This window comes from Pseudomonas sp. SJZ080 (assembly GCF_007828295.1).
Classification (GTDB): domain Bacteria; phylum Pseudomonadota; class Gammaproteobacteria; order Pseudomonadales; family Pseudomonadaceae; genus Aquipseudomonas; species Aquipseudomonas migulae_A.
Genome location: NZ_VIUK01000003.1, coordinates 151,370 through 207,408 on the forward strand (window position 1 = coordinate 151,370; position 56,039 = coordinate 207,408).

The 56,039-nt window shown below is 56.8% G+C and carries 58 protein-coding genes and 1 tRNA gene (1 of these 59 cut by a window edge); 35 read left to right on the forward strand and 24 right to left on the reverse strand.

The window, feature by feature from the left end; genetic code table 11:
• Window positions 1-205: 205 nt before the first annotated feature.
• From FBY04_RS05480 to queA, 6 genes are all read right to left on the reverse strand, one after another.
• Window positions 206-757, reverse strand: coding sequence for a glycine zipper 2TM domain-containing protein (locus tag FBY04_RS05480; protein WP_084320773.1), 552 nt, complete (start codon window positions 755-757; stop codon window positions 206-208).
• A 120-nt stretch (window positions 758-877) separates the two neighbouring features.
• On the reverse strand, window positions 878-1,792 hold the full coding sequence (secF, locus tag FBY04_RS05485; protein WP_084320772.1) for a protein translocase subunit SecF: 915 nt from the start codon (window positions 1,790-1,792) through the stop codon (window positions 878-880).
• Between the two features lie 9 nt (window positions 1,793-1,801).
• A complete protein-coding gene (gene secD, locus FBY04_RS05490) occupies window positions 1,802-3,670 on the reverse strand; it encodes a protein translocase subunit SecD (RefSeq protein ID WP_084320771.1) in 1,869 nt (622 codons plus the stop codon).
• A gap of 63 nt (window positions 3,671-3,733) precedes the next feature.
• The gene (gene yajC, locus FBY04_RS05495; protein ID WP_007916913.1) at window positions 3,734-4,072 is read right to left on the reverse strand and encodes a preprotein translocase subunit YajC; all 339 of its coding nucleotides are present in this window, start codon (window positions 4,070-4,072) and stop codon (window positions 3,734-3,736) included.
• Between the two features lie 43 nt (window positions 4,073-4,115).
• The gene (gene tgt, locus FBY04_RS05500; RefSeq protein ID WP_162491076.1) at window positions 4,116-5,231 is read right to left on the reverse strand and encodes a tRNA guanosine(34) transglycosylase Tgt; all 1,116 of its coding nucleotides are present in this window, start codon (window positions 5,229-5,231) and stop codon (window positions 4,116-4,118) included.
• 14 nt (window positions 5,232-5,245) lie between these two features.
• Window positions 5,246-6,295, reverse strand: coding sequence for a tRNA preQ1(34) S-adenosylmethionine ribosyltransferase-isomerase QueA (gene queA, locus FBY04_RS05505; RefSeq protein ID WP_145314726.1), 1,050 nt, complete (start codon window positions 6,293-6,295; stop codon window positions 5,246-5,248).
• A 107-nt stretch (window positions 6,296-6,402) separates the two neighbouring features.
• On the opposite strand from queA, the gene FBY04_RS05510 reads away from it, so the two are divergent.
• From FBY04_RS05510 to FBY04_RS05575, 15 genes are all read left to right on the forward strand, one after another.
• A tRNA-Leu gene (locus FBY04_RS05510) sits at window positions 6,403-6,487 on the forward strand.
• A gap of 164 nt (window positions 6,488-6,651) precedes the next feature.
• Window positions 6,652-7,893: an integrase arm-type DNA-binding domain-containing protein gene (locus FBY04_RS05515; protein WP_145314727.1), complete on the forward strand. Its 1,242-nt coding sequence runs from the start codon at window positions 6,652-6,654 to the stop codon at window positions 7,891-7,893.
• A gap of 505 nt (window positions 7,894-8,398) precedes the next feature.
• Window positions 8,399-8,716, forward strand: coding sequence for an AlpA family transcriptional regulator (locus tag FBY04_RS05520; RefSeq protein ID WP_145314728.1), 318 nt, complete (start codon window positions 8,399-8,401; stop codon window positions 8,714-8,716).
• Window positions 8,713-9,018 (forward strand): hypothetical protein, encoded by a 306-nt coding sequence (locus FBY04_RS05525; protein WP_145314729.1) that lies wholly within the window; start codon window positions 8,713-8,715, stop codon window positions 9,016-9,018. Before FBY04_RS05520 ends, FBY04_RS05525 begins: the two co-directional genes overlap by 4 nt.
• Before the next feature lie 376 nt (window positions 9,019-9,394).
• Entirely contained in the window at window positions 9,395-9,556 is a 162-nt protein-coding gene (locus FBY04_RS32310; protein ID WP_178118258.1) for a hypothetical protein, read from the forward strand.
• The gene (locus tag FBY04_RS05530) at window positions 9,553-9,837 is read left to right on the forward strand and encodes a hypothetical protein (RefSeq protein WP_145314730.1); all 285 of its coding nucleotides are present in this window, start codon (window positions 9,553-9,555) and stop codon (window positions 9,835-9,837) included. Before FBY04_RS32310 ends, FBY04_RS05530 begins: the two co-directional genes overlap by 4 nt.
• Window positions 9,834-10,106: a DUF3077 domain-containing protein gene (locus FBY04_RS05535; protein ID WP_145314731.1), complete on the forward strand. Its 273-nt coding sequence runs from the start codon at window positions 9,834-9,836 to the stop codon at window positions 10,104-10,106. The genes FBY04_RS05530 and FBY04_RS05535 overlap by 4 nt, the downstream gene beginning before the upstream one ends.
• Window positions 10,103-13,009 carry a DUF927 domain-containing protein gene (locus FBY04_RS05540; RefSeq protein ID WP_145314732.1) on the forward strand — a complete coding sequence of 969 codons (2,907 nt, stop codon included), beginning with the start codon at window positions 10,103-10,105 and terminating at the stop codon, window positions 13,007-13,009. The genes FBY04_RS05535 and FBY04_RS05540 overlap by 4 nt, the downstream gene beginning before the upstream one ends.
• Before the next feature lie 93 nt (window positions 13,010-13,102).
• Complete coding sequence (locus FBY04_RS05545) at window positions 13,103-14,047, forward strand: chromosome segregation protein SMC (protein ID WP_145314733.1); 945 nt, start codon at window positions 13,103-13,105, stop codon at window positions 14,045-14,047.
• Window positions 14,010-14,198 (forward strand): hypothetical protein, encoded by a 189-nt coding sequence (locus FBY04_RS05550; RefSeq protein ID WP_145314734.1) that lies wholly within the window; start codon window positions 14,010-14,012, stop codon window positions 14,196-14,198. The genes FBY04_RS05545 and FBY04_RS05550 overlap by 38 nt, the downstream gene beginning before the upstream one ends.
• Before the next feature lie 68 nt (window positions 14,199-14,266).
• The gene (locus tag FBY04_RS05555; protein WP_145314735.1) at window positions 14,267-14,632 is read left to right on the forward strand and encodes a histone-like nucleoid-structuring protein, MvaT/MvaU family; all 366 of its coding nucleotides are present in this window, start codon (window positions 14,267-14,269) and stop codon (window positions 14,630-14,632) included.
• Between the two features lie 242 nt (window positions 14,633-14,874).
• Complete coding sequence (locus FBY04_RS05560; protein ID WP_145314736.1) at window positions 14,875-16,815, forward strand: hypothetical protein; 1,941 nt, start codon at window positions 14,875-14,877, stop codon at window positions 16,813-16,815.
• 517 nt (window positions 16,816-17,332) lie between these two features.
• Window positions 17,333-18,766, forward strand: a complete 1,434-nt coding sequence (locus FBY04_RS05565) for a P-loop ATPase, Sll1717 family (protein ID WP_145314737.1) — start codon at window positions 17,333-17,335, stop codon at window positions 18,764-18,766.
• Window positions 18,767-19,097: 331 nt separating this feature from the next.
• Window positions 19,098-19,430, forward strand: coding sequence for an AAA family ATPase (locus FBY04_RS33145; protein WP_178118259.1), 333 nt, complete (start codon window positions 19,098-19,100; stop codon window positions 19,428-19,430).
• On the forward strand, window positions 19,360-20,745 hold the full coding sequence (locus tag FBY04_RS05575) for an ATP-dependent endonuclease (RefSeq protein WP_145314739.1): 1,386 nt from the start codon (window positions 19,360-19,362) through the stop codon (window positions 20,743-20,745). The genes FBY04_RS33145 and FBY04_RS05575 overlap by 71 nt, the downstream gene beginning before the upstream one ends.
• A gap of 253 nt (window positions 20,746-20,998) precedes the next feature.
• Here the strand turns inward: FBY04_RS05575 and FBY04_RS05580 are convergent, their stop codons facing one another.
• The gene (locus tag FBY04_RS05580; RefSeq protein ID WP_145314740.1) at window positions 20,999-21,316 is read right to left on the reverse strand and encodes a hypothetical protein; all 318 of its coding nucleotides are present in this window, start codon (window positions 21,314-21,316) and stop codon (window positions 20,999-21,001) included.
• Window positions 21,317-21,418: 102 nt separating this feature from the next.
• A complete protein-coding gene (locus FBY04_RS05585; protein WP_145314741.1) occupies window positions 21,419-21,706 on the reverse strand; it encodes a hypothetical protein in 288 nt (95 codons plus the stop codon).
• A gap of 765 nt (window positions 21,707-22,471) precedes the next feature.
• On the opposite strand from FBY04_RS05585, the gene FBY04_RS05590 reads away from it, so the two are divergent.
• The 3 genes from FBY04_RS05590 to FBY04_RS05600 all read left to right on the forward strand — a co-directional run bounded on the left by FBY04_RS05590 (window position 22,472) and on the right by FBY04_RS05600 (window position 24,160).
• A complete protein-coding gene (locus FBY04_RS05590; RefSeq protein WP_145314742.1) occupies window positions 22,472-22,702 on the forward strand; it encodes a hypothetical protein in 231 nt (76 codons plus the stop codon).
• The gene (locus FBY04_RS05595; protein ID WP_145314743.1) at window positions 22,686-23,573 is read left to right on the forward strand and encodes a DUF2971 domain-containing protein; all 888 of its coding nucleotides are present in this window, start codon (window positions 22,686-22,688) and stop codon (window positions 23,571-23,573) included. Before FBY04_RS05590 ends, FBY04_RS05595 begins: the two co-directional genes overlap by 17 nt.
• A gap of 257 nt (window positions 23,574-23,830) precedes the next feature.
• On the forward strand, window positions 23,831-24,160 hold the full coding sequence (locus FBY04_RS05600; protein WP_145314744.1) for a hypothetical protein: 330 nt from the start codon (window positions 23,831-23,833) through the stop codon (window positions 24,158-24,160).
• 99 nt (window positions 24,161-24,259) lie between these two features.
• Here the strand turns inward: FBY04_RS05600 and FBY04_RS05605 are convergent, their stop codons facing one another.
• Genes FBY04_RS05605 through FBY04_RS05615 form a run of 3 tightly spaced genes read right to left on the reverse strand, consistent with a single transcriptional unit; the run spans window position 24,260 to window position 25,939 of the window.
• The gene (locus FBY04_RS05605) at window positions 24,260-24,616 is read right to left on the reverse strand and encodes a hypothetical protein (protein ID WP_145314745.1); all 357 of its coding nucleotides are present in this window, start codon (window positions 24,614-24,616) and stop codon (window positions 24,260-24,262) included.
• Window positions 24,601-25,383: a hypothetical protein gene (locus FBY04_RS05610; protein WP_145314746.1), complete on the reverse strand. Its 783-nt coding sequence runs from the start codon at window positions 25,381-25,383 to the stop codon at window positions 24,601-24,603. Before FBY04_RS05610 ends, FBY04_RS05605 begins: the two co-directional genes overlap by 16 nt.
• A gap of 10 nt (window positions 25,384-25,393) precedes the next feature.
• Window positions 25,394-25,939 carry a PAAR domain-containing protein gene (locus tag FBY04_RS05615; protein ID WP_145314747.1) on the reverse strand — a complete coding sequence of 182 codons (546 nt, stop codon included), beginning with the start codon at window positions 25,937-25,939 and terminating at the stop codon, window positions 25,394-25,396.
• Between the two features lie 502 nt (window positions 25,940-26,441).
• Here FBY04_RS05615 and FBY04_RS05620 point away from each other — a divergent pair.
• Window positions 26,442-26,753: a DUF3077 domain-containing protein gene (locus tag FBY04_RS05620; protein ID WP_145314748.1), complete on the forward strand. Its 312-nt coding sequence runs from the start codon at window positions 26,442-26,444 to the stop codon at window positions 26,751-26,753.
• 271 nt (window positions 26,754-27,024) lie between these two features.
• Here the strand turns inward: FBY04_RS05620 and FBY04_RS05625 are convergent, their stop codons facing one another.
• Both FBY04_RS05625 and FBY04_RS05630 read right to left on the reverse strand, forming a co-directional pair.
• Window positions 27,025-27,393 (reverse strand): PH domain-containing protein, encoded by a 369-nt coding sequence (locus FBY04_RS05625; RefSeq protein ID WP_017340333.1) that lies wholly within the window; start codon window positions 27,391-27,393, stop codon window positions 27,025-27,027.
• 36 nt (window positions 27,394-27,429) lie between these two features.
• Window positions 27,430-28,179, reverse strand: coding sequence for a hypothetical protein (locus FBY04_RS05630; protein ID WP_145314749.1), 750 nt, complete (start codon window positions 28,177-28,179; stop codon window positions 27,430-27,432).
• Between the two features lie 690 nt (window positions 28,180-28,869).
• Here FBY04_RS05630 and FBY04_RS05635 point away from each other — a divergent pair.
• From FBY04_RS05635 to FBY04_RS05650, 4 genes are read left to right on the forward strand one after another with little or no spacing between them, the layout of a single operon-like run.
• Complete coding sequence (locus tag FBY04_RS05635; protein ID WP_084320761.1) at window positions 28,870-29,346, forward strand: formate dehydrogenase subunit gamma; 477 nt, start codon at window positions 28,870-28,872, stop codon at window positions 29,344-29,346.
• Window positions 29,346-30,905, forward strand: coding sequence for an NADH-quinone oxidoreductase subunit NuoF (locus FBY04_RS05640; RefSeq protein WP_145314750.1), 1,560 nt, complete (start codon window positions 29,346-29,348; stop codon window positions 30,903-30,905). The genes FBY04_RS05635 and FBY04_RS05640 overlap by 1 nt, the downstream gene beginning before the upstream one ends.
• On the forward strand, window positions 30,902-33,784 hold the full coding sequence (fdhF, locus tag FBY04_RS05645) for a formate dehydrogenase subunit alpha (RefSeq protein ID WP_145314751.1): 2,883 nt from the start codon (window positions 30,902-30,904) through the stop codon (window positions 33,782-33,784). Before FBY04_RS05640 ends, fdhF begins: the two co-directional genes overlap by 4 nt.
• Window positions 33,781-34,002: a formate dehydrogenase subunit delta gene (locus tag FBY04_RS05650; protein WP_084320758.1), complete on the forward strand. Its 222-nt coding sequence runs from the start codon at window positions 33,781-33,783 to the stop codon at window positions 34,000-34,002. The genes fdhF and FBY04_RS05650 overlap by 4 nt, the downstream gene beginning before the upstream one ends.
• Before the next feature lie 141 nt (window positions 34,003-34,143).
• Here FBY04_RS05650 and FBY04_RS05655 read toward each other — a convergent pair whose 3' ends face one another.
• From FBY04_RS05655 to FBY04_RS05670, 4 genes are all read right to left on the reverse strand, one after another.
• A complete protein-coding gene (locus tag FBY04_RS05655) occupies window positions 34,144-34,485 on the reverse strand; it encodes a potassium channel family protein (RefSeq protein WP_017340339.1) in 342 nt (113 codons plus the stop codon).
• 321 nt (window positions 34,486-34,806) lie between these two features.
• Complete coding sequence (locus tag FBY04_RS05660) at window positions 34,807-35,259, reverse strand: hypothetical protein (protein ID WP_145314752.1); 453 nt, start codon at window positions 35,257-35,259, stop codon at window positions 34,807-34,809.
• A 54-nt stretch (window positions 35,260-35,313) separates the two neighbouring features.
• Window positions 35,314-36,669 carry an ATP-binding protein gene (locus FBY04_RS05665; RefSeq protein WP_145314753.1) on the reverse strand — a complete coding sequence of 452 codons (1,356 nt, stop codon included), beginning with the start codon at window positions 36,667-36,669 and terminating at the stop codon, window positions 35,314-35,316.
• Window positions 36,666-37,376, reverse strand: coding sequence for a response regulator (locus FBY04_RS05670; protein WP_145314754.1), 711 nt, complete (start codon window positions 37,374-37,376; stop codon window positions 36,666-36,668). Before FBY04_RS05670 ends, FBY04_RS05665 begins: the two co-directional genes overlap by 4 nt.
• A 166-nt stretch (window positions 37,377-37,542) precedes the next feature.
• Between FBY04_RS05670 and FBY04_RS05675 the strand changes: the two genes are divergently transcribed.
• Window positions 37,543-38,334 (forward strand): VacJ family lipoprotein, encoded by a 792-nt coding sequence (locus tag FBY04_RS05675; RefSeq protein ID WP_145314755.1) that lies wholly within the window; start codon window positions 37,543-37,545, stop codon window positions 38,332-38,334.
• Window positions 38,335-38,549: 215 nt separating this feature from the next.
• Here the strand turns inward: FBY04_RS05675 and FBY04_RS05685 are convergent, their stop codons facing one another.
• Entirely contained in the window at window positions 38,550-39,449 is a 900-nt protein-coding gene (locus tag FBY04_RS05685; protein ID WP_145314756.1) for a LysR family transcriptional regulator, read from the reverse strand.
• 90 nt (window positions 39,450-39,539) lie between these two features.
• Here FBY04_RS05685 and FBY04_RS05690 point away from each other — a divergent pair, with 90 nt between their 5' ends.
• The 5 genes from FBY04_RS05690 to FBY04_RS05710 all read left to right on the forward strand — a co-directional run bounded on the left by FBY04_RS05690 (window position 39,540) and on the right by FBY04_RS05710 (window position 43,259).
• Window positions 39,540-40,085 (forward strand): NAD(P)H-dependent oxidoreductase, encoded by a 546-nt coding sequence (locus FBY04_RS05690; RefSeq protein WP_145314757.1) that lies wholly within the window; start codon window positions 39,540-39,542, stop codon window positions 40,083-40,085.
• 62 nt (window positions 40,086-40,147) lie between these two features.
• Window positions 40,148-42,070, forward strand: a complete 1,923-nt coding sequence (locus FBY04_RS05695; RefSeq protein WP_084320750.1) for an alkaline phosphatase D family protein — start codon at window positions 40,148-40,150, stop codon at window positions 42,068-42,070.
• 69 nt (window positions 42,071-42,139) lie between these two features.
• On the forward strand, window positions 42,140-42,649 hold the full coding sequence (locus FBY04_RS05700; protein ID WP_145314758.1) for an adenylate kinase: 510 nt from the start codon (window positions 42,140-42,142) through the stop codon (window positions 42,647-42,649).
• Between the two features lie 161 nt (window positions 42,650-42,810).
• The gene (locus FBY04_RS05705) at window positions 42,811-43,065 is read left to right on the forward strand and encodes a type II toxin-antitoxin system prevent-host-death family antitoxin (protein WP_084320748.1); all 255 of its coding nucleotides are present in this window, start codon (window positions 42,811-42,813) and stop codon (window positions 43,063-43,065) included.
• Window positions 43,062-43,259, forward strand: a complete 198-nt coding sequence (locus FBY04_RS05710; protein WP_145314759.1) for a Txe/YoeB family addiction module toxin — start codon at window positions 43,062-43,064, stop codon at window positions 43,257-43,259. The genes FBY04_RS05705 and FBY04_RS05710 overlap by 4 nt, the downstream gene beginning before the upstream one ends.
• Window positions 43,260-43,309: 50 nt before the next feature.
• Here the strand turns inward: FBY04_RS05710 and FBY04_RS05715 are convergent, their stop codons facing one another.
• A complete protein-coding gene (locus FBY04_RS05715; protein WP_145314760.1) occupies window positions 43,310-44,500 on the reverse strand; it encodes an aspartate aminotransferase family protein in 1,191 nt (396 codons plus the stop codon).
• 102 nt (window positions 44,501-44,602) lie between these two features.
• Between FBY04_RS05715 and FBY04_RS05720 the strand changes: the two genes are divergently transcribed.
• On the forward strand, window positions 44,603-45,508 hold the full coding sequence (locus tag FBY04_RS05720; protein WP_145314761.1) for a LysR family transcriptional regulator: 906 nt from the start codon (window positions 44,603-44,605) through the stop codon (window positions 45,506-45,508).
• A gap of 65 nt (window positions 45,509-45,573) precedes the next feature.
• A complete protein-coding gene (locus tag FBY04_RS05725; protein ID WP_084320744.1) occupies window positions 45,574-46,587 on the forward strand; it encodes a sensor domain-containing diguanylate cyclase in 1,014 nt (337 codons plus the stop codon).
• Window positions 46,588-46,636: 49 nt separating this feature from the next.
• Here the strand turns inward: FBY04_RS05725 and msrA are convergent, their stop codons facing one another.
• Genes msrA through msrB form a run of 3 tightly spaced genes read right to left on the reverse strand, consistent with a single transcriptional unit; the run spans window position 46,637 to window position 49,691 of the window.
• Window positions 46,637-47,344, reverse strand: coding sequence for a peptide-methionine (S)-S-oxide reductase MsrA (msrA, locus tag FBY04_RS05730; RefSeq protein ID WP_084320743.1), 708 nt, complete (start codon window positions 47,342-47,344; stop codon window positions 46,637-46,639).
• Window positions 47,345-47,374: 30 nt separating this feature from the next.
• Window positions 47,375-49,141, reverse strand: a complete 1,767-nt coding sequence (locus FBY04_RS05735; protein WP_145314762.1) for a cytochrome c biogenesis protein DipZ — start codon at window positions 49,139-49,141, stop codon at window positions 47,375-47,377.
• 31 nt (window positions 49,142-49,172) lie between these two features.
• Window positions 49,173-49,691 carry a peptide-methionine (R)-S-oxide reductase MsrB gene (gene msrB, locus FBY04_RS05740; protein ID WP_145314763.1) on the reverse strand — a complete coding sequence of 173 codons (519 nt, stop codon included), beginning with the start codon at window positions 49,689-49,691 and terminating at the stop codon, window positions 49,173-49,175.
• 151 nt (window positions 49,692-49,842) lie between these two features.
• On the opposite strand from msrB, the gene FBY04_RS05745 reads away from it, so the two are divergent.
• From FBY04_RS05745 to FBY04_RS05760, 4 genes are all read left to right on the forward strand, one after another.
• Window positions 49,843-50,559 carry a response regulator transcription factor gene (locus FBY04_RS05745; protein WP_145314764.1) on the forward strand — a complete coding sequence of 239 codons (717 nt, stop codon included), beginning with the start codon at window positions 49,843-49,845 and terminating at the stop codon, window positions 50,557-50,559.
• Window positions 50,556-52,073 carry a HAMP domain-containing sensor histidine kinase gene (locus tag FBY04_RS05750; RefSeq protein ID WP_084320740.1) on the forward strand — a complete coding sequence of 506 codons (1,518 nt, stop codon included), beginning with the start codon at window positions 50,556-50,558 and terminating at the stop codon, window positions 52,071-52,073. The genes FBY04_RS05745 and FBY04_RS05750 overlap by 4 nt, the downstream gene beginning before the upstream one ends.
• A 101-nt stretch (window positions 52,074-52,174) precedes the next feature.
• Window positions 52,175-52,879, forward strand: a complete 705-nt coding sequence (locus tag FBY04_RS05755; protein WP_084320739.1) for a hypothetical protein — start codon at window positions 52,175-52,177, stop codon at window positions 52,877-52,879.
• A 221-nt stretch (window positions 52,880-53,100) separates the two neighbouring features.
• The gene (locus FBY04_RS05760) at window positions 53,101-54,528 is read left to right on the forward strand and encodes a PLP-dependent aminotransferase family protein (protein WP_084320738.1); all 1,428 of its coding nucleotides are present in this window, start codon (window positions 53,101-53,103) and stop codon (window positions 54,526-54,528) included.
• Between the two features lie 95 nt (window positions 54,529-54,623).
• Here FBY04_RS05760 and FBY04_RS05765 read toward each other — a convergent pair whose 3' ends face one another.
• Together FBY04_RS05765 and FBY04_RS05770 are read right to left on the reverse strand one after the other, a co-directional pair.
• On the reverse strand, window positions 54,624-55,424 hold the full coding sequence (locus FBY04_RS05765) for an N-acyl homoserine lactonase family protein (RefSeq protein WP_145314765.1): 801 nt from the start codon (window positions 55,422-55,424) through the stop codon (window positions 54,624-54,626).
• A 14-nt stretch (window positions 55,425-55,438) separates the two neighbouring features.
• A protein-coding gene (locus tag FBY04_RS05770; RefSeq protein ID WP_084320736.1) for a diiron oxygenase crosses the window boundary here: on the reverse strand, window positions 55,439-56,039 show its 3' portion. 359 nt of this gene lie beyond the right edge of the window; 601 of the gene's 960 nt are visible here — the last part of the coding sequence; its start codon lies beyond the right edge, outside the window; it ends in the stop codon at window positions 55,439-55,441.

Genomic DNA, 56,039 nt, shown 5'->3' on the forward strand with positions numbered 1-56,039 from the left:
GCTTAATTTTTCACCCCCCCAAACCCCTACAACCACGTCCAACGCCCCTTTTTCCCCCCCGGCCCCCCCCCCCCCCCCCCGGCCCCCCCCCCCCCCCCCCCCCCCCCACCCCGGCTCCTACAGGGATTTGTGGTGATGCATGAATTCCGGGCACAAAAAAAGCACCCCGCAGGGTGCTTCTTTTTTGACTCTTGAACCTGAGTACTTAGCGATTCTGTTCGTTCTGCCCCAGAATCAGCTTGCCTTCCTTGTCGACCGGAATCTGGTTGCCCGGATCGCGATCCATCCGCACCTTGCCTTCCTTGCCATCCAGCGAATAACGAACGTCATAACCTACAACCTTGTCGCTGATGTCATTCACTGTATTACAGCGAGTCTGCGTCGTGGTGTAGGTGTCACGCTCCTGCATACCTTCTTGAACTTTGTTGCCTGCATAACCACCACCGACCGCGCCCGCAACCGTGGCAATTTTCTTGCCGGTGCCGCCGCCGATCTGATTACCCAGCAAACCACCTGCCAGTGCACCTACCACCGTACCGGCAATCTGGTGTTGATCTTTCACCGGCGCTTGCCGGGTCACTGCTACATCCTTGCACACTTCACGTGGAGTCTTGATTTGCGTCTTGACCGGCTCAACGGCGAGTACTTGCGCATACTCCGGGCCGTTATTTTTAACCAGACTGTAGGTGGCCACAGCACCCCCGGCAGTCACACCGACAGCACCCAGTACAGCACCAACCAGCATCGACTTGTTCACATGAACCTCCTGACCATCACCCGCGGAACATGTCCGCGCTTCTCCCAGCCTTGGAGCACAAAAAAAGGCGCGAGTTCAACTCGCGCCTTTTTGGGCTGACAGCGGGGAATGCGAGGGCCGTTATGGACGGTCGTCGACTTCCTTGTCAGTGGCCACAGGAGGAATCAGGTCCTCGGTGCTCAGGTTCAGCCAGATCAGCACCACGTTCGCGATGTAGATCGACGAGTAAGTACCCGCCAGAACACCGATAAACAGGGCGATGGAGAAGCCGAACAGGTTATCGCCGCCGAAGAACAGCAGGGCCGCGATTGCCAGCAACGTGGAGATCGACGTCGCCATGGTCCGCAGCAGGGTTTGCGTGGTCGAGATATTGATGTTCTCGATCAGGCTGGCCTTGCGCAGCACACGGAAGTTCTCACGAACCCGGTCGAATACCACGATGGTGTCGTTGAGCGAGTAACCGATGATCGCCAGCACCGCCGCCAATACCGTCAGGTCGAAGGTGATCTGGAAGAACGACAGGATACCGATGGTCACGATCACGTCGTGGATCAAGGACACGATCGCACCGACCGCAAACTTCCACTGAAAGCGGAAAGCCAGGTAGATCAGAATGCCACCCAGCGCCATCAGCATGCCGAGGCCGCCCTGGTCGCGAAGCTCTTCACCGACCTGAGGGCCGACGAACTCAACGCGCTTGACCGACGCCGGGTTGTCGCCGCCGACCTTCAACAGCGCTTCTGCCACCTGATGGCCCAGCTGCGGATCTTCACCCGGCATGCGCACCAGCAGATCGGTGGTAGCACCGAAGCTCTGCACGATCGCTTCGTGATAACCCGAAGTGGCCAGTTGCTCGCGCACCTTGGTAACGTCGGCCGGACGCTCGTAGGTCAGCTCGATGAGCGTACCGCCGGTGAAGTCCAGGCCCCAGTTCATGCCCTTGGTGGCGACGCTGAACAAGGCCAGCGCAGTAAGGAACAATGTGACGCCGAACGCAAAGTTGCGAACGCCCATGAAGTTGATTGTACGTAACATGGCAGCCCCTTAAATCCACAACTTCTTGAAGTCACGACCGCCGAAGATCAGGTTGACCATCGCGCGGGTCACCATGATGGCCGTGAACATCGAGGTAAAGATCCCGAGGGACATGGTCACTGCGAAACCTTTGACTGGACCTGTGCCCATCGCAAAGAGAATCCCGCCGACCAACAGAGTTGTCAGGTTGGCGTCGAGAATCGCAGTAAATGCCCGGCCGAAGCCTTCGTTGATTGCCCGTTGTACGGTCATGCCCGCCGCAATCTCTTCACGAATCCGCGAGAAGATCAGAACGTTGGCGTCGACCGCCATACCCATGGTCAATACGATACCGGCGATACCCGGCAGGGTCAGCGTTGCACCCAGCAGCGACATCAGGGCCAGCAGCAGCACCATGTTCACAGCCAGAGCGACGGTGGCGATGATGCCGAAGAAGCGGTAGATGGCGATGATGAACAGCGAGACAAACAGCATGCCCCACAGCGATGCATCGATACCCTTGACGATGTTGTCGGCACCCAGGCTCGGGCCAATGGTGCGCTCTTCAGCGAAGTACATCGGTGCAGCCAGACCACCGGCACGCAGCAACAGCGCCAGTTCGGACGACTCGCCCTGGCCGTTCAGGCCAGTGATGCGGAATTGAGCACCCAGCGGCGACTGGATGGTCGCCAGGCTGATGATCTTCTTCTCTTCTTTAAACGTTTGAACCGCTACGTCTTTCTCGACGCCGTTAACCACTTGCTTGGTGTAAGTGGTGACCGGACGTTGCTCGATGAAGATCACCGCCATGCTGCGACCGACGTTGCTGCGGGTCGCACGGCTCATCAGCTCGCCACCGTGGCCATCCAGGCGGATGTTCACTTCTGGCGTGCCATGCTCGCCGAAGCCAGCCTTGGCGTCAGTCACCTGGTCACCGGTGATGATCAGGCCACGCTCGATCTGTGCCGGCGGACGATTGCCTTCACGGAACTCGAACGTCTCGGAAGTGGCTTTCGAAGCGCCAGGCTCTGCAGCCAGACGGAACTCAAGGTTGGCCGTCTTGCCGAGGATACGCTTGGCTTCAGCGGTGTCCTGCACGCCCGGCAGCTCAACCACGATGCGGTTGGCGCCCTGACGCTGAACGATCGGTTCGGCAACACCCAGCTCGTTGACGCGGTTACGTACCGTGGTCAAGTTCTGCTTGATGGAGTATTCGCGGATTTCCGCCAGCTTGGCCGGGGTCATCGCCAGACGCAGCACCGGTTGGCCATTGAGGTCGGCCGGAACAATGTCGAAATCGTTGAAGTTCTTGCGGATCAGTGTGCGGGCCTGTTCGCGGGAAGCTTCATCACTGAAACCCAGCTGAATGGCGCCGTTGAGTTGCGGCAGGCTGCGATAGCGCAGTTTCTCTTTACGCAACAGGCTCTTCACATCGCCTTCGTACACTTTCAAGCGTGCGTCGATGGCTTTGTCCATGTCCACTTCGAGCAGGAAGTGCACACCACCGGACAAGTCCAGACCCAGCTTCATCGGGTGCGCGGCGAGGCTGCGCAGCCATTGCGGGGTGGTTTGCGCCAGGTTCAGTGCAACGACGTAGTCATCACCCAACGCCTTGCGCACGACGTCTTTGGCCGGCAGCTGGTCTTCAGCCTTGGTCAGGCGAATCAGACCGCCCTTGCCGTTGGCCGCCAGGGTGGCTGCCTTGACGTTGATCCCGGATTCCTTGAGCGCAGCGCTCACACGATCCAGATCAGCCTGATTGACTTGCAGCGCAGTGCTTGCGCCACTGACCTGAATGGCCGGGTCATCAGGATATAGATTGGGAGCGGAATAAATCAGACCGACCGCCAGCACCGCCAGGATCAGAATGTATTTCCACAGAGGGTATTTGTTCAGCATCACGCCGCCCGCTTATGACGCGGGGCGCCTTGCGCGCCCCGTCGATTGAGTAGAAGTTGAAACTTAGATCGCTTTCAGCGTGCCTTTTGGCAGCGTGGCGGCAATGGCGCCTTTCTGGAACTTCATTTCGACGGTGTCGGAAACTTCCAGAACCACGAAGTCGTCAGCCACTTTAGTGATCTTGCCGGCGATGCCGCCGGTGGTCACGACTTCGTCGCCTTTCTGCAGGCTGCTCAGCAGGTTCTTCTGCTCTTTGGCGCGCTTGGCCTGTGGACGCCAGATCATCAGGTAGAAGATGACCAGGAAACCGACCAGGAAAATCCACTCAAAACCGCCACCCATTGGGCCGGCAGCGGCCGGTGCAGCAGCGTCAGCCATGGCATTCGAGATAAAAAAGCTCATTTAGCACTCCAGTTGCAAATGTTGAATCTTGGGGTCAGAAAACTCAGTCCAAAGGCGGAACAGGTAACCCGCGTTTGGCGTAGAAGGCATCGACAAAGGCGGCCAATGTACCCTGTTGAATAGCCTCGCGCAAACCAGCCATAAGCACTTGATAATGACGCAAGTTATGGATGGTATTGAGCATGCTTCCCAGCATTTCGCCGCACTTGTCCAGGTGATGCAGATAAGCGCGGGAGAAGTTCTGGCAGGTATAGCAATCGCAGGTCGGATCGAGCGGCGAATCATCATGGCGATGGAACGCGTTACGGATCTTCAGCACGCCGGTATCAATGAACAGATGCCCATTGCGGGCATTACGGGTTGGCATCACGCAATCGAACATGTCCACACCGCGGCGCACACCCTCAACCAGATCTTCCGGTTTGCCAACACCCATAAGGTAACGAGGTTTGTCAGCCGGCATCTGGCCCGGCAGGTAATCCAGCACCTTGATCATCTCGTGCTTCGGCTCGCCCACCGACAGACCGCCGATGGCCAGGCCATCGAAGCCGATCTGGTCGAGGCCTTCCAGCGAACGCATGCGCAAATCCTGGTGCATGCCGCCCTGAACGATGCCGAACAGCGCTGCCGTGTTGTCGCCATGGGCCTCTTTCGAACGTTTGGCCCAACGCAACGACAGCTCCATCGACACGCGAGCGACATCTTCGTCGGCCGGGTACGGGGTGCATTCGTCGAAAATCATCACGATGTCAGAGCCCAGATCACGCTGGACCTGCATCGACTCTTCCGGCCCCATGAAGACTTTGGCGCCATCGACCGGAGAGGCGAAGGTCACGCCCTCCTCCTTGATCTTGCGCATCGCGCCCAGGCTGAACACCTGGAAACCGCCGGAGTCAGTCAGAATCGGACCTTTCCACTGCATGAAATCGTGCAGGTCGCCGTGCTTCTTGATCACTTCAGTGCCAGGACGCAGCCACAAGTGGAAGGTGTTGCCCAGAATGATTTCCGCGCCGGTCGCGACGATATCCCGCGGCAGCATGCCCTTGACGGTGCCGTACGTGCCCACCGGCATGAAAGCCGGGGTCTCGACGGTACCGCGAGGGAAGGTCAAACGACCGCGACGAGCCTTGCCGTCGGTAGCAAGCAACTCAAACGACATACGACTTTGGCGACTCATTCTGTTTCCTCGGGGCTACGTGGCGCGGGGTTACGGGTGATAAACATCGCATCACCGTAGCTGAAAAAGCGGTATTCATGCTCCACGGCGGCTTTATAGGCGGCCATGGCTTCGGGATAACCGGCGAACGCCGAAACCAGCATCAACAGCGTGGATTCAGGCAAATGAAAGTTGGTGACCAGGGCATCGACCACATGAAACGGCCGGCCCGGGTAAATAAAGATGTCGGTGTCGCCGCTGAACGGCTTGAGCACGCCATCGCGCGCGGCACTTTCCAGCGAACGCACGCTGGTGGTCCCCACCGCCACCACACGACCACCGCGAGCACGGCAAGCGGCGACGGCATCGACCACGTCCTGGCCGACTTCCAGCCATTCGCTGTGCATGTGGTGGTCTTCAATCTTCTCGACCCGCACCGGCTGGAACGTGCCCGCGCCCACGTGCAAGGTCACGAACGCGGTCTCGACGCCCTTGGCGGCAATCGCGTCCATCAGCGGCTGATCGAAATGCAGCCCCGCCGTCGGTGCCGCCACCGCGCCCAGACGCTCGGCATACACCGTCTGATAACGCTCGCGGTCCGAGCCTTCGTCCGGGCGGTCTATATAAGGAGGCAACGGCATGTGCCCGACGCGATCGAGCAGCGGCAACACCTCCTCGCTAAACCCCAGCTCGAACAACGCATCGTGACGCGCCAGCATCTCGGCCTCGCCACCGCCATCGATCAGGATCTTCGAACCCGGCTTCGGCGATTTGCTGGAACGCACATGCGCCAGCACGCGATGACTGTCGAGCACCCGCTCCACCAGGATTTCCAGCTTGCCGCCGGAAGCCTTCTGGCCAAACAGCCGCGCCGGAATCACCCGGGTATTGTTGAACACCATCAAATCGCCCGGGCGCAAATGCTCAAGCAAATCAGTGAATTGACGGTGTGCCAGGGCGCCGCTGACCCCATCAAGGGTCAACAGGCGACTGTTGCGACGCTCGGCCAAAGGGTGGCGAGCAATCAGCGAATCAGGGAGTTCGAAAGTAAAGTCAGCAACGCGCATGATGGGGTTCGTCTAGCAGGGCCCGGAAGTCTAGCGGAAATAGTGAAAATTCTCCATGTACCTGATTGACCGACGGTTATCTCATCTCTATACTTCGCCGCCATTGAGCCCTGATGGCGGAATTGGTAGACGCGGCGGATTCAAAATCCGTTTTCGAAAGGAGTGGGAGTTCGAGTCTCCCTCGGGGCACCATATAGCAGTATCTGAAAGTCTCTACCAGGCTTTCAGACCCAGAGAAACCGGCCACTTGGCCGGTTTTTTTGTGCCTGTCTATCTACCCCTGTCTCTCCCTATACGTTGTATCCCTGTATCCCTGCTTGTATCCTGAGAAAAATACCGAACTTTGGGATACAAGGATGAAGCGCGCAGATATCAAGCGCCGCCCTCTCGCAGACACGACACTTGCGGGGCTGGAGCCGGAATCAAAGGAATACCGGGAGCTCGACGGAAACGGCCTCTACTTCAGGGTCAAACCGGATGGTGGTAAATCCTGGCAGCTCCGCTACAAACGTCCGGCGGGAAATTGGGCTTGGATGGGGCTCGGGGGTTACCCGGAGGTAAGTGGTGCGTTGGCACGGGACAAAGCTGCCGATCTACGCAAAGTAGTGAGTAGCGGCGCCGATCCCCTTGAACAAAAGCGATCCGCGAAAGCTGCTATCGATGCGGCCAAAACCCGAACCTTTCGAGCTGCCGCTGATGCTTGGCTCAAAGCGAAAGAGGAAAAGGGTCTCGCATCCTCCACCCTCAACAAAATCCGCACCTACCTCGACAAGGACATACTCCCAGCACTGGGAGACAAGCCTCTAGACGAAATCACACGCACCGATTGCGCAATGCTTCAGGCATCCATCGAAGCCCGGGACGCACACAACGTGGCTGAAAAGTGTCGCACCTGGATAAATCAAATCTTCGGGCGAGCTATCGGATTAGGCCTGACTGAAAACGATCCAGGTAGCCGCCTTCGTGACATTGCGGCCCAAGCCCCTAAGACTCAGCAGCATCCACATTTGCTGGAGCCTGAACTGGGTGAGTTTCTCCAGGCACTCAAAAACACACCGGCCAGATTGACTGCTCGCACCGCTGCCTGGCTTTGCGTATGGACGGCATCGCGACCTGGCATGGTCCGTTTGGCTGAATGGAAGGAGTTTGACCTTGAGAAAGCCATTTGGACCACGCCCGCCGCCAAGATGAAGATGCGCCGAGATTTTGTCTGCCCCCTTCCCCTCCAAGCAGTCGCAGCGTTGAAAGAGCTGCATTGCTTAACAGGGCGGAGTCGCTGGCTCTGCCCCGGAGTCGGAGCCAAAAATCCAACCATCAGCGAAAACACGATCAACAAGGTCTTCGCCACCATTGGCTATAAAGGCCGTTTAGTTGGACACGGTACTCGGCACACCGCGAGTACGCTGCTTCGAGAACATGGCTGGCCGAAAGAACATGTTGAAGCGCAGCTTGCTCACAAAGAGGAAGGTATTTCTGGGGTATACAACAAGGCTCAATACCTTGAGCAACGCGTAAAGATGATGCAATGGTATGCAGACCACCTTGATGCGCTAGCAGCAGGAAATGTGGCGAATAGGCAGTTTGGAAAGGCAGTCTGAAGACCACGCCCCCCCCTGAAAAATTGGTGTAACGCGTGTTACAGGTGTAACGACCCAATTTAACCGTTTGAAATTATTGAATTTTTTGACTGTAACACCTGATCATGACTCAACGTATTCGAAGTGTAACTCGGCCATGACGTGTAACAGCCGTAGGCACCCTCACCCTTGCAGCCGCCTTGCTCGATGAGCGCCCTCACGCCTGCGGGACAGACCCCGCTTGCGAATACTCAACTGACATAATTCGCTGGCTGAGCGCTAAAACCTAGGGCGTGGGATCGCGGGAGAGTGAGTGTCTAAACTCTCTCCAGATGAATAATTCACCGCCGTGAAAGCCGCCTCGATGAAAGTGAAAAATTGCGCTGAAGCAATTACTGTACTGCCGCGTTCACCCTGTGTTGCACCTGTATTGACTACACATTCACCGATCTAGAGATAAAGTAGTTTTCTTCGTCTAGATAAATGTATAGATAGATACCCCTGTATCCATACCCAGGGGTTTTCTATGACACACCAGACCTTCAAATCAGCAAATTCTTTCGAAATCCACTCGCCCGAAGCGACCGACATAAACGCTAGGCGAGCCAGTCACCCTGCTGCTGACCCTTCAACAATTCTGATTCGTATGCCGGAAGTAATGGCCATCGTTGGACTAGCACGCCCAACGATTTACAAACTGATGCAGCAAGCGGATAGCGACTTCCCACTTCCAGTAAAACTAAGCGGTAGCAAGGCTCGCGGAGCGCCTGTCGCATGGGTTCTTGATGAAGTTCAAAGTTGGGTGCGGGCTCGCATTTCGGCAAGAAACAAGGTGGCAGCATGAGAAGACCACCTCCTTCGCTTTCAAAACTCAGGTCATTTCAGGCATTGCACGAAGTTGGATTTTCCAAAACACGCATCCAACGTTTCGAGCGATTGCGCAGAAAACATGAGCAGCGTGGACGGACTCTAGGCGTATTGAGCTGGTCGGATGGCGTTTGGTGCCTGCTGATCATGCACGCAGATCAGTTGCGTGTTGTTGTCTTGGGTGAAGCCCAGGCAGCAGATGCTTATAACGATGCTCGCAAGATGATTCGCGATGGCTATTCCCCCGTACTCACCTTGCGCCACGAGCGCCATGCTTGAAATGAAAACGCCCCCGGGAGCGATCCGGAGGCGTTGAGGTAAATCTACATGCCCGCACAATTTATGCCGCATCGGAAAAATGCGCAAGATCTCCACACGGTTGCACTTTTGAAACCGGGACGCTACTCTTCGGCCGTCGCTGCAAATTCAGCGACCGGGTTTTGCAGCCCGAACATCGTTAGGCGCATGAGCGCCACCGTTCCGAAAGCTGGCGCTTTTTTCATGTCTGCAACTTCGTTTTATGGTGGCTGTGCGTGGGGCGCTTTCGAGCGCGCCGGGTGCCTAACGTCCCGGTCTGCAAACCTGCGTACAGCCGCCACCCAATCTTGTTTTGCAGCAAGTAGTGGCGGTTCCTCAACGTTAGGAGCCTCACCGCATGAATCATGCCCTCAATCCGTTCAAAAATCGCGCCGCTGCACATCGTGCAATGGCTCTCGCCGCTTTACACGCCAACTCCAGCCTCGCTACACGTCTTGCCCGCTACAACGACCACATGGCCAAAGCTCGCGCACTCGAAACCGCAGGCGGTGCCCAATGAACAACGCCCTGAGCTTTTCACTCCCCGAAGATTTGCTATGCGTTAATCCAACCGTAGAAGCCGGTGTGCCAATCGACGCCATCACCTGCGCCATTGCACGCGCCGATTCGGTGCTGACGCTGCTCGAAGATCACTTCGAAAACGAATCCTCGCGCCTCGCCAATCATGTGATCGCAGCCGTCCTTTGGGACGTACGCGGCACTCTCGGCCTGATCAAAACCCTCGCCTTGCACGGTGACACAACCTCCATTCCGGCTGCGCAGAAAGGCGGTGCGCTATGACCACATCCACCACCCTTGGTAACGCCACATTTACTCGCGTGAACGCTACCGATTTGAAGTTGTTCCGGGTGAATGCCGGAGTACCGGTCGAAGACGCACTGGAGATGGTTTCACTGCTGCAGCATCACGCCAACCAGCTCAACTTTGACGCCGCCATGAGCGACAGCGGCGAGCGTTTCAGTTGGCCCGCTCTGTACCTGGGCGAGATGGCCAAAGCCCTGATCGATGACATCAACGACGCGCTGTTTTTGCCGAGGACTGACGCATGAGCCAACGCCCAAGCAACTCCGCGAAACGTCCCAGCTTCGCCGACGTGAAAGCCGCTGCACTGAGAGACATTGATCGTGTCTTGTCGCACTGGCTACCAAACGGCAAGCGCGTAGACGGCGGCAAGGAGTACACCGCTCCCAATCCGACCCGCAGTGACAAACGCGCCGGTTCGCTCAAAATCAGTTTGAGCAAGGGCACCTGGTCCGACTTTGCCACTGGCGACAAGGGTGGCGACCTGATCGATCTGGTGCGCTATCTGGACGGCGGCACCTACGTCGAGGTCTGTAACAAATTGGCGGATATCCTCAACGTTTCGCCCGGCGCCGCCCAGGCGAAGCCAGCGCCCGCCAAGACAAAAGCATCTGAGTGGAGTGCCATTCAACCGATCCCGGCCGAGGCCATGAACAAGTGCCCGGCCAAGCACCGGCAGCACGGCGCGCCGTCCAAGGTGTGGATCTATCATGATGCACAGGGACAGCCACTCATGGCGCTCTACCGCTTCGACCTCGGCCCCGATGAAGACGGCAAGCCGAAGAAGGTCTTTGCCCCCCTGACGTGGTGCCAGCGCGCCGATGGCCAGACCACGCAATGGCGTTGGCAGGGTCTGCCCGATCCACGACCACTGCTGCGCCTGGATGACCTGGCCCAACGCGCTGACGCACCGGTTGTTCTCTGCGAAGGCGAGAAAGCTGCCGACGCCGCCGCCGAACTGTTGCCGGGTCACGTGGCCACCTGCTGGCCGAACGGTTCTAATTCCTGGCACAAGGCCGACCTGAGACCACTCAAAAGTCGCGACGTGCTGTTGTGGCCAGACAACGACGCCAGCGGCAAAGCCTGCATGGAAACCGTCGCCGACAAGCTGCGCGAGATCGGCGCCGCCTCGGTTCGTGTCATTGCGTTAGAAGTGTTCAAACGCAAGCCCACGCTGAAGAACGACCGCGCCGTCTTCGCCAAAGGTGGTCAATGGGAAGACGGCGACGATGCCGCTGATGCGCTCACCAAAGGCTGGACAGCGGCTCACTTCGCCGAGCTGGAAAGCAGCGGTGAACTGTTTGGTGTGGTTGTGGAAAAGCCGGAGCCTGAGCAGGCCGAGACCAAGCCGGAACCGAAGACAAAAGCAGCGGCCAAGCGTCCCTCTAAGCCGAAAAATGATCTGATGCCCGGCGGCTTTCGCCTCACGTCCGAAGGTGTGTTTTATTCGGGCGACGACGGCGAGGCGCGGCCGGTGTGTTCGTCACTGGAAATCCTTGCCCGCACTCGCGACGACAAAGGCCAGAACTGGGGTTTGTTGGTCGAGTTCGACGATCCCGACGGCGCCAAGAAACGCTGGAACATTCCGGCGCGCACGATGACCGGCGATTTCGGCAAAGACGTTCTCGGCCCACTAGTAGATATGGGGCTGCGCCTCGCCGGTAGTCGCTCCGGACGCAATGCACGCAACGACCTGCAGAGTTACCTCGGTGGCTTCGACAGCGCGCAACGGGCACGACTGGTTACCCGCCTGGGTTGGCACGACAACGCTTTTCTGCTGCCCGAGCAGCAGGTCGGCGCGCACAGCGAACACCTGCACTTCTACGAGGCCGGCTCTCAGCTTCCGCCGATCAGTGAAGAAGGCACGCTTGAGCAGTGGCAGGAGCAGATCGGCGCCCTGTGCGTCGGCAATCATCGATTGGCGTTCGTCGTCGGCGTGGCCTTTGCTGGCCCGCTGCTGCACATGCTCGGCCATGAGTCGGGCGGCTTCCACTTGTACGGCGACAGCTCAGGCGGCAAGACCACGCACCTGCAAGTTGCCGCCTCAATCTACGGCGGGCCGCGTCTGGTGCGTTCGTGGCGCTCCACCGACAACGCGCTGGAATCCATCGCCGCCGCGCATTCCGATGGTCTTCTGGTGCTGGATGAAATCGGCATGTGCGATCCGCGCATTATTGGCGAGACGGTGTACATGCTCGGCAACGGCACCGGCAAGGCACGCGCCAATGACCGAGGCCAAGCAGGCCGCCAGGTACAGGAGTGGCGCCTGCTGTTTCTCTCCACCGGAGAGAAGACGCTGGCTCAGCACATGGCCGAAGCCAACAAGGAACTGAAAGCGGGCATGGAAGTACGCATGCTCGCGGTCCCGGCCGATGCAAGTAAAGGCCTCGGCATGTTCGACGCGCTCAACGGCTTCGAGGATGCGGCGGCACTGGCTGACGCGCTCAAGGCACGGGTAGCGAAGTACTACGGCACACCGCTCACCGCCTTCCTAACAGCGCTGTGCGAACCCGGCAAACGCCACGGTTGGTCCGCCATCCTACGCCGCACGTTGGAAGGGTTTATCGCCCAATCACTACCGGCCTCGGCCAGCGGACAAGCACACCGTGCGGCCGCTCGCTTCGGTCTCGCGGCCGCAGCCGGCGAGCTGGCCACCGCGATGGGGATTACCGGCTGGCCTGATGGAACTGCGACCACCGCCGCTCGCGTGTGCCTCAACGCCTGGATGAACGAGCGTGGCGGCGCCGGGAACTTCGAAGGTGATGCGATCTTGACGCGGCTGCGCCAGATCATCGAGCGCTTCGGCGAAAGTCGTTTCACCCGCTGGGAATCGGCGGCGGCAAAGATCGACGAACACGGCCCGCGCACCATCGACCGCCTCGGCTTTCGCAAGACGCTGGAGCACGGTTTGGGCGACGCCCTGCACACCACGAACACCTATTACGTGCTGCCCGAGGCATGGCGCTCGGAGATCTTCCGGGGCATGAACATCAACGCCGTGAATAAGGAGCTACTGCAGCGCGGAGTATTGGAACCGAGCAGCGACGGTAAGGCGTCGAGTCTGGTCCGGCTGCCCGGCCTCGGTCAGCAACGCTGCTACATCGTAAAGACGATTCCGGGAACGGATGAGAGCGAGGCTCGGGCTGCCTGAGGGCATCTCTGCTGATAGAGGTAGCGCCGGCTTATTCCCGGCCTCGCCAGCCACTCAACCACCCCCCATTCGAATTGAACAGAGACTAAACACATGAACGATATTCAAGACTTGAAAGACCGTCGCGACCAACTGCTGAGCGAGGCAGGACGACTCCACGCCGAAATGCTGCCGCTTGAGGCCGTGCTGGAAAGTGCAGACCCCATCGAGCCGGATCGAAAACGCGAACTGCGGGACAAGTACAACGACCTGAAACGGAATTTCGATTCGCGCAATCTCAATGCCGACCTATTAGATAGGAAGATCAGACGCCGTGAGAACCTCGCCAATTGCGATTCCTTGATGGCGGGTTACATCGAAGCGATGGATAACTGGAAAGCGGATGAACAGGAGCTAAATGAAAAGCGCCAGAGCCTCAGCACCCGTCTGGCACAGATCCAACAACAGGCGGTTGAGGACATGGCCAAAGCCCGTCAGGCCGAAACGGACGCAGCCACTGCGTACGCGCAGGCCGTCGCATGGGGCGACACCGAAGGCGAGCAGACCGCCAACGTCGACGCACAAAAGGCCGCGAAGAATCTGACAGCAGCCGCCGAACATAACCGTCGGCAACACCTGATCATGGCTGCTCTGGAGCAGGAGCTGGTCACCGTAGATAAATACATCGCCGAAGCACAAGAAAAGCATAAAGGGATAGAACACACCGCCCTTTGGCTTTCGCAGACAGTACTGGAGGAGCAATGGAACGAGGCCGCAAATGCGTTGCTAGATGTGGGTGGCAAGCTGTGGGCCAACTACAACCTGCTGGGACATGACCCGGTAGGGCTCATGAAACTGGCCGTACCCGAGCGAGGCGAAAATCATGGGCAGTGGGGGTGGCACGAGCTAATAGACCGCTCTCGTCAATACAGCGCGCGGAACTTAGTCCAGCTCAACAGTCTGCCGGTACTGCAACAGCTTGAAGATCAGAGCAATCCCGAACAACGCAAGGATGAACACAATGAACAAGCCACTACAGAACAGCGCGAGCTGGTCTGACACCCTCAAAACTCGGAAGGCTTATCTCAACGCCCTGCTGAAAATCATAAGCGCGGGTGCGGGCAAAACCAGTCAAACGCAAACACTGACCATCAACGCGATTAAAGCGGAAATGGTGCACATTGATAGCCAACTGAATCGCCGAAAATAGTGCTGACTTGTAACCAGCATAATCTATCTTAATAACCACGCACGACCACACTGAGCAAAGGAAACACGATGTCCAAACTCGCAGAATTCCGCCAACTGGAAAAACATCTCGCCGAACAACTCCAGGCACTGGAAGCACTGAAAGGTGATGATGGACTGAAGAAAGAAATCGAGTTCGAAACAAAGCTGCGTAAGCTGCTCGATCAGTATGGATTCAACCTGAAGCACATCATTAACCTGCTCGACCCACAGACCTCGGCCCGACGCCAATCTGCAGCTCCGGCCGCCAGCACACGCAAACCACGCGAACTCAAGGTGTATAAAAACCCGAATACCGGTGAAGTCATTGAAACCAAGGGAGGGAACCACAAATCGTTGAAAGAGTGGAAAGCAAAACACGGTGCCGACGTCGTCGAGGGATGGTTGAAGAAGTAAAACAATACCTCCTGAAAAAGGGCCCAGACGGGCCCTTTTTGGGGAGTGGTGCTCGGCTAAAAAGTAAATAAATCTCGTAGAAAGCTCACAGCTGACTGGCGAATATTCTCCGTATTGTGTTGCCTTCCACTCAATTTGGGTCAGTAGCGTATCCGAGATCGGCTGAGCCATTGGTCGTGGATCTACTATGCTTGCGCATTGCCACTACACGACCCACCAACCTCACTGTACCGGTGCATCACATGAAAGCTTTGACTGGCTTAATCTTTTTTCTGGCAACCTCTCCGCTATTTGCCACAGAAGTCACAATTATAAAAAACCCAGATGGCACATTCACCGGGTACTCCGAAGTGATGTTCAGTGAAAATACCTCATTGAAAATCGCCAAATACCCTGAGTCAAAAATATATATTGATTCGTATAAGGGGTGGTGGTCAAACGGTGCTGCTGAGGGAACCGGAATTCTAACTGGTCGATATGTCATACCAGGATTGAAAACAGATTCACCTAATTTGGCGGAAAAAGGACAGGCAGACGCAATACTAGCTAGGGCAGAGGGAAATGCTAAATTTAATGGAGATGATCCAGCTAAGGCAGTCGCGGAGGTATTAGCAGACAAACATTTATTAATATCATACTCAGGGGAATTTAAGGCCGGAGCCCCACAGGGTCGAGGAGAGATAGAAGTTGACACCCACCAGGTAAAGGGCTTTTTTATAAATTGGCTACTTGAGGGAGAAGCTACCACTTACTTTCAAGGACTACCAATTATCACAGAGGGTTTTTCTGATGGAGTTCCTGGAGCAGGCCCGGTTATAGTTAATCAATATAAAGACTATCAACTCGCTAGAGTTTTTGTAGGAGAGAGAACTGGCTCGGCAGTATCAGGAGATTTTTATAACGTCCAATGGTCGCTGCCAGTCGTCGACTACACAACAACCGGGATCGGTAACGTCACTACCACGGAGTTCAGCGATGGGCGAAGATTACACTGCACCTTTCACGATGAATTAGTCGGTCTTTCCAAACCTTCAGATTTAGATGTTTTTCGTGGCAACGTCCTGATTCAACCACGAATATTTGATCCAAAATATCTCAACTCGCCTAAACGATGTTTGCTCCGTCGGGCCGATGGATGGTCATTTGGATATCCTATGTTAGGAAGTGGCGTATTCGGCTCTAAAGCGCTTCCCCCAGATGTTTGCGCAGATCCTAAAGGTAGGTCTGGCAGGCTAGAACCCAATAAATACGGCGAACTTGACTGTTCAATATATGAATCAAAATATAAGTGGCTTACGCACTTTGGCAAGAAGATAGAAGAAGGTTCTCGCTGGGTTAGAGATATTATCTTAGACCCTATAAATGCTACAGGAGACGCATTGGCTGGCACTATGTGCGATGTAGTCCAAAAGAAAAAGGGCGTGGATTGTCATATTTCAATTTACTATGAAAAGAAATTCGAACTGGTATCTGAAAAGGATAAATCTGAAGCTAGATCAAAGGAGTACCTGGATAAATTTCTAGCGAATAGGAAAGCCTTAGATGAAAAGCTAGCCGATAACAAATCGGATCCTTGGCTTCAGGCAGCGTATGAAATATGGAAGGATTGTGCAAGCTCATGTGATGGGCCAGCAAAGGCATATTCTATGTTGAGTGTTTCTGCACTGGCGGACATGCTAAAAAGCGATTTCGACGAGCAAGTAAAAAGCACTCGAATTGCTTCCATATTTGAGCAAGCAAAGAAATGGAAGCCGGTAGTTGAGCATAGCGCTGCTATATATAAAGGCTATAAAATTGGCGAGGTCATTTCTAACGCTCAGTATTATATAGTAAACGCAGAGCCACCTAAAAAAACAAAAGAGGTAGGAAAACTCGCAGCTGTAACATACTTGAATGACTTATCGATAAGGGTCAATTCAAAAATCCTCTTAGAGCTGACTCGTGATAGCTTGGATCTTATTCCAAAAATTGTTTTTGCCAAGATTCCGGATGTAGACGATATGGATCAAATGGGCATTGCTCAGATACTCAAGATAAATGCCAAAGATTTTTTTAACCGCTATAGAGAATTCGATTCTATGGATCAGTTAATTCAAACTGGCTTTGAATATAAACTTAAAGAGTACGGATACGCTAGCAAAGAAATTCCGGCATTTTTAACATCTCCACCAGATGCTAAGTAGCTATGAGCTAGCAATAGCTACATGGCTTGCTAGCTCAGCGGGATAGAGAGGTTGCCTGTCATGGCGAGCAAGGAAAGGTGCTCGTCATTAAGGGTAATCTCGGTGCCCTGTGGAAGCTTAATGGTAAGATCTGTGGCCATGGCCTGGTCACCTTGGTAGGTAGTGCGACAGAGGACAGGCGTCTGTCGGCCAGAATCGGTCGTTCAATAAGGGGCACTAGCGCTCGACAGCGAAATTTTCGCAGTGGACGAATGCATACCTAAATCCATTTTGCTCACATCACTTATCCCCTTTCAACGGCTCTGTCATCTCCGTAAACACTAAGAAAACACCGGTGGTAGCTTTGCTCGAGGCCTATTGCCAACTCTCTAGGATCGATCCGGGATCGAAATGTGTTGCTCTTGTTCGCGCCAGGAGCTTAACTTCTGCACCTATGAGCGCTCTTGTGGTGTGGAGAGTGCCTCTGCGTAAAGTAGATAAAAAATCTTGTATAAATATTATGGATGATTGGTGAAGTATGAATTCATTGCTGGAAGAAATCGAGGAATGGAAGCTTGAAGCGAAGCTTGAGAACTCTGATCGCTATTTTTACCATACTCGCATAGTCAATCGGATATTGAGCGGCAACAAGCTATATGTTGTTGGCAGGAAAGGAACCGGGAAGACTGCTATCAGCGAGCATCTCGACAACAAAAGCGAGCCCGGATATTATTCGCAAAAATTGACCTTTAAGAATTTCCCGTTTAATAATTTATATGAGCTTCAAGATAAAGGCTTCACGAAACCTAATCAGTATATTACGTTATGGAAGTACCTGATCTATTCAACTATTTGTAAGTTGATGTCAAAAAACCCGTCCGTTGGATTCGAAACCAGAGAAAAACTTCAGAATATATTTAATGATGATATCGAGAATGCATTACCCAATGCAATCGATCGCTGGACATCGCTTAAATTCGATATCAAAATTTTAGGGACCGGAATTGGGTTCGGAACCGACAAAAAAACTGAGGAAAAAGGTGACGGTGATAACTGGATCGCGCGAGTCGATACCCTTGAGAATTTCTTAAAGGGACAAATAGGCGCCGATAAATATTTGATAATGTTTGATGAGCTTGATGAAGACTATAAGGATATTATTGAACCCGAAAAATACAAGCAATACACAGATCTTTTGACAAGTTTGTTCAAGGCGGTTCAAGATATCCGCGCGAGATTCTCGAGCCGGCAGTTATATCCAGTAGTCTTCATCAGAGACGACATCTACGAAATCTTGCAAGATCCGGACAAAACGAAGTGGCTTGATTACAAAGCGGATCTTGAATGGGATGAGGACTCCATTAAAAACATGCTTGCATTCAGGCTGTCGAGGGCTCTTTCTAAAACTGGAGAAATTCAAGAATTTAATAAGATCTGGCAATCGTTGTTTACCCCCGGAAATGTTCGATACGGGGATGGAAAAAGAAAATCAATGACGCCGTTCAGCTATATAACCAGAAGTTCATTTCTGCGGCCGAGAGACTATATAAGGTATCTGCAGGTATGCGCTGAAATGACATTGGAAAAAGGTTTTGATTATATAGAGCCAACTACGTTAAGTGAGGCTGATACTGCTTTTTCAAATTACTTAAGAAGCGAGCTGGAGGATGAGATACACGGTGCAATTCCAGATATACATAAGATATTGGATATTTTCACCACTTTAAGAAAGCAAACTTTAAGAATCGAAGAGTTTGTGTCCGCTTTTAATCAAGCAAGCGAAAGCGGCTTAATCAAAACAAAGGATAGTCAGTTCGTCCTTCAAATGCTTTTCCATTTCAGCATAATCGGGAATCAGCCAAAGCAAGTTAGCTATCAGGTTTTTAGATATAAAAACAAAGAAGCTCGACTAAATATGAGCGAGAACATAATTTTGCACAGAGGGCTATTTCGCGCGTTGCAAATATTGTGATAATCACAGGCTGTGACTTCTATATATGAGAGGCAAAAGAATATTCTGCTCTCATCTGACCGATCCCGAGCTTCTAGTGGTAATGCTCGCCTTCTTTCTTTTTTGAAAAATAGGGCAAGAATATCTTTATGACTGATTAAAGGTATTGCGCACCTTGGGAGGTCTTGATGATCTGCTCTTGGTCGATTTCTGCCATCGCCATTGGCTGAAACCGACCCTTAGCTGTCGGTCGCGACAGGCAGAAATCGGCCAGAAGCGGGCGTTCATCACCAATCCCGCTATGCCATCCCTGTGCTTTCGGGTAAAAATGCAATACTGCCAGGAGGGCACCATGACCATAGACACAGGCTTTCATCTAAAAAATTATAAAAGTTTCGGCCCAACCGGCGCTAGGCTCGCAAACATAAAGCCAATCAACGTTATCGTTGGCAGAAACAACATCGGAAAATCTGCATTGCTGCACTCCTTGGATTTCTTGTGCAGCGATCGCATCAATCACACCAACATTGCTTCATCAATAGAAATAACTCAGTTGTTAGATGACAAGTCACTAATGCAAGTTTTTCCACCAAACGCTAGCAGAGGTGAACTGGGTGGCAACCCATGGAGTAAAATTTATTGGTGCATCCTTCACATGGAAAGAAACCTACGAAAACTTAATTGAATTCATTGGAACCGACGCAAGTGCTTCGCAAATTGAAAAAAAATATATTTCCGGGATACGCCCGACCTCTGCGCTACGCTCCTTTATACATGTAAAGCTCGACGCAGACAGAGATATAACCCCTGAAAGCATAGATGAGAGCATGTCACTATCCAGTGGGGGTATAGGTGCAACACGAATAATTCACAAATACCTACAGCACGTGGGATTTGATAGGTCTTTAATTCAGATAACTTTGCTTGCAGCTCTTAATCAAATCTTCTCTCCCGATATTGAATTCAATGAAATAGCTACTCGCTTCCATTCGGAGTCAAATCAGTGGGAGATATTTTTAGGTGAGGCGAGCAAAGGACCTATCGCTTTATCAGCATCAGGAAGCGGCCTAAAAACAGTAATACTTACTTTACTCAATCTATTGGTACGTCCAGATTTTGAACAAAAGCCAGTCAATAGTTATATATTCTCGCTAGAGGAGCTTGAAAACAACTTACATCCCGCACTACAGAGAAATCTATTCGTTTATTTGGAAGCATTCGCACTTACAAACAAGTGCCATATTTTTATTACAACACATTCCAATGTGGCTATCGACATTTTCGGACATTCTGAGCATTCGCAGATTCTACATATCATGCGGGGCGAAGACGGAATTACAGGTAACACTTATACCGGAGACGCCGTAGGTCACGGAGTCTTGGATGATCTCGGGGTGCGAGCAAGCGATCTATTACAAGCAAATGGATTAATTTGGGTGGAGGGGCCCTCTGATCGTGTATTTCTAAAAAAATGGATTGATTTATGGAGTAACGATGAGCTTAGCGAAGGGCGGCACTATCAGTTTGTATTTTATGGAGGCAGCGTACTTGCGAACATAGATGCACGCTTGCCAGATAATGACACTAGAGAAGCGATTACTGCATTTAAAATCAACCGAAACTTTGCTTTTGTTTGTGATAGTGATCGTAGAAATTCAAGCGGGTCTTTAAAGCCTCGTGTTGCCCAGCTTATTAAAGAGGTGGCCGAAACGAGTGCAATGGTGTGGGTTACTCGCTGCAAGGAAATTGAAAACTATATACCTAAGGAGGCCTTCGAGGCGGCCCATGGTAAAATCAAGCTTGCACAAATTGGTGAATATGAAGCGATCCTTGACTATCTTCAAAAAAACAAAATATCGAGCGCGAAAGAATACACCAACAAGCATAGCAAGGCCTTTGCCTATGCAGCGCACCTGACCAAAGACAACCTGTCGTTTCGCCCGGAGCTGGAAGAGCAAGTCACTGCACTTGTAAAAAAAATACGTACATGGAATAGCTGACGGAGCATGCTCAATAAATAGTTTCCCAAGTTGATAACGAGGGTTTGAACGATGTCGTCATCCCGCCGAAATGGAAGCTGCCGAGATCAAGGTACTTCTATCTGGAGTAGCGGGGTATGGCTGCGTTTCTATCAATGCTCAGCACTAAGCGCTACCTAACCTGATGTCGATAGGCAGCTTTTGGCCGTTCTCTGCCTATTGCTATGGGCGGAAATCGACCCTAAGCAGCTCCCTGGGTTTGGACGAATAGTTATCAGTCTTGCGAGCGCTTTATCGCACCGGCGAGCTGCGCGGCATCATTGCGTAATTTATCGAATCTTTTGTTTAACTCAACGTGGCCTGGTTTCCAGGAAAAAGCGCCACCGTCATAGCTCTGGCCAAGAATGAGATCATTGAACGAACTCATTCCGCCATAGGCTGACAATAAGTACGTAATCCCAGAATAATCAGAGTCGAGCAGGCGTGCTCGTGCCTTACGTACCCACAAGCTCCAGTGAGTATCACCATCGCTCTCAAGCATTGCTGCAAGCTGATCGAGAACGCAGATCAGCTCTTCGGTTTTCGGTCCCATTTCTAGACTTCGTCCAAGTTGAATCACGGTATGAGAAGTGTGAGCCGCCGCCGAGTATTTCTCGACAGTCTCGCTACATAAGTTTGGACGAGCTGTCAGGCACTACAGCCATTGGTAGGAAGCACCATTAACAAGCTGCCGCCGAGCCTTGGCCGAAAGCCATGGGAATCCGGACGCGAGACGATCATCTACAAGCGAGCAGCCATCGACAAAATCTGTACTCGCAAGCCAACCTCCACTCTCTGTTGCAACCTCCCAGACGCGTTTGAGTTTTTCCCGGTCATCTACGTCGAGAGAGGTTGCAGACGATACAGACTCGTAAAACTCCCAAGGCTTCTCCCAGCGATCAAACGCTTCTAATGCGGAAACCAGCTTGCGATGCAAGTCCATAGCGACACCTGGTGGTTAGCGAAGAGGACATACGTGGGCGCCCCGTTGAATGATCCGCTACCGAGCATCTCTCGCCAGCCTTGTTACGGAAGTTACTGTTTCGCCATGAGCCTGTCCACGGGCAGCTTTTGGCCGAAATCGGTAGTTTGTAATCGCACCATGGCAGGCGCCCGTGTCTTAAGCTGCGTTACACCATTCCACCTTGTTACATCACATACACGGATGCTTTCGAGCAGGTGTTACATAGATTTTATCTTTTATATTCAATTAGTTACTGTTGATCGTTACACCCGTAACACCAGTTACACGACGTTCGACAGGTATTTACCCCACACCCCCTAAGAAATGAGCTCCACCAGCGAAGAGATTCCCGCAAGCGGGGCCCCTGAGGACTTCTGCTCCACACGGGGTCGGAAACCCGCCGGACCTTGTTAGCGGGAGAACCCCCAGCTTAGTGAACAGGTGAACTCGGTGAACTGCCTGTTCACCTGTGCATATGCCCTACGAAACGACCGATCTGAGCTCACCATTACCGATACGGTAACGATGTCCCTTTTTCTTCAAGATCCTTTCAATTTCAGGATTGAAATTTCAGTAAGCTGAAGCACCTCCCACTACCAAATCCCCGCGGGTTTCCGATCCCGTGCAGGAAGAATACTCTCAGGGTCCCCAGTGGTATTTGGACAACCACCGGCATACGATGCCAGGACTAGGTTCATTCGCTGAAACGTTCACTGGCTGCTGGCCGAAAAGTAGGAATAATTCATGGAAGACAAAGCGTTATTGGTTTCGGTACTAAAACGTATCAACGAAAACCAACTCGCATTAGGGGCTGCTGTAGAAGAGCTTTCGAACTGGGTTGAACAACGTGGCTCCGTAGACGTGGCTGATAACGTTCGAGGCGCCTTAGCTGCGCTGGATAGGAATGAAGGGTTTCTGAGTCTCGCCCTTATCTCACTTTCTGCTGAGGCCGGCTCTAATGCAAAGCCCGAGTGAACCTGACGTTTCCTCCAAGACAAAGCCGCCGCGGCTGTTCAAATATCTACATTCCGACCGGATCGATGTATTGGAAGCATGCAAAATTTGCTTCGCCTCTCCGCTCAACCTGAATGACCCGTTTGAGCTAAAACCCCCTATACGCCTTTATGAATCGGACGCCTCGATGTGGGCGATGGTCGATGGCCTACTGCCCGATCTGATCGAACAGACACTCGCCGAGCTTCCTCCCCCCTTGAGGAAGCTAATAACCAAAGAGCAAATTGAGTCCCGGGCGCGCGCCCAATTGCTTTCGAAAGATAATGGCTTCGCCAGCATCCTGAAGGAATTTACCCCTGCCATTCACTCACGCTTTAATCAAGTAATGGAAAACAGGGTCGGCATACTTTGCCTGACGGAGACACCCGACGACATCTTGATGTGGGCGCACTACGCCTGCTCCCATGAGGGGTTTGTAATCGAATTCGACCCAGAGTCCGTTTTTTTCAATCAGCGGCGATCTCAGCAAGATGAATTCAGGCACCTCAGGCCAGTTCAATACTCAAATGTCAGGCCGCCACTGACCTTCGATAATGCCGATATCAAAGCCATGCTCACGAAGAGCGAGCATTGGTCCTACGAACGAGAGTGGCGAATGATGGTGGACTTGAAGGACGCAACAACTGTCCTGCCTGTTCACGGGAAAACCTATCACCTCTTTGAATTCCCCTCCTCTTGCATCAAAACAGTGATCCTAGGAGCTCGGATGCCCCAGGCGCTTAGGGCAAGATTTCTTGAACTGATCAGTGGAAACTCGATGCTTGCTCACGTCAGTTGTTACCAAGCATCGACTGATGACATCCTTTTCAAACTAAATATCGATCCGACGTGAAATTCGAATAGCAACGAACGGCATGTATCCCTAGCTGTATCCCTAGCTGTATAATTTGTCCGCAAGCCACGGATTATATAGAACGCACGAGTCTCCCTCGGGCACCAAAATTAAGAAAGGTCTTGCTTTGCAAGGCCTTTTTTTTCGCCTGCAAAAAAGCACCTGACACCCCACCGACCTGTAGGAGCCGGCTTGCTGGCGATGCTTTTGGCTTTTTTCGTCCTCGGCCGGTACGACCCTTCTCAAGGATTCATTCCATGGAACTGCTGCTGGAAACTGTTGCTCTGTTCTGTCTCAAGCTGGCTTATGAGACGGAGGGGTCGAGTCCGATTCTGCGGGATGATCCGGTCATGAGCGATTACGAGCGGGAGGTATTCGGGTTACTTGTGCGCCGGGGTGATATCGAGGGCATTCGGTTTAGAGTGGCTCACTGTGCAGGTTTGGCGCTGGACGCCATAGGTGGCGCTGAAACACCGCTAGGGCGAGAGCTGCAACGGTTGTCAGTTGGTTTCAGCAGTGCTCGGACAATGGAACAGCTTCATGCGTCGCTCATCGCGCTTAAGGACTACCTGAAAGACATTCAGTAAATGATCGAGTGAGGCGGTATCCCCCGCCGCCTTCGCGCACTGGAACGCTGGACCTACAGTTTTCGCGACGTGTTTTGCGCATGGAGCACTACACGCGAACTAGAGACGGCTGACGATTTCCTTCCAGATATACCCGTAGTGATAACTCAGCCAGCGAACAAGCAACTTATCGAACTGCCTGCGAAACCAATTGTTCTCCCTGGCTGCAAGTCTTTCTTCAATCATGCCGTTGAGCGAGTCAGGATCGAAACCTGTCCAGACCGATGGGACGGCCGATTCAATATTGGTAAAGCAAACAGGCGCGACTTCTGAGTAAAGAATTTCGTGTAGCGTCTGACGATCAACACCCTTCACCTGCTCTGCTATGTAGTCGTAATCTACCGGCGAGTCATTGAACGGATCCGAGAGTGCTGCTCTGATTTTCGTCAGCTCGGATTGACTCAAAAGATATCCCAATGCGAAAACTCCTCTAGCTCCTCATCGAGAGAATGGGCGACTGCTTCACCAGCCACCCCCCCTGCAATGCTTCCCACCAAAACAACAGCAATTGCACAAATGGGAGCACCTGGACCACAGAGAGCGCTCACGCCAAGCCCCGCGAGCAAACCTCCCACTGCACCACTGCCCACTATGATGCCCTGCCGCGCGGTTTCCTTCGGCTTGTTATCAGCATTCAGGATTTGATAGGTCGCAAGGGCGGCAGTGACTAGAATTCCGAGCTTCCCCATCATGCGCATTTTTTGGGTGCCTTTCGTGAACGAGGCATCGTCCCGACCGGCCGCTTCCAGGATTGTGTAGTGGATTTTGGTTTGTTCTGTTGGCGAAAGGCTGTTGTATTTCTTTTTAAAGAGGCGCTCGGAGTAGCGATCGAACAGTGAGTCAAGCGTCCTGCCGTCGGGCTTCTTTTTTTGGACGATAGCCAAGCCTTGAGCGGATGTGAATTTGCGATGTTCCATCATGATCTTGTTTCTCAATTCATGACTGAACTGTACGCCTTCATGTGCAGTAATTTTTCCTGCCTTGACGTCGGCCAATGTCTGCTGAGACATGCGCTTGATATTTTTCATGTAGCTGGCCCGGACCTTTTCGTCTGAGATAGCATCCAGCGAAAATCTGAGTGCTGTCCCCTCCATCAATTCCAGGGCTCTGTCGAGTGGAGAGTCCATCAACGCATGCTCACGTTGAATGACATAGCTACCGGTGACAAGGTACGGCTCGGTCATAGGATGTTCCTTATCCCAATATTTTATTCAAAAGGCTTTCTGTAAGAGTCGAGGAGGCGGTAGTCGATTCCTCCTCGAACTTGAGCATCAAACAAACTTTCCCTGAGGGGCTATCAAATTTAACAGCATTGTCCCTGTTAAATACGCCTGGAAGGGTTGATCCGTCCTCAAAATGCGCCGTGCACGATAAACCTTCGTAACTTTCGGTGGCAGGGATTTTGAAGCCGATCCAGCTAGCGCCAAGAACGAGAGGCACTGGGGGAAAAAATGGGCAGGCTGTATGGGAGTCACCAATTATCACCGTCCCGGAACCACCAATGACAACACTGCCGTGGGTTCCGCCTGTATCAATCGTCGCTGCATTCTTGCCATTGATGAAAACGGTGGAGGACAGACCAGAGGACAATGCACTGCCACACGTACAGGTATCGCCTTGGCGTGCAGCTGAGAGCCCATCGAAGAAAACGTCTGGCGAGCCTGTCGCGATGGGATTGGTACCGTGCCCCGGTAGCGGGCAACTTGAAGGGTCGGTTTTACGCGCTGCTGGCTTAGCCAAGATGACCTCCTGTCATTGGATCCTGATGTGGCAAATAACCTAACAGATTGCTGCGGCTGTTGCGTACCTCCCAGCGAGGAAAGGGATGCGCCAGATTTTCTTGATTCAGGTGTTTGCAAACGAACCTTCAAGGTTGCAGGGAGAGATCCTGCAAGATACCCTCCCACCGTCGCTGCCAATTCAGCGACCGGGTGTGAGAGCCCGAAACAATCAAGGCGCAAAGCGCCCCAAAACCTGTCGTGGCGTTTTTTTTCGTCTGCGATATGGCTTTATGGCGGCTGTGCGTGGGAGACCTTCGGGTCTACCGGTTGCCTTGATTGCCGGTTTCTCACCCCGCGCACGGCTGTCACCCAAGCCCGTGAGAAGGCTCGTGGCAGCTCCTCAAATCAAGGACGTTGACCATGAACAGAACAAATCCGTACAAAATTCAGCTTCCCCCTCTACGCAATTCCCAATCCCGTACCCCCCTCCCCCACCACCTCTCCCTCATCGGAGGTGGCCAATGACCGAACAACCCGAATTCAAAACCATCGGCCTAACCCCCGCCATCTACTGCGGCGATCAAGCGCTATTCCATGTCAGCCGCAACGTGCCCGCCGGCGATGCGTTGGCCATGGCTTCTGATTTTCTGTGTATCGCCAAGGCGCTGACCAAGGATGCGGCTTATGCCAAGGACACGGATTACCACGCCTGGGCTGCGCATTATTTGACGGCGATGAGTAAGGCGGTGGTGGATGATGTGGCGAAGGTGGTGACGCGGGATCGGGATAATGAGTTGGCGAATAAGCGGGCGGAGGGGATGGCTGAGGGGTAGCGTGCGAAAGGGCCAGACTTTGTCTGGTGTTGGAGATACGTAGGGCACTTGTAGCAGCGAGCTTGCTCGCGAAGATGGCGACCATTCAGCGGGATGGGTGGCTGGCTTGGGTTTTTCGCGAGCGGGCTCGCTCCTACAGGGGTTGTGATTCAATGCGGGAGTTTGTGGTGGTTGGGCTGGCGCTATCGCCAGCAAGCCGGCTCCTACACTGGTCGCGGTGGATTGGTTAGCATTGTTGGCCCCGGGGTTTCGGGGCCTTTGGGCACGCGGGTCAGAGCAAGTGTTGGGAGATCAGTTTTGAGATTTCGACCATCGACGTCCGGCCGGTGAATTCGAATTTCACTTTGCCCAGCGACGAGAAGTAGATCTCCAGTTCTGAATCCAGGTCGAACGTGCCGGAGGTTTCTACCGAGTACGCGACGATGTTTTTGTAGGGCAGCGAGGTGAAGTCTTTTTTGCTGCCGGTGAGGCCCTGGACGTTGACGGCGATGATGCGTTTGTTGGTGAAGACGACACCGTCGCGCATGGATTTGTACGAGTCGATGACGTGCTCGCCGTCCAGCAGCAGTGCACTGACGCGTTCTGCGTACTCTTCGTTTTGCTTGAGTTTGAAGAAGCCTTTGTTGTTGAAGTCGATCATCTGCCCATCCTCCGTTCGAAGAAAAATCCCTGTGGGTTACTTCACCACTTTCACGACTCGAATGTTGACGGGGAATCCATCCTGTCCAGGCAGTGTCTTCCATCCCACGTACTGATAAACCACTTCATCATCAATGTACTCACCCCACTCCGCGACTTTGCCACCCAGCACAGCGACGTTCCGGTTTTTGACGCAGTTGCCATCCCAAGGACCCACGGTGTAGATCACGTAAGGTTTGACGTATTTCGAGGCACGGAAATTTTCGCCGCAACCAGAATCGACTCTGATCATCAACCTCTTCAGGTTCTCTTCACCATCCGCCTCGGCGTGCTGGTCGAGTTCCCCGATTTCGCCGACGTCGATGAAGCCCAGAGAGCGAGCACGCTTGTATGCCGGGGAGGCCTGGTGTTTGATCTGGGCTTGCGCGAGATACTCGTCCACGTCTTTGCTGAGTTCAATTTCGCCCTTGTCCGCGATCTCTTTCGCTATGGGAACGCCGCTCTCACAACGAGCGTATTCGGGGGAGCCAAGGCTTGACTGGGGTAGGTAGTAGCGATGTAACTCAAAGGTACTCAGATGCATCTTGATAGCGGGAGTAGCTTCTTTGGGCGTCTGGCGCCCGGCCTGCACCTCGGCCACCACCTGCAGAAATTTCTGGCAATCGGAGAGGTAGCCCGCCCTGGCGTATTCCGGGGTTTCACTCGACAGGCCGGCGAGCGCCGGGGTCATCACAACGGCAAAAGTGATTGCGCAGAACAGGCGCGAAGCTCGAGCGACAGTGGCCATGTGTAGTCCGTTACAAAGTTGATGAAAGTGGCGCAACGCTACTGTTTTGCCGCCTTGCCGTCCACTGGCAGCGAAGGAGACAGAGCTTGTTTCCTGCGTTTTTCGCGAGTGTGCTCGCTCCTGCAGTGGGTTGTGTTTCTGATCCGTGGTTTGCGTCGGCTGGGCTGGCGCTTTCGCGGGCAAGCCCGCTCCCACAGGGGGGTGTGGGGTGATTGGGATTTGGAATTTGGCCCGAGGTTTTTGAGGGCTTTTTATTATTTGGCTCGGGGTGAATGGTTTTCGGTTTACGGCGGGATAGATCAGCGCATCTGCGCCCTGAATTGTCCACGGATCTGATGCTGTTTCGCACCTGTAATGCTTGCTATACATGAGCCATCGACAAGCCCTCAGGGCATTAGGCCGGTGAGTAAACGCCCCGCGTGGCTCTCATCTAGACTTAATGGATAGTCGTAGGCAGAACCGAACACGTCGCTTTGGTGCAGTTGAATCAAAAGCGCCGTGGCAAGCTGCCCTTTATGCCCAGTAGAGGTGCGGCGAAGACCGTGCCGGGCACAACAAGATGCCCGCCAAGGGTGCCCTGGCCAACGGCCTGAAAATGCCACGATACCGTGACGTGGTGTGACTGCCGCAGCCGACACTTTCGGACGAACGACAACCATCTGGTTTGTCCGTGACCGTGAGGATTGCTGAATGCCTGATGAGAGTTTGCACCTGCCTTTGGTCAACAGCCTGCTGGAGCGCCATAAGGGCACCCCGGGCGCGCTGTTGCCCATTCTTCATGATATTCAGGAACGCATCGGTTACATCCCCGATGTGGCCGTCCCCGAGATTGCTCATGCCCTCAATCTGAGTCAGGCCGAGGTTCGCGGGGTGATCAGTTTCTACCATGACTTCCGTACCGCACCGCCGGCCAGGCATATCCTGCGGCTGTGCCGGGCTGAGTCGTGCAAAAGCCGTGGTGCCGAAGCGCTTGCCGCGCAGTTACGCGAACGTCTGCAACTGGATGATCACGGCAGCAGCGCGGACGGCAGCATCAGTTTGCGGCCGGTGTATTGCCTCGGCGCCTGCGCTTGTTCGCCGGCCTTGGAGCTGGATGGCCGGGTGCATGCGCGGCTCAGTGCTGAGCGTCTCGATGCCTTGCTCGACGCTTGCCGGGAGGACGCGTGATGCCGACTCTTTATTTGCCCTGTGATTCCCTTGCCCGTGCTGTTGGGGCCGATGAGGTTTCCACGGCGCTGATCACTCAGGCCAAGGCGCGCAACCTGCCACTGGAGTTGCAGCGCACCAGTTCGCGCGGTTTGTATTGGCTGGAACCGCTGCTGGAAGTGGACAGCCCGCAAGGCCGGATCGGTTTTGGCCCACTGACCGCGGCTGATGTGCCGTCGGTGCTCGATGCCTTGCAAGGCGAGCCGTCAAGCCATCCGCTGGCCTTAGGTCCGGTGGAAGAAATCCCCTATTTGAAAACCCAACAACGCCTGCTGTTCGCCCGCGCCGGTATTACCCGGCCTCTGTCGCTTGACGATTACCGGGCGCACGGTGGTTTCGAGGGTTTGAAAAGGTCCATCACGGTTGGCGGCGAAGAGACCGCAACAGCGGTGTTCGATTCAGGCCTGCGTGGCCGTGGCGGCGCGGCGTTCCCCGCCGGGATCAAATGGCGCACGGTGCGCGCCACCCAGGCGGCGCAGAAGTACATCGTGTGCAACGCCGACGAAGGTGACTCGGGCACTTTCGCCGACCGCATGTTGATGGAAGGCGACCCCTTCCTGCTGATCGAGGGCATGGCCATTGCCGGCATTACCGTCGGCGCCACCTTCGGCTACATCTATGTTCGTTCGGAATATCCGGATGCCGTGGCCACACTGCGCGCAGCGCTGAACATCGCCCGTGATGCCGGTTACCTCGGCGCCAATGTCGGCGGCAGCGGCCTGGCCTTCGATATGGAAGTGCGCGTCGGTGCCGGCGCTTATATCTGCGGTGAGGAAACGGCGCTGCTGGATTCCCTCGAAGGCAAGCGCGGGATCGTCCGCGCCAAGCCGCCGATCCCCGCGTTGCAAGGCCTGTTCGGCTTGCCGACGCTGGTGCATAACGTGCTGACCCTGGCTTCAGTGCCGCTGATTCTGGCCAAGGGTGCGCAGTTCTATCGCGATTACGGCATGGGCCGTTCCCTGGGCACGATGCCTTTCCAGCTGGCGGGCAATATTCGTCACGGCGGTCTGGTGGAACGGGCCTTTGGCCTGACGCTGCGGGAACTGGTGGAAGACTACGGCGGCGGGACCGCCAGCGGTCGGCCGCTGAAAGCTGCGCAGGTGGGCGGCCCGCTCGGCGCCTGGGTGCCGCCGTCGCAATTCGATACGCCGCTGGATTACGAGGCTTTTGCCGCCATGGGCGCGATGCTCGGTCACGGCGGAGTGGTGGTGGCTGACGACAGCCTGGACATGGCCCACATGGCGCGCTTCGCGATGGAGTTCTGCGCCGAAGAATCCTGTGGCAAATGCACGCCATGCCGCATCGGCTCGACCCGGGGCGTGGAGGTGATCGACCGCCTGCTGGCCGCGCCGGACCAGAGCGGTCGCGAAGAGCAGGTGATCATCCTCAAGGACCTGTGCGACACGATGCAATACGGTTCGCTGTGCGCGTTGGGCGGCATGGTTTCCTTTCCGGTCGCCAGCGCCCTCAAGTACTTCCCCGCCGACTTCGGTCTGCAAGCCTCGGAGGCCGAGCAATGATCACTCTTTTCGACCCGAAAACCGACATCGACCTCGGCACCCCGGCCCGCGACAGCGACGTGCAGGTCACCCTGAACATCGACGGACGCAGCATCAGCGTGCCGGAAGGCACTTCAGTGATGCGCGCCGCCGCAATGCTGGGCACCACCATTCCCAAACTCTGTGCCACTGACAGCCTGGAAGCCTTCGGTTCCTGCCGCATGTGCCTGGTGGAGATCGACGGCATGCGTGGCTATCCGGCGTCTTGCACCACGCCGGTCACTGAAGGCATGACCGTGCACACGCAGACGCCGAAGCTGGCCACGCTGCGCCGCAATGTCATGGAGCTGTACATTTCCGATCACCCGCTGGACTGCCTGACCTGCTCGGCCAACGGCAACTGCGAACTGCAAACCGTCGCTGGCCAGGTGGGTCTGCGCGAGATGCGTTACGGCTATGAAGGCGAGAACCATCTGGAGGATGTGAAAGACACCTCCAACCCTTATTTCGACTACGACCCGAGCAAGTGCATCGTCTGCAACCGCTGCGTGCGCGCTTGCGAAGAAACCCAAGGCACGTTCGCCCTGACCATCACCGGGCGCGGCTTTGAATCCCGGGTCGCGGCGGCCGGTGGCGAGAACTTCCTCGACTCGGAGTGCGTGTCTTGCGGCGCCTGTGTGCAAGCCTGCCCCACCGCGACGCTCATGGAAAAAAGCGTGGTCGAGATGGGCCAGCCGGAACGCAGCGTGATCACCACGTGTGCCTATTGCGGTGTGGGTTGTTCGTTCCGCGCCGAGATGAAAGGCGATCAACTGGTGCGCATGGTTCCGGACAAGAACGGCCAGGCCAACCACGGCCACTCGTGCGTCAAAGGGCGTTTTGCGTGGGGCTACGCCACTCACCCGGATCGCATCACCAAGCCGATGATCCGCCAGCACATCAACGACCCTTGGCAGGAAGTCAGCTGGGATGAAGCGGTGACCTACGCCGCCAGCGAATTCCGTCGTCTGCAGCAAAAATATGGCCGCGACTCCATTGGTGGCATCACCTCCAGCCGCTGCACCAACGAAGAAACCTACCTCGTACAAAAACTGGTGCGCGCGGCGTTCGGCAACAACAACGTCGACACCTGTGCGCGGGTCTGCCACTCGCCGACCGGGTATGGCCTGAAACAAACCTTGGGCGAGTCTGCCGGTACCCAGAGTTTCGACTCGGTGATGCAGGCCGACGTGATCCTGGTGATGGGCGCCAACCCGAGCGACGCCCACCCGGTATTCGCCTCTCAGCTCAAACGCCGACTGCGTGAAGGTGCGCGGCTGATCGTCATCGACCCTCGCCGCATTGATCTGGTGGACTCGGTGCATGCCCGCGCCGAACTGCACCTGGCCCTGCGTCCGGGCACCAACGTCGCCATGCTCAATGCGTTGGCCCACACCATCGTTACCGAAGGCCTGCTCAATCAGCCGTTTATCGACGCCCGTTGCGAGGGCAACGATTTTGCGCGCTGGAGCGAATTCGTCAGCCGCGCGGAAAACTCGCCGGAAGCCCTTGGCCCCGTCTGCGGCGTAGAACCTGCCGACATTCGTGCCGCCGCCCGCCTGTATGCAACCGGTGGCAACGCAGCGATCTATTACGGTCTGGGCGTCACCGAGCACAGCCAGGGCAGCACCGCGGTCATGGGCATCGCCAACCTCGCCATGGCCACCGGCAACATCGGCCGCGAAGGCGTGGGCGTGAACCCGTTGCGGGGGCAGAACAACGTTCAGGGCTCCTGCGACATGGGCTCGTTCCCCCACGAGTTGCCCGGCTATCGGCACATCTCCAACGAAGTAGTGCGCACGCAGTTCGAACAGGCGTGGAATGTCACCCTGCAACCTGATCCTGGCCTGCGCATTCCGAACATGTTCGAGTCGGCGCTGGCCGGCAGTTTCAAAGGCCTGTATTGCCAGGGTGAAGACATCGCCCAGAGCGACCCGAATACCCAGCACGTCACCGCGGCGCTGTCTGCCATGGAATGCGTAGTGGTGCAGGACATTTTCCTCAACGAAACCGCCAAGTTCGCGCATGTGTTCCTGCCGGGCGCTTCGTTCCTGGAAAAAGACGGCACGTTCACCAACGCCGAGCGACGTATTTCGCGGGTTCGCAAGGTCATGGATCCTCTGGGCGGCAAGGCCGACTGGGAGGGCACCGTGGCCCTGGCCAATGCCTTGGGCTACCCGATGAACTACAACCACCCATCGGAAATCATGGATGAAATCGCCAGCCTGACGCCGACGTTCACCAACGTCAGCTACGCCGAACTGGACCGCCACGGCAGCCTGCAATGGCCGTGCAACGCCGCAGCACCGGACGGCACGCCGACCATGCACATCGATGAATTCGTGCGCGGCAAGGGGCGCTTCATGCTCACCGGCTACGTGCCCACCGAGGAGAAGGTCAACAATCGCTATCCGCTGCTGCTGACCACCGGGCGCATCCTCAGCCAGTACAACGTTGGCGCCCAAACCCGACGTACCGAAAACGTTGCCTGGCACGACGAAGACCGCCTGGAAATCCACCCGACCGACGCCGAGAGCCGTGGCATCAATGAAGGTGACTGGGTCGGCATCGGCAGCCGCGCCGGCCAGACTGTACTGCGTGCGCGGGTCACCGAACGGGTCGCGCCGGGCGTGGTGTACACCACGTTCCACTTCCCTGAATCGGGCGCTAACGTGATCACCACCGACAACTCCGACTGGGCCACCAACTGTCCGGAGTACAAAGTCACGGCCGTTGAAGTCAGCCGCGTCTATCACCCTTCGGAGTGGCAAAAACGCTACCAGGCCTTCAGCGACGAACAGGACCGTTTGCTCAAGGATCGCCGTCAGGCCCGTGGCGCTAAAGCGGAGGTGCGCCGATGAGTACTGAAAACCTGATCAAGATGGTCAACCAGATCGCCCAGTATTTCGCCACCGAACCGGACCAGAAACAAGCCGTGCTCGGTGTACGTAATCACCTGCAGATGTACTGGACGCCGGGGATGCGCAAGGAATTGCTGGCCTGGCAGACAGAGCATCACGGGGCAGACTTGCACCCGTTGGCGCAAGAGGCGGTCAGCGGGGCGGGTTGGGAGGCTTAACCTGCAGGATGAAAAACGGTAGGAGCGAGCTTGCTCGCGATGGTCGTCAACGATAACGCGCGAACCCTGGATTAGCGCGGCGTCCATGACTCCATCGCGAGCAGGCTCGCTCCTGCAGAGGGTTGTGTGCAGTGTTCCGCCTTATTTATCTCCATCGGTCACCCGCACCGCGATCTCAATCGAACGCACGCTGATCGCCGCAAAGATCGCCGTGAGCAGCACGCCATTGAACCCGAGCAATATTGCCAATATCCGCGAAAGCGGCAACTTCGGCACGAGCTCGCCATAGCCGATGGTCAAGCCGGTCACGAAGCCGAAATAGATGCCGTCAAAAGGATCCCAACCTTCCAGATAGCTGATGATCAGGCCGCACATGACGATGACGATCAGCATGGTGGAAAGGATGGGCCAGACAACTCGAAGGTAGTAGCCGACAGCTTTGTAGAACTCTCGACGGATGTTCGACGTATTGGCAGGCTTCATGTCGTGTGCTTCCTGAGGGCGGCAGGCGGATTGACACTCTTCAGCTTGGCACAAGTATTGGGAATCGAGGGTCGGACCAACGGAAAGTGGCACGCGCGGAACAGGGATTAAGCTGGAATGACCTGGCACTGGAGAACATCCATGCTCAAGCACCTGATCCTGCCACTCCTGTTCGCCGTGTTCGTGGCCCTCAGCGGATCGTCCTGCCATGACACGAGCCAGGACGGCCAGGCGAGACCGCCCGCCAACGGTGACAGTGGCAGGATTATCCCCTCCCAACAACGCATGCCCTCAACGATGCCGCGTCCCAGGATGTAATGGTTACTCGATCTGAATCGACCCTTTGGTCCCGGCATCGCTGTCGGTCCAATAGTCTTCATTCTGTAACCGCCGATCACCCTGAATCGTGAAGGTGACTTTGCCCTGGCGAAACTGCAGCGTGCCATCGGTGCGCTGGGCATTTACCCGTTTGCCATTCACCCAGACTTGCTCCTTGGCATCGATGCGAATCGTGGCAACGGTCGCGCCGGCATCGCTCTTGGCAACCCACTGCCCGACGTAAGGCGTTTGTGTATGGGCGCTGTCCGCCGCGGCGTTGGTGAACCCGGCCTTGGCATTTTCCGCCCTGCTCTTGTGGATATCGCAGCCCTGAGTCTCGCTGACCTGGGTGCAACCGGATTGCTCAAGTTGTTTGCGGTACTTGTCGTTGATGGCATAGGCCGGGAGCTGCACCCACATCAGTGTGGCCAGTACCGGCAGGATGATCCGCTTCATAAGTCTTCTCCGCTGATCCGCGCCTCCCCGGCGCCCGCGAACGGCATGGATCATTCACTGTAGTGCGAAACCCGGATGCACTGGCAAAACGACCAACGCTTCCAACCCTCCTTGCGACCGATTACGCAGCTTCAGCTCCCCGCCATGCTCCAGCACAATCGCCCGCGCCGCCGATAATCCCAACCCCACGCCACCGGTGCTTTTGTTCCGCGACCCTTCCAGACGAAAGAACGGCACAAACACTTGCTCAAGACTGGCCTGCGCAATCCCCGGCCCACGATCCAGCACCATAATCCGCACTTCCCCCGCCTCAGGCATCAGTTCAATCGCCGGCTCGCATCCATACTTGATCGCGTTATCCAGCAGATTGGTCATCACCCGCTTAAGCCCCAATGGCCGTCCGAAATACGCCAGCCGCTGCGGCCCGCTGAAGGCGATCTCGACGCCCTGATCCCGGTAATCGTCCCGCAAGGTTTGCAGCAGTTCCGCCAGATCGAACTGGGTGGCCGGTTCAAGCCGCGCATCATCGCGAAAGAATTCCAGTGCCGAATTGATCATCGCCTGCATTTCATCCACGTCACGAAACAGCCGCTGCTGTTGCTCCGTATCTTCGATGAATTCGCCGCGCAAACGCATCCGTGTCAGCGGTGCGCGCAGATCGTGGGAGATGGCGGCGAGCATTTGCGTGCGGTCGCGGATGAAGTGTTGCAGCTGGGCCTGCATGGCGTTGAACGCGAGGATCGCCTGGCGGATTTCCTGGGGGCCCAAGGGTTCGATGGGCGGTGCACGGAAGTCCGAACCGAAGCGCCGGGCGCCTTCGGCGAAGCGTTGCAAGGGTGTGGCGAGACGCCGGGTAGCGATCAGCGCGACCAGCGCGGTGGAGATCAGCACCAGCAAAATCACGATCAGATAACGCGGCGTTTCGTCGAGGCCCCAACTGCGCGAGGGCGCGGAGAACATCAGCCAGGTCGAGTCTGCCAGTTCGATCAGCAGCGCGTAATGCGCGTTCTCGGTGTGTTCGGTCCAGTCGGCGGGCTCATAGGCCTCGATTCGCCGGTCAGGGGCTTTGAGCATCGGTTGGAGGATGTGCGCGCCAATGTCGGACTTCGCATCTTCTGCTTCTGGCAGGTTGAGATCGCGCCGGTCAGGGTGCCAACTGACGATGAAGCCGTTTTCGCTGGCGGCTTGCGCCAACGGGTTGCGCAACGGCGCTGGCGCGGCCTCGATGACGCGGGTGATGGCGGCGGCCTTTTCCAGCAGACCGATTTCGGTCAGTGGCGGTCGGGCCCAAACGCCGGCCAGTTGAATAAACAGTCCGTTGAGCGCCAGCGAAATGAGCATCGCCAGGATGATGGTCAGGGCGATCCAGCGCGCCACCGTGTCACGGCGAATCCGCTTCAGCCAGCTCATCGCCGCGTCACGCTGGGGGTGAACAGGTAACCGCCATTGCGTACGGTGCGAATCATCGCCGGGCGCTTGGTGTCGGACTCGAGTTTGCGTCGCAGGCGGCTGACTTGCACATCGATGCTGCGATCGAACGCGTCGTGGCAATGCCCGCGCGCCAGGTCCAGCAGTTGTTCACGGGTGAGAATGCGTTGCGGGTGTTCGACGAAGACCAGCAGCAAATCAAACTCACCGGCCGAGAGCGGAATCATTACATTGTCCGGCGAGCGCAGTTCACGACGGGTGACGTCGAGGTGCCAGTCGGCGAAGTCGATCAGCGGCCGTGGGCGTTCCTCCGTCAGTGGTCGACGCTCGTCCACCCTGCGCAACACGGCACGTACCCGGGCCAGCAGTTCGCGGGCGTCGAAGGGTTTGGTCAGGTAATCGTCGGCACCGAGTTCGAGGCCCACTACCCGATCACTCAGTTCGCCCATGGCGGTGAGCATGATCACCGGGATCGCGTGGCGGATTCGCAATTGCTGGCACAGGATCAACCCGCTGTCGCCGGGCAACATCACGTCGAGAATGATCAAGTCCGGCATCTGGCGCTCGATGGCCGCCCATAGCGATGCGCCGTCGGTGGCGACCTCAACGCTGTAGCCGTGCTGGACGAAGAATTTTCTCAACAGGTCGAGGACTTCGAGGTCATCGTCGACAATTAAAAGGCTGTTCACCGAAGGTCACTTACGGGGCGAATGGAACCGCCATCTAAAACCATTCACGGCAGCGCGTCATATATTTCAATCCTGCAATAAAACGACAGCGGCGTCATAAACCGGACATCTTTGCGCAAGACTCGGGGCCCAGCATCACCGCGAATTCCTCCCGAGACTCGCGTCCATGTTGCCTTTCAGATGTGCTCCCTGGCTGGCCCGCAACACCTCGATCGCCGTGCTGGCCGCCGGGTTGGCCGGTTGCAGCAGCCAACCGTCGTCCACCGCCCAGGTGAGCTGCGCCGACATAACCTATTCGGTGAACGACCCGGCGGAACCGTTCAATCGCGGGGTCTTTGCGTTTAACCGGGTTGTGGATGACTACGCCCTGGCACCGGTCGCCCGCGGCTATCGCTACTTGCCGGACTTTTTCCAGACGGGTGTGCATAACTTCGTGGAGAACTTCGGTGAACCCAAGGTGTTCATCAATGACGTGCTGCAAGGCAACCCGATGCGCTCGGTCAACACCCTGGGGCGTTTCGTGATTAACACAACGGTTGGCGTGGTGGGCTTGATCGACGTTTCCGGCATGGCCGGCATCCCGCGCCACGACGCAGACTTCGGGCAGACCTTCGGCGTGTGGGGCATCGGCAACGGCCCGATCGTCGAGTTGCCGTTGTTCGGCACGTCCAACAGCCGCGATGCGGCCGGACGCGTGCTCGGTTTCGTCGTCGATCCGTTCGGCAGCAATAGCGATACCGTCGACACCTTGTCCACGATCAACACGGTCGGCGGCATCGTCGATGGTCGAGCAGAAGCCTTGCCGCTGACCGACAGCCTGCAAAAACTGCCGGACTATTACAGCGCGTTGCGCAACGTGGTGGCCGAGCATCGTGCGGCTTACGTGGCCGATGGCAAACAAGGCTCGCCCGACAACACCAAGCCTCAATGCACAGGAGCACCGGCCGATGGTTTCTGAAGGCCTGATTCTTCAACAACGGATGACCCGTGACGCCGAGGCGAATCTGCACTGTCGGGAAATCACCCTGCGCCTCTCGGCAGATTGCCGCCAACTGGTGCTCACTTGTTACACCGAACACTATGGCCCGGCCGTGGTGCGCTGGATCGAGCGCAGCCACACGGTGTCAGTGAGCGAGGTGTTTCGCTGGTTGGTCGCCAATGGCGAGGTGGATATCAGCCAGTACCAATCACTGCCTCCAACACGCGCGCCACACACTGCACCGCCACGTCTTCATCGCGCCGCTTATGCCAGGCCAGATGCACAGCAAAACCCTCCACCTCAATCGGCGGATCCACGGTGTGCAACGCCTCGGCCATCGGCATCGACAGGCACTGGCTCGGCAGCATCGCAATCAGGTCCGACCCCAGCAGCAGATCCGGAACCATGACAAAACTCGGCACGACGATCCCGACCCGCCGCGACAGCCCTTGGCCCTTCAACTGTTCATCGAGCGGGCCCCAGGTGGCGCCGCGCCCGGACACCAGCACGTGTGGATAACTCAGCCAGCGGTCGAGATTGAAGCCTGCCATTGCAGGGTGCCCCGCTCGCATTGCCACCACGAAATGCTCGTGCAACAGCAGGCGCCGGGTGTAGTCAGGGCCCAGAGGCGGGAACACCGACATGGCCAGATCGCTTTGGCCGCGACTCAAGCTTTCCTGCGCCGCCTCACCGCCCTGCCAGGGTTGGATCACCAGGTCGATGCCCGGTGCCAGTTCCGCCAGTCGTTGGTGCAATCGCTGGGCGATGACGATCGCCGGAAAGTCGGCCATGACGATGCGCACGGTCTGGCGCAGGGTGCTCAGCTCGGCACTGGCGGTGCCGACCAGCGTGCTGACCGCCCCCAGAATCTGCTTCAACGGGCCGCGCATGGCCTGTGCTTTTGGCGTCAGTTGCATGCCGCCCTGTCCGCGCTCGAGCAAACGATCCTGGAACAGGTGCCTGCAACGCTCCAACGCATTGGACGCCGCCGGTTGCGACAAGCCGACTCGCTCGGCGGCGCGGGAGACATGCGCTTCGTCGAGCAACGCATCGAGCACGGTCAACAGGTTGAGGTCCACCGAACGCAGATTCATTAAATCAATACCCAATTAGACAAACCATCCATTGGAGCAATGTACAGCAGGCTGGCACGCTGTGGCTCCCTTCACTTGAACCGGTGAGCCATGAACGACACCACCCTGATTTTGAGTTTTCATCCTGATTTGGGGCGCTCCCATGCAAACCGCGCCATGCTTGATGCCGTGAAGGATCTGGAGGGCGTGTGCATCGTCGATCTGTACGGGCTTTACCCGACCGACGAAGTCAACATCGCAGCGGAGGTGCAACGTTTGTTGTCGGCAAAGCGGCTGGTACTGCAATTTCCGGTGCAGTGGTATTCAACGCCCGCACTGCTGAAGGCATGGCAGGACAGTGTGCTCACGCAGATGTACTACATCGCCTATGAAGTTCAGGGCCGGAAACTAGAGGGCCTGCCAATCATGGTTGCCGCCACCGCAGGTAACACGCCCCAGGCCTACGGCGAAACTGGCGTAAACCTGTTTCCCCTTGAGCAACTGCTGCAACCGTTGCGTGCCACTGCGAACCGCTGCCAATGGGCATGGTGCGATCCGTTTCTGGTGTATCAGGCGAACAAATTGCCAAGTTCGGAGCTGGATGTGGTCGCCGCTGAATACCGGGCCAGGATCAAGCAGTTTCAACTCAAGGCTTAACAGGCATCCGCAGCCACCTGCGTTATCATCGCCGACCTGTGCGCCAAGAGTCTTGAACCCGGATGTCCGAATCACTGCCTTTGCCTGACGATTGCACCTCACTGCCACCGGTCCTGGTCGGCCCCATGCTGCGGCGGCTGGAGCCTAAGCGGCTGGTGCTGTGGCTTGTAGGAAGCCGGTCGTTGTCACTGACGTTGCGCCTGCAAGGTGTAGGCGACATACGCCTCGACGCCGGGCAATGCACGATCATCCGGGTCGGTACTCGAGCCTTCATTCATTTGATCGATGTGCCGCTGGACGTCGCACTGCCCTGCGACACGCTGATCGAGTACGACCTGCTGATTGATGAAGCCGCAACGGGTATCGCCGAATGGGCGCCGCATCTGCTGTATGGCGAAGCACGCTCGCCGAATTTCGTTTTGCGCTCTCGGATCGATCAGCTGCTGCATGGCTCCTGCCGCAAACCGCACCATCGCGCCGCCGACGGTTTGCTCTGCGTTGATCGCTTGCTGGCGTCGGCACATGAAGCAACAGAGCGTCCGGCATTGCTGATGATGAGCGGCGATCAGGTGTACGCCGACGATGTCGCGGGGCCGATGTTGCGCGCCATTCATGCCTTGATCGCGCGGTTGGGGTTGTTCGGCGAACACCTTGAAGGCGCCGTGGTCAGCGACAGCGCCAAGCTCTATGAGCATGCGGCCAGCTACTACCACCGTGCAGATTTGTTACCGGCGCTGCAAAGCAACGAAACCCTGCGCGAGCGATTTTTCGGCGGTGCGCGCAAGCCGATTTTCACCAGCAGTAGTGCCGACAATCATCTGGTGACATTCGCTGAAGTCATGGCCATGTACCTGCTGGTGTGGTCGCCGACACCCTGGACGTTGATCGCGCCCAAACCACCGAAACTGATTCCCGAACGACGCGAGCGTTATGCACTGGAGCAAACGCGCATCGATGATTTCAAGGCCGGCCTTGGCGATGTCGCCCGCGCCTTCGCGCATTTGCCGTGCCTGATGATCTTCGACGACCACGATATTACCGATGACTGGAATCTTTCCGCGCAATGGGAGGAAACGGCCTACGGCCATCCGTTCTCCAAGCGCATCATCGGCAATGCGCTGATCGCTTATATGTTGTGCCAGGGCTGGGGCAACAATCCGGACGCCTTCGATGCGGTGCTGGAGAAGACTGATGGTTTTAGCGCGACCGGGGACGATGGCTATCTCGACAGCCCGGTGCAGGACGCCTTGATCGATGAGTTGCTGAAGTTCCAGCATTGGCATTACGTGTTGCCGACCACTCCGGCGATGGTGGTGCTCGACACCCGCACCCGGCGCTGGCGCAGTGAGATGACGCTCAAGCAGCCCTCGGGTCTTCTGGATTGGGAAGCCCTTAGCGAACTGCAACAGGAATTGCTGGATCATCCGTCGGCGATCATCGTTTCGCCGGCACCGGTGTTCGGCGTGAAGCTGATAGAAACCGTGCAACGGGTGTTCAGCTGGTTCGGTTATCCACTGTTGGTAGACGCCGAAAACTGGATGGCCCATCGCGGCGCAGCCCAGGTGATCCTGAACATTTTCCGACACTCGCGTACACCGGGTAACTACGTGGTGCTGTCAGGCGATGTGCATTATTCCTTCGTCTATGAAGTCTTGATCCCACACCGCAAGGCTGGCCCGAGGATCTGGCAGATCACCAGCAGCGGCATCAAGAACGAATTTCCACCGGCGCTGCTTGAATGGTTCGACCGGCTCAATCGCTGGCTCTATTCCCCGCGCTCGCCGCTGAACTGGCTGACCAAGCGCCGACGGATGCGCATCGTGCCGCACGTTCCGGAACATGCCGAGGCGGGTGAACGGTTGTGGAATTCGGCGGGGATCGGGCAGGTGTTCTTTAATGAAAAAGGGCAGCCGCAGGAGATTTTTCAACTCAACTCGGACGGTTCGCCGAAGACGCGGATGGTGGCACCTGAGGCGGAGGATTGAAGGTACGGCCGCTCCCACATTTAATCGATGTCGAGTACTCGGACTATGCGTTAACGCAGGCTACTGGATATGAATCTCGCTCGGACACTGATCATCGGCAACTCCGGCTCGGGCAAAAGCCGGTTGGCCGAGCGCTTGGCTGGGCATCTGCGATCACCGTGGATCGATCTCGATTCAATCCACTGGCTGTCCGACGAACACAGCATCGCCCGCCCACGCGCTGAAGCATTGGGCATGGCGCGGGTCGCGGCAGATAAAGAGCGCTGGGTAATCGAAGGTGTTTACGGCTGGATCGCCAGCGAGCTTATTCACCGCGCCACCGCGTTGATCTGGTTGTGTGTTGATGAAGAACAATGCATCGCCAATATTCGCCAGCGAGAGCACAAACCGGAAGATGACGAATTGTTAATGACGCTGCTGGCGTGGGCCGGCAGTTATCGTGCCCGCGATGACGCCAGTGGTTTTTTGGCGCATCAGCAGTTGTACGAAATGTTCGCGGGTTCAAAAATCAAACTGATGAATCGAGGCGAGATCACAGGATTCGAGAAAACCCTGAAGCGGCCAAAGGATGGCGTTTGAATCGGATACGGATTACATCGTTCACGGAAACGTCTCGAAGGGCATTCAGCGATACTCATCACAAACGCAGATGCATCGTCTGTGTAACGACCATTCGTAGGTATCGCCCTGTCATCCTGTACACATTTCTGTACGTTCTTTGCATTGAGCGAGGACTAAACATGCAAACCATCAACTACACCACTGCACGCGCGCACCTTGCCGAAACCATGGATCGGGTCAATGAAGATCGCGCTCCATTGTTGGTCACTCGCCAGAAAGGCGAACCCGTGGTGATGATGTCTCTGGCGGAATACAACGCCCTCGAAGAGACCGCTTACCTGCTTCGCTCCCCTGCCAATGCTGAACGCCTGATGAAATCAATCGGCAATCTGCGGGCGGGAAAAACCAAAACCAGGCAACTTATCGAAGAATGAATAACGAGTTCACTCCTGAAGGTTGGGAAGACTATTTGTGGTTCCAACAAAACGATAAGGCCGGGCTCAAACGAATCAATCTGCTTATCAACTCCATCCAGCGTGAACCGTTCGGCGGGCTCGGAAAGCCAGAACCGCTCAAACACAATTTGAGCGGCTTCTGGTCACGTCGAATTACCGGCGAGCATCGCTAGGTCTATGCAGTTGAGGACCATGAGATACGTGTAGTGATGTGCAGATATCATTACTGAGTAAAAACCGAGGCTGCACCCACCGCCCGACAAACCCCTCTGACAATCATCTCCACCTCCCGCTCATCAATCGTCAGCGGTGGCAGCAGGCGGATGGTCTTGCCCCGTGTCACATTGATCAGCAAACCGTGATCCCGGGCGGCGATCAATGTCAGGTCGCGAATCGGTTGCTTGAGTTCGATGCCGATCATCAGACCCTGACCACGGATGGCCAGTACGTTCGGCTCATCAGCCAGTTCAATGCGCAATCTTTCGAGCAGGCGCTCGCCCTGCACTGTGGCGTTTTCCAGCAAGCCCTGTTCTTCGATGATCTCCAGCACGGTGCAACCCACGCGACAGGCCAACGGATTACCGCCGAAAGTGCTGCCGTGGCTGCCGGGGGTGAAGAGGTCGGCGGCTTTGCCCCGGGCCAGGCAGGCACCGATGGGGACGCCATTACCCAGGCCTTTGGCCAACGTCATGACGTCCGGAACGATGCCTTCATGCTGGAACGCAAACCACTGGCCGGTGCGACCGATGCCGGTCTGGATTTCGTCGAGCATCATCAGCCATCCGCGCCGGTTGCACAGGTCACGCACGGCTTTGAGGTAGCCTGGCGGAGCCAGTTGCACGCCGCTCTCCCCCTGAATCGGTTCCATCAGGATTGCCACGATTCTCGGGCCGTGGGCCTGTTGCACCTTGTCCAGCGCCTTGAGATCGCCGAATGGCACTTTGACGAAATCCCCCGGCAATTCATTGAAACCCAGGCGCACCGCCGGGCCATCGCTGGCCGACAGCGTGCCGAGCGTCCGGCCATGGAAGGCATTTTCCATGACGACCACCAAGGGCTGCTCGATGCCTTTGTGCCAGCCATGCAGCCGCGCCAGTTTCAGCGCGGTCTCGTTGGCTTCGGCACCGGAGTTGTTGAAGAACGCCCGCTCCATGCCTGCCAATCGGGTCAGTTTCTGCGCCAGCCGCTGTTGCCAGTCGATGCTGTAAAGGTTGGAGGTGTGCAACAACAGCCCGGCCTGTTCGCTGATGGCGGAAACAATTCTGGGATGGGAGTGGCCGACATTGGTCACCGCCACGCCCGCCACCGCATCCAGGTATTCACGACCGGCCTGATCCCACAGGCGTGTGCCCAGGCCTTTTGTGAAACTCAAGGCCAGTGGTTGGTAAGTGCTCATCAGGCAGGCGGCGGTCATGACATCAAGCTCCATCAATAGTCGGTGTTTTTGCAGTATGGTTAGCCACCAGAACTGGATAAACACCGCAAAACTTCAATCATTTTAAAGCCGGGCTTGATAATGGATCTGTTCCAGGCAATGACCGTTTACGTAAAAGTGGTGGAATCCGGCAGCATGACCGCTGCCGCTTTTCAGTGCGAAATGTCGACCACGATGGTGGGCAATCACCTGCGGGCACTGGAGCAACGACTGGGTGTGCGCTTGCTCAACCGTACGACGCGACGCCAGCGGCTGACGGAATTTGGTACCGCGTACTATCAGCGTTGCCTCGAAGTACTGGGACTGGTGGCTGATTCCGAACGCCTGGCCGAGCAGGCCCTCGACGAGCCGAGCGGCACCCTGCGCCTCACCGCACCGTTGACGTTCGGCACCGAAAAACTCGCGCCCGCGCTGAGCGAATTCGCCCGGCTTTGTCCACGGGTCAAACTGGACGTGGTCCTCACCAACCGGCGTCCGGACCTGCTCGAAAACGGTTTCGACGTGGCGTTTCGGCTGGGCAACATGGAACAGACCAACCTGATCGCCCGCCCACTCGAGGACTACACGCTGACCATGTGCGCGTCACCGAGCTACCTGGCGCGCCGAGGCAACCCGCAGACACCGGATGACCTGCGACACCACGATTGCCTGTCCTTTGCCTACCCGGCCGGCGATGACTGGCACTCGGTGGAAAAGGAATGGCGCCTGACCGGGGCCGAAGGCGAGGTGACTGTGGCAGTCAGTGGCCCCATGCTGATCAACAGTTCCGCAGGATTGCATCAAGCGGCACGCACCGGCATGGGCATCGTGTTGTTGCCCGACGCATTGGTGGAGCAAGACCTCAAGGACGGAAAACTGGTGGCCGTGATGCCGGATTACGTGCCGCCGAACCGGCCGATGAGCCTGATGTACGCACAGGATCGCTACCGTTTGCCGAAACTGCGCAGTTTCGTCGACTTCGCCATGCGGATGTGGGGCAAGCACTAGCGGGCTGAAGGCGCCATCGACTAATCTCCTCGACTGACGGGTCACTTTGGTCAGGGAGAGCGGTGATGGATGGGGCCTCGGATATCGAAGCATTGAAGTTCAATCTGTCCGATTTGAACGAAAACATGCTGCACACCATTATGGAACTGGTCAGTGACGGCATCTGGGACTGGAACGCCAATACCGGTTTCGTTTACCGCAACCCCGGCTGGTACGAAATGCTTGGCTATGCACCTCACTCCCTCGACAACAACGTGTTGACCTGGGAAAACGTGATGCACCCCGACGATTACCCGCGGGTCATGGCCCTGTTTGACGACTACCTGAGCCAACGGGCTCCCGGTTACCAAGCCGAGTATCGCTGTCGCACACAGGACGGGCGCTATATCTGGATCGAAGACCGTGGCCACGTGCTTGCACGTAATGCCGACGGTTCGGTCGCGCGCATGGTCGGTGCGCACCGCTGCATTGAAGACAAAAAACGCCTGCTCGAAGCGCTTGAACGAAGGAATCAATCCCTCGAAGCCATCGTCGAAGAACGCACTCGAGAGCTATCCCGGGTCAACCAGCAATTGCAGGTCCAACTCGAAGAAAATCGCAAACTGGCGGAAACCGACGCGCTGACTTCAATCGCCAATCGACATCGGCTGAGTAAGGCCCTTCCCCAGGCATGTGACCGCGCCCAGCGCTTTCGACAGCCCCTGTCGCTGATCGCCATGGACATCGACGACTTCAAGAACATCAACGATCACTACGGTCATGCCCTGGGTGATGCCGCGTTGGTGCAGGTGGTCGAAAGCGTCAAGCGTTGCGTCCGCGAGGGCGATTTGCTGGTGCGTTGGGGGGGTGATGAGTTCATCATGATTTTGCCCAACACCCCGCTGGCCGACGCCAGAACCCTTGCCGAAACCATCCGCAATAGCCTCGCCGACTTGCCGCCGGTGGGAGACTTTCAACTGACCCTCAGTTTTGGCGTGGTTCAGCGCTTTGACGAAGAACAACAAACCGGGTTGCTGGCCAGGGCTGATCAGGCGTTGTATCGGTCGAAGGTGGCAGGCAAGAATGTGATTTCGGGGTGAGCATCATGCCCCCTTCCCCGAATCCTCGGCCGCATCGCTCCTACAATGATTACAACCCCGACTTCACCAGCACCGGTTTTTCCTGATACCGCTCCGGATACAGCTGTTTGAGCTGCGCTACTTTCGGTAGATCGTTGATCACGATGTACGGATAAGTCGGATGCTCGGTCAGAAAGTCCTGATGTTCCTCTTCCGCCGGGTAGAAACCGTTATAGGTTTCCAGTTTGGTGACGATCGGTTTGTTGAAGGATTTGGCGGCATCCAGCTGGGCAATGTAGGCCTGGGCGACGCGTTGTTGCTCGCTGTTTGCAGGGAAAATCGCCGACCGGTACTGAGTCCCGTGGTCAGGCCCCTGTCGATTGAGTTCGGTTGGGTTATGCGCGACGGAAAAATAGATCTGCAACAAGGTGCCATAGCTGACCTGAGTGGGGTCGAAGGTGACCTCGACAGCTTCTGCGTGACCGGTATCGCCATCGCTGACTCGTTCGTATCGGGCGGTGTTGGCGGCACCACCGGCATAGCCGGAGACCGCGTTCTTCACCCCTTTGACATGCTGAAACACCCCTTGCACGCCCCAGAAGCAACCGCCGGCGAAGACCGCCGTTTCGCTATGGGCCTGGGTGGTTTCGTCGAGGGCCGGCGGGGGAATGATGACCGCTTCGTCGCCAGCACCGAAAGAGAAGGCCGAGCATTGGCCGATAATGCCTGCGGCAGCCAGCCCCAACAGGGTGCGGCGCCAGGTGAACAGGGTTTTCATGAGGCTGACTCCTGAGAAATAAAGGGGCTATCAACCGAACGTAAAGGCATACGCCGAGACGCCCGGATCGAGAAATTCGATGCTGAAGGTTCGATCCGTGACACCGCCGGGTTGACGCACCAGTTGATACAAACGTTGTTCGGTCACGCTGCCGCTGCCATCGGGTGCGACGTCCGTACCGTGGGCATCACCAGGGGCTTTTCCGTCAATCAGGACTTTGAAGCGCACCGGTTTGCCATCGGTGGCAGGCCCCAGCACCAGGTGCAAATCACGAGCATGGAAGCGGTAAACGATGCGACTGACCGGCGCGCTTGATATGGCCCGCTCCGAACCGACAGTCCACTGACCGCCCAGGCTCCAGTCATTCAGGGCCAGTTGCGACGGTGGGTTGTAGTTCGTCGACTTGTCGGGAACCAGGCTGGTTTCGGGGACGAAATGCTCCGAGCGCTGGTAGCCGACGTAGGTTTCCGGTGACTGCACTTCGTTCATGTCCGGCGCGAGTTGAACACCCTCGGCACTGGCATTGATCAACCCGTCGGCCACCTTGGCGGCGCCCGCCTCACGCAGCAATTGCTGGATCACCCGCTCCGACTCGGCGTAATCGCCTTCGCCAAAGTGGTGATAGCGAATGCGTCCCTGAGCGTCGGCAAAATAGTGGGCGGGCCAGTACTCGTTGTTGAAAGCTCGCCAGATCTTGTAGTCGTTATCGATTGCCACCGGGTAGTTGATGCCCAGGTCCTTCATGGCTTTGGTGACGTTGCCTACATTCCGTTCGAAAGCGAATTCGGGCGCATGGACGCCGATCACCACCAGGCCCTGATCACGATACTTTTCGGCCCACGCCTTTACATAGGGCAGCGTGCGCAGGCAATTGATGCAGGAGTAGGTCCAGAAATCCACCAGCACTACTTTGCCTTTCAACGCCTGAGCAGTGAGAGGGGGTGAATTGAGCCATTGCACGGCGCCGTCCAGCGCCGGAAGGTTGCCTTCAATCGGCAGCGCGCCCGGCTTTTGGTCGGCCGCTTTCATTACACCACCGGGATCACGCGCCATCATTGCCCCGCTTTCATTAGGAGACCTGGCCAACCGTCCGACCAGCGCCTGTTCGATACCGCCCGTGGAGGCCGTCGAAACCCGTGCCAGAATCCCGGTATCAAGCCCCAGGGCAATCGCCGCCACACCCGCCAGCATTGCAGCGCCCAAACCTCGACGAACCCACTCGCCAGCACCGATGGAACGCTTCATTGCAGCGAAGACTTTACCGCCCAGCAGCAACGCCACCGCGAGAGAAGTGGCGGCACCGGCGGCGTAGGCCAACAGCAACAGGGTGGTTGCGATGCTTGCCCCTTGCAGTGCGGCGCCGGTGAGTACCAGGCCCAGAATCGGCCCGGCACACGGCGCCCAGAGCAAGCCAGTTGCAACACCGATCAGGAACGAAGCACCGGGACGCGGCCGCGAATCGGCACCGGCGGCTTGCGACAAACGGCTGCCAGCCGCCACCAGCGGACGCGTCAGGCGCTCAGCCAGTTGCGGCAGCAACAACGTCAAGCCGAACAGTGCAACAAACACCAAGGCGAGCCAGCGTCCGTACTGATTGAGCTGCACCACCCAACCGCCACCTACCGCTGCCAACGAGGCGACCAGCGCGAAGGTCAGTGCCATCCCCGCCAGCAGCGGCAAGCTGCTCTTCATGAACGGCTGCCCGGTGCGGGCGAAGACAAACGGCAGTACCGGCAGAATGCACGGGCTGACGATCGTCAGCACACCACCGAGATAAGCGAGGACCAGAAGCCACATAACGTCGACCTGCATGAAATGAGAGAGAGGGTTAGGCCGCCTGTGGCTTGAAGGTCATCGCCAGACCGTTCATGCAGTAACGCAGGCCAGTGGGCTTGGGCCCGTCATCGAAAACATGCCCCAGATGACCACCGCAACGCCGACAGTGAACCTCTTCGCGCAACACGCCGAAGGATCGGTCCTGACGGGTCGCCACGGCCTTGTCCAGCGGGGCCCAGAAACTCGGCCAACCGGTGCGGCTGTCGAACTTGGTTGCAGAGGAGAACAGCGGCAGATCGCAACCGGCACAGGCAAAGATGCCCTCACGGTGCTCGTTGTTCAGCGCACTGCTGTAGGCCCGTTCGGTGCCCTCCTCGCGCAGGATTTCGTACTGCTCGGCGCTTAGCAGGGCGCGCCATTCGCTGTCGCTGTGGGTCACCTCGAAAACCTCCTCGGCACTGGCCTCACTGACCAGTGCGGAACGAGCGGCAAATTTTGGCAATACACCGATCACCAGGGCTGCAGCCCCCAGCCCGCCGCTCGCCAGTAGAAATTGTCGCCGTGAAAACATGGCCGTCTCCAAAAATCCAAAATGCCTTTCATGGAACACAGCCTAGGCTTGGGTAGTTCGCCAAATCCTCACGGGAAGTTAAACAATTCGTGATAACTCTGGCCCTGGAAAACCCGCACAATGCGCTCATTGCGCCGAAGGATTGAGCTTGATGGAACCGACCAAACGCGTCCTCGTGGTCGAGGACGATCTGCATATCGCCGACCTTATCTGCCTGCATCTGCGCGATGAGCAGTTCGAGGTGGTGCACTGCGCCGATGGCGATGAAGGCATGCGATTGCTGCAGCAAGGAGCCTGGGACGCGCTGATCCTCGACCTGATGCTGCCGGGTGTCGACGGCCTGGAAATCTGCCGCCGCGCCCGCGCCATGGCCCGCTATACCCCGATCATCATCACCAGTGCGCGCTCCAGCGAAGTGCATCGGATACTGGGCCTGGAACTCGGCGCCGATGATTACCTGGCCAAACCCTTTTCCATGCTCGAGCTGGTCGCCCGGGTCAAGGCGTTGCTGCGACGGGTCGACGCCATGGCGCGCAACCTGAAAATGGACGCCGGCAGCCTGATCATCGACGGCCTCTCCATCGACCCGATCACACGCGAGGTGTCCCTTGACGGTCGGCGCCTCGACCTCACGCCACGGGAGTTCGACCTGCTGTATTTCTTCGCCCGCCAGCCCGGCAAAGTGTTCTCGCGCATGGACCTGCTCAACGCCGTGTGGGGTTACAGCCATGAAGGCTACGAGCACACGGTCAATACCCACATCAACCGCCTGCGGGCAAAGATCGAGGCCGATCCCGCGCAACCGGTGCGCATCCTCACGGTGTGGGGCCGTGGCTACAAATTCGCGGCCAGAGAGGAACAGCCATGAAGCTGACCCTGACGCAACGGCTGTCTCTGGTTTTCGCCGTGCTGTTGCTGGTGTGCTGCGGCACCTCGGCCTGGATGCAGGTGCGTTCCAACCAGATGCATGAACAGGAAGTGGTGCAAGGACTGTCGCGGGATCTGGCCCAACATATCGCCAGCGACACGGTGCTGATGGACACCCAGGGCCTGATGCCCGATGCCGTGCGAGACCTGTTCAGCAAGCTGATGCTGGTCAATCCCAGTGTCGAGGTCTATCTGCTCGACATCGGGGGTAGGATTGTCGGCAGCGCGGCGCCCGAAGGCCGGATTCACCGGGAACGGGTCGACCTTGCGCCCATCCAGCGCCTGCTCAAGGGTGATGCCCTGCCGATTCTCGGCGACGACCCGCGCAGCGTCGATGCGCGCAAGGTGTTCAGCGCTGCACCGTTGAAGGTCGACGGTAAGCCTGTCGGTTATCTTTACGTGGTGTTGCTCGGCGAAGACCACGATCGCCTGGCGGAACGGGGCGCCACCAGTGCAGCCCTCAACACGGCCCTGCTGTCTATCGGACTGGTCGCATTGCTTTGCCTGATTGCCGGTCTCACAGCCTTTGCGCTGATCACCCGGCCGTTGCGTCGGTTGACCGAAACCGTCAGCCAGTTCGACATTGATGGTGTCCCGGCGACGCCACCCGCGCCAGCACCGGCGGAAAAAACCGCCAGCCACGACGAAATCGCCATCCTCGACGCCACCTTCCGGCAGATGCAGGCGCGCCTCAGCGAACAATGGCGTTCGCTGACCCGTCAGGATCAGGAGCGCCGCGAACTGGTGGCGAACATTTCCCACGACCTGCGTACGCCTTTGGCCTCGTTGCACGGTTATCTGGAAACCTTGTCACTCAAGGACGCCACGCTGTCCCCCGCCGACCGTCGCCGCTACCTGGGCATCGCTCTGGATCAAAGCCGAAAGGTCGGCGGCTTGGCGCAATCGTTGCTGGAACTGGTGCGCCTGGAGCACGGTTTCGTGCAGCCCGTGCTGGAGCGCTTCTCCCTGACCGACCTGGTGCAGGACATCTTCCAGAAATTCGAACTCACCGCCGAGGCGCGCCAGGTTGAACTGAAGGCCAGCTTCGCGCCCAACGTGGCGGCCGCTTGCGCAGACCTGGGGCTGATCGAACGGGTCCTCACCAACCTGTTCGACAACGCCCTGCGTCATACCCCTCAAGGTGGGGATATCGAATTGAGCCTGCGTCCACAAGGATCGTTTATCGAAGTCACCGTCAGCGACACCGGCCCCGGCATCGCACCTGAACTGCGCGAAGGGCTGTTCCTGCGCCCGTTCAACATTGGCGGCGCACGACGCGATGGCGGACTCGGGCTGAGAATCGTCCATCGGATCCTGCAACTGCACGGTCGCGATATCCAGCTGATCGATGTGCCCGGACGTGGCGCGACCTTTCGCTTCACGTTACCGGTCGATCAACAGACTGCAGAGCAATGGGCGGTGCGTTCCATGAACCTGAATTCGCCGGGGAAGTAGGAATCCGTGACAACGCCGTCTCGGTCCAATAGATTAGGCGGCCTGAAAAGGCCCAGCGCTTTCTCGCCTAAACCCAAGTTTAAAGAAGTAGTGAAATTTCAATGTCCGATTCCAATACCGCTGAATCCGTAGTCACCTTGTCGTCCAAAGCGGAATACGAAAACTCCATCAATCTTTCACAGCATGTGCCCCAGGCCAAGACCATCAGCGAGATGGTTCTGGACGCTTTCCAGTCCACCCGTGAAAGCGACCAGATCCGCGAGCTGCGCGCCGCGATTCGCCAGGCCCACGACCGCTTCGACGACGACAAAGCCTACGAACTGATGGGCGAACTCAAGCAACTCAAGGACGCCGAAGCGGCCGATATCGCGGCCCTCGAAGACCTGAGCAGCAAATTCTCGATCAGCCGCATTCTTTCCAGCTTCAAGGACGATCCGGCGTTTCAGGAAATCGTCTACGGCCTGGCATTGAAGGTGCTGAACCAGACGCATCTAGCCATCAGCAACCCGGCCAGCGGCAAGAGCAAAACGGCCCGCGCCAAGAAAGAAGTCGAAGTGTTTACCATCAGCAAGGATGGCGTGAGCGTCACCCTGCCGCTGCGTACACCACGCTCGCGACTGAACGTTGACCGTGAAGCACTGGAATTCCTGGGCTTCACTTTCGTTGGCGAGGGCGATGAAGCCGAGCTGGAAAGCGAGACGTTCCTGGACAGCGCCGGGACGGAACAAGCGGTCAACCGCAAAAACATCATTACCGCGCTTCAGCAGCAAACCGCGTTCGATGGCTACAGCATCGCCGCGCAGTAACACGGTCCATCAGCAGCGCTTCAGGCGCCACTGACCTAAAAGCCCCGCCCTAGAGCGGGGCTTTTTATTGCCCGCGATTCCGCTAAAAGCACGATTACTCTCACAGTATCGACACCCGAATAAACACTTCCCTTCACCCTTGAGCACCACGGGTCCGCCTGCGGGGAGCGTCATCTCACTTTCCAGCTCAAGACTTCAGTGGTGCGATTGCTGAGGTCGTCATGCACACAACCCCTTTGTACCGTCAGTTAGCCAACCACTACCTCGACGCAATCCGCAGCGGCACCTTGAAAACCGGTGAACGTTTTCCCTCCATTCGGCTGATGATGGAAAAACATGCCGTCAGCCTGTCGACCGCCGTGCAGGTTTGCCGAGAGCTCGAGGACTACGGCGTCCTGGAAGCCCGCCCGCGTTCCGGCAACTACATTCGCCAGCCGGATAACTTGCCCAAACCTGTCGAGATGACTCCCCCGCCCCCCGACACCGACGTCTATCTCGGCATTCACGAGCTGGTGTCATCGGTGCTCAAGGCCAGCCAGCGTGCAACGATCAAGGTCAATTTCGCCAGTGCCTACTGTGCACCCGAGCTCTATCCGTTGAAGATTTTACAGGAGCACATGATCAAGGCGCTGCGTCAGGATCAGCATTTGCTGGGTGTCCAAGGCTCGACCTGCGGCAACCTCACCTTGCGTAATATCCTGGCGCGACGGGCGCTGACCGCCAAAGCCAATTTGACTGCGGAGAAGATTGTGATCACCAACGGCGCAACCGAAGCAATCAACCTGGCCTTGCGTGCGGTCACCCAACCCGGTGACACCGTGGCCGTGGAGTCGCCGACCTTCTACGGCTTGCTGCAAATTCTCGAAAGCCTGAACCTGCGAGTGCTGGAAGTCCCGGCAACGGGCCACGCGGGCATCAACCTGTTCGCACTGGAACAACTACTGCAAAAACCCGAACGAATTCGGGCGCTGATCGTCATTCCCAACCTGCAGAATCCGCTGGGCAGCATCATGCCCGACGCCAACAAGGCGCGGTTGGTGCAACTGTGCGCCGAGCACGGCACCGTGCTGATCGAAGATGACACCTATGGCGATCTGGTGGATACCGAGCAGCCGTTGTCCACGCTCAAACACTGGGACTGCAGTGACAATGTGATCTATTGCGCCTCGCTGAACAAAACCCTGGCACCGGGCTTGCGCCTGGGCTGGATCAGCGCGGGAAAATGGCACGAGCGCGTGGAAATGCTCAAACACACTCAGACCCGCGGCTGTGAGACGTTGTCGCAACTGGCGGTGGGTGCGTTCATGAAGACGCCTTCCTACGAGCGTTACCTGCGTCGGCTGAGGAAAACCCTGACGCAACAACGCCAACAGATGAGTGCCGCAATCACCCGCTATTTCCCTCCGGGCACCTGTGTGACGGACCCTCGGGGCGGCACATTGCTGTGGGTGGAACTGCCTCGACACTATTCGGCCATGGCGCTGTTTCGGGAGGCGTTGAAGGCGGGCATTCAGATTTCCCCTGGGGATATCTTTTCCAATGCGCAGCGCTTTGGTCACTTTGTGCGGATTGGGTGTGGGGCGCCGTATTCGCCGAAGATAGATGAGGCGCTGGCAACATTGGGCCAACTCCTCAAAACCCAAAGCTGACACGTCACCCTGTAGGAGCCGGCTTGCTGGCGATGGCGTTATGTCTGACGCCATCGATGTCGACTGATCCGCCGCCATCGCCAGCAAGCCGGCTCCTACAAGGGGTTTGCGTGCAGGCAAATGATGTGTGGATCATCGTTCCAATGAGGGAATCGCTCGGCAATCAATGGGTCATGACCGGGAATGACGTGGTCTTCGCTGTCAGCCAAACGGTCGATTTCGATAAACGCTTCCAGCGTCTGTGCCAGATCATCCAGGATCGGAAACGGACTGCGCTGGCGAATGTTCGCCCACAAATGCGCAGCATCCGACGCCAGAACAATCCAGCCTCGAGCCGTATTCACCCGCACCACCTGGCTACCCGGCGTATGGCCGCCCACCGGGTGCAGCGTCACGCCGGGAATCACCTCGACCGTGCCGGTATGCAAGCGCAACCGGCCTTCGAACAGCGGTGGCAGCGCCGACATCACATCTTCGACTTCGTAGGTTTTGTTCACCGTACGATGGGCCATTTTCGGTCCGGTGCAGAAGCGCAGCTCCGCTTCCTGCAGATGCACCGTGGCTTTCGGAAACAACCCCAGGTTGCCGGCGTGATCCCAGTGCAAATGGGTGAGGATCAGGTTCTCGACCTGCGCCGGATCGATGTCCAGTTGGCGTAGGGATTCTTCCGGCAGGCGATACATCTGACGGTTGCGCCGATCGGCTGTGGCCGGTTGAAAACAGGTGTCGACCACGATGACCTGTTGCTCGTTGCGAATGACCCAGAAGTAGTAGTCCAACGGCATCGACGCGTTCGGATCTCCGCAGCAAGCGTCGTAAAGAAAATTCTCCCGGGCGGTGCGCTGGGCATTGGCGCCGACACGGATGGCAAACACTTCGTACACAGGAACGGACATTTTCACCTCCTGAATCAGGCCACGGCCGCCGCTTTGAGGGTCGGACGGAAGTCGAAATCGATCTCGTCGGTAATTCCCAGATCCTGCGCCAGACGATGCAGGCCGCTGTAGTCGCGCATGATCGTGGCGTTCTTGTTGCTCTCGCGAGTGTCGGCGATGATCAGCGCCGCATCCTCGACGCCGAGCTGCGTGAGAATCGCCTCCCACATCGAGTAGTCCTGAGCGACAAAGGCACTCAGCGCCACCGACAACGTCTGTGCGAAAAATGCCCGTTGGGTCGGCTGCATGTTCGCGTACATGACCTTCGCCACTTCAGCGAGAATCTTGCTGTGGGCGTATTCGTCGCGGTTATGCAGCTCTGCCACGCGGCGGTTCTGCGGTTGAATGGTTTGGTCGTCGGCCAGCAGATCCAGGTAAGCGTTGACGCTGATCTCGGCCACCACCGCAAAGGTGATCGCCGCCAGGTCGCGCTGCCACTGCTCGGGCAATGTTTCTCGCAGCGCGACAAGGCGCAGATAGGTCACCGAGGGCGGCAACTCCAGATCCTGATCGAGTGCGCGCTCCTCTTTGGTCCGCTCGATGGCGCGAAGGTGCATGAGCGTGTGGTAGTGCTCG

Coding starts and splice junctions, on each gene's coding strand:
- secF (WP_084320772.1), bottom strand. CDS start 1,792: ATGTTACGTACAATCAACTTCATGGGCGTTCGCAACTTTGCGTTCGGC.
- secD (WP_084320771.1), bottom strand. CDS start 3,670: ATGCTGAACAAATACCCTCTGTGGAAATACATTCTGATCCTGGCGGTG.
- yajC (WP_007916913.1), bottom strand. CDS start 4,072: ATGAGCTTTTTTATCTCGAATGCCATGGCTGACGCTGCTGCACCGGCC.
- tgt (WP_162491076.1), bottom strand. CDS start 5,231: ATGTCGTTTGAGTTGCTTGCTACCGACGGCAAGGCTCGTCGCGGTCGT.
- queA (WP_145314726.1), bottom strand. CDS start 6,295: ATGCGCGTTGCTGACTTTACTTTCGAACTCCCTGATTCGCTGATTGCT.
- FBY04_RS05515 (WP_145314727.1), top strand. CDS start 6,652: ATGAAGCGCGCAGATATCAAGCGCCGCCCTCTCGCAGACACGACACTT.
- FBY04_RS05520 (WP_145314728.1), top strand. CDS start 8,399: ATGACACACCAGACCTTCAAATCAGCAAATTCTTTCGAAATCCACTCG.
- FBY04_RS05525 (WP_145314729.1), top strand. CDS start 8,713: ATGAGAAGACCACCTCCTTCGCTTTCAAAACTCAGGTCATTTCAGGCA.
- FBY04_RS32310 (WP_178118258.1), top strand. CDS start 9,395: ATGAATCATGCCCTCAATCCGTTCAAAAATCGCGCCGCTGCACATCGT.
- FBY04_RS05530 (WP_145314730.1), top strand. CDS start 9,553: ATGAACAACGCCCTGAGCTTTTCACTCCCCGAAGATTTGCTATGCGTT.
- FBY04_RS05535 (WP_145314731.1), top strand. CDS start 9,834: ATGACCACATCCACCACCCTTGGTAACGCCACATTTACTCGCGTGAAC.
- FBY04_RS05540 (WP_145314732.1), top strand. CDS start 10,103: ATGAGCCAACGCCCAAGCAACTCCGCGAAACGTCCCAGCTTCGCCGAC.
- FBY04_RS05545 (WP_145314733.1), top strand. CDS start 13,103: ATGAACGATATTCAAGACTTGAAAGACCGTCGCGACCAACTGCTGAGC.
- FBY04_RS05550 (WP_145314734.1), top strand. CDS start 14,010: ATGAACAAGCCACTACAGAACAGCGCGAGCTGGTCTGACACCCTCAAA.
- FBY04_RS05555 (WP_145314735.1), top strand. CDS start 14,267: ATGTCCAAACTCGCAGAATTCCGCCAACTGGAAAAACATCTCGCCGAA.
- FBY04_RS05560 (WP_145314736.1), top strand. CDS start 14,875: ATGAAAGCTTTGACTGGCTTAATCTTTTTTCTGGCAACCTCTCCGCTA.
- FBY04_RS05565 (WP_145314737.1), top strand. CDS start 17,333: ATGAATTCATTGCTGGAAGAAATCGAGGAATGGAAGCTTGAAGCGAAG.
- FBY04_RS33145 (WP_178118259.1), top strand. CDS start 19,098: ATGACCATAGACACAGGCTTTCATCTAAAAAATTATAAAAGTTTCGGC.
- FBY04_RS05580 (WP_145314740.1), bottom strand. CDS start 21,316: ATGGGACCGAAAACCGAAGAGCTGATCTGCGTTCTCGATCAGCTTGCA.
- FBY04_RS05585 (WP_145314741.1), bottom strand. CDS start 21,706: ATGGACTTGCATCGCAAGCTGGTTTCCGCATTAGAAGCGTTTGATCGC.
- FBY04_RS05590 (WP_145314742.1), top strand. CDS start 22,472: ATGGAAGACAAAGCGTTATTGGTTTCGGTACTAAAACGTATCAACGAA.
- FBY04_RS05595 (WP_145314743.1), top strand. CDS start 22,686: ATGCAAAGCCCGAGTGAACCTGACGTTTCCTCCAAGACAAAGCCGCCG.
- FBY04_RS05600 (WP_145314744.1), top strand. CDS start 23,831: ATGGAACTGCTGCTGGAAACTGTTGCTCTGTTCTGTCTCAAGCTGGCT.
- FBY04_RS05610 (WP_145314746.1), bottom strand. CDS start 25,383: ATGACCGAGCCGTACCTTGTCACCGGTAGCTATGTCATTCAACGTGAG.
- FBY04_RS05620 (WP_145314748.1), top strand. CDS start 26,442: ATGACCGAACAACCCGAATTCAAAACCATCGGCCTAACCCCCGCCATC.
- FBY04_RS05625 (WP_017340333.1), bottom strand. CDS start 27,393: ATGATCGACTTCAACAACAAAGGCTTCTTCAAACTCAAGCAAAACGAA.
- FBY04_RS05630 (WP_145314749.1), bottom strand. CDS start 28,179: ATGGCCACTGTCGCTCGAGCTTCGCGCCTGTTCTGCGCAATCACTTTT.
- FBY04_RS05635 (WP_084320761.1), top strand. CDS start 28,870: ATGCCTGATGAGAGTTTGCACCTGCCTTTGGTCAACAGCCTGCTGGAG.
- FBY04_RS05640 (WP_145314750.1), top strand. CDS start 29,346: ATGCCGACTCTTTATTTGCCCTGTGATTCCCTTGCCCGTGCTGTTGGG.
- fdhF (WP_145314751.1), top strand. CDS start 30,902: ATGATCACTCTTTTCGACCCGAAAACCGACATCGACCTCGGCACCCCG.
- FBY04_RS05650 (WP_084320758.1), top strand. CDS start 33,781: ATGAGTACTGAAAACCTGATCAAGATGGTCAACCAGATCGCCCAGTAT.
- FBY04_RS05655 (WP_017340339.1), bottom strand. CDS start 34,485: ATGAAGCCTGCCAATACGTCGAACATCCGTCGAGAGTTCTACAAAGCT.
- FBY04_RS05660 (WP_145314752.1), bottom strand. CDS start 35,259: ATGAAGCGGATCATCCTGCCGGTACTGGCCACACTGATGTGGGTGCAG.
- FBY04_RS05665 (WP_145314753.1), bottom strand. CDS start 36,669: ATGAGCTGGCTGAAGCGGATTCGCCGTGACACGGTGGCGCGCTGGATC.
- FBY04_RS05675 (WP_145314755.1), top strand. CDS start 37,543: ATGTTGCCTTTCAGATGTGCTCCCTGGCTGGCCCGCAACACCTCGATC.
- FBY04_RS05685 (WP_145314756.1), bottom strand. CDS start 39,449: ATGAATCTGCGTTCGGTGGACCTCAACCTGTTGACCGTGCTCGATGCG.
- FBY04_RS05690 (WP_145314757.1), top strand. CDS start 39,540: ATGAACGACACCACCCTGATTTTGAGTTTTCATCCTGATTTGGGGCGC.
- FBY04_RS05695 (WP_084320750.1), top strand. CDS start 40,148: ATGTCCGAATCACTGCCTTTGCCTGACGATTGCACCTCACTGCCACCG.
- FBY04_RS05700 (WP_145314758.1), top strand. CDS start 42,140: ATGAATCTCGCTCGGACACTGATCATCGGCAACTCCGGCTCGGGCAAA.
- FBY04_RS05705 (WP_084320748.1), top strand. CDS start 42,811: ATGCAAACCATCAACTACACCACTGCACGCGCGCACCTTGCCGAAACC.
- FBY04_RS05710 (WP_145314759.1), top strand. CDS start 43,062: ATGAATAACGAGTTCACTCCTGAAGGTTGGGAAGACTATTTGTGGTTC.
- FBY04_RS05715 (WP_145314760.1), bottom strand. CDS start 44,500: ATGACCGCCGCCTGCCTGATGAGCACTTACCAACCACTGGCCTTGAGT.
- FBY04_RS05720 (WP_145314761.1), top strand. CDS start 44,603: ATGGATCTGTTCCAGGCAATGACCGTTTACGTAAAAGTGGTGGAATCC.
- FBY04_RS05725 (WP_084320744.1), top strand. CDS start 45,574: ATGGATGGGGCCTCGGATATCGAAGCATTGAAGTTCAATCTGTCCGAT.
- msrA (WP_084320743.1), bottom strand. CDS start 47,344: ATGAAAACCCTGTTCACCTGGCGCCGCACCCTGTTGGGGCTGGCTGCC.
- FBY04_RS05735 (WP_145314762.1), bottom strand. CDS start 49,141: ATGTGGCTTCTGGTCCTCGCTTATCTCGGTGGTGTGCTGACGATCGTC.
- msrB (WP_145314763.1), bottom strand. CDS start 49,691: ATGTTTTCACGGCGACAATTTCTACTGGCGAGCGGCGGGCTGGGGGCT.
- FBY04_RS05745 (WP_145314764.1), top strand. CDS start 49,843: ATGGAACCGACCAAACGCGTCCTCGTGGTCGAGGACGATCTGCATATC.
- FBY04_RS05750 (WP_084320740.1), top strand. CDS start 50,556: ATGAAGCTGACCCTGACGCAACGGCTGTCTCTGGTTTTCGCCGTGCTG.
- FBY04_RS05755 (WP_084320739.1), top strand. CDS start 52,175: ATGTCCGATTCCAATACCGCTGAATCCGTAGTCACCTTGTCGTCCAAA.
- FBY04_RS05760 (WP_084320738.1), top strand. CDS start 53,101: ATGCACACAACCCCTTTGTACCGTCAGTTAGCCAACCACTACCTCGAC.
- FBY04_RS05765 (WP_145314765.1), bottom strand. CDS start 55,424: ATGTCCGTTCCTGTGTACGAAGTGTTTGCCATCCGTGTCGGCGCCAAT.